This window comes from Arcobacter thermotolerans (assembly GCF_983172305.1).
In genome coordinates this window covers 1-57671 of record NZ_CFAFZJ010000004.1, presented here as the reverse complement: position 1 = coordinate 57671, position 57671 = coordinate 1, and the positions used below count along the sequence as shown (strand labels likewise).

The window sequence follows — 57671 nt, the reverse complement described above, 5'->3', positions numbered from 1 at the left end:
TTTTTTGTTTGAGCATAGCTATTTATATAAGATAAAGATAATTCTCTCTCTTTTTGAAGATTTGCCAACAATTTAGATATTTGGTCAGTAAACTCTATATAACTTGATGTTTTATCCATATTGAGAACTTTTTCAACTTTTTCAAAAATTAATATAGATGACAACATAAAAATTGCCAAAATAGGTAAAACCAAGATTAAAAAAATTTTATTTCTAAGCTTTAGGTTATTCATTTTGCTTCCTAATATAATATTTTTTATAATATATTCTTTATTGTTTAAATAGAAGTTTATGAATTTTAAGATGTAATTAAGTTGTAACTAAATGGTAATTTTGTTGTAACTTTCAACTTATATTTTTATTATTAAAAAGTCGATATATTTGTTCTAAAGCTTAATATATAAGCTTTATATAACAACTTTTTGATAAAATTATCAAAAAAAGGATTTTTGATGGAATTTGGTTTATTTTTAAGCTTTTTAGGATTTTTCTTTACAGCAGTTATTTTAGTAGTTGCTTTTTTATATCTATATGCTCTTGTTACTCCATATGATGATTACAATCTTATTTTTGAGAAAAATAATATTGCAGCAGCACTAGGTTTTGGAGGAGCAATTATTGGCGTTTCTATCCCACTTTATAGTGCTTTGGAAAACTCTGTTTCTTATTTTGATTTTGCTATTTGGGGAGCTATTGCTATATTTATTCAACTAGCTTATGCTTTTATAGTTACAAGAATTAGTGGAAAATACTCTTTTAATGAAAAAATAAATGAAGGTGTAGTTTCTGTTGGTATTTTAATGGCATTTTTATCAATTTGTATTGGTCTTTTAAATGCTGGTTCTATGAGTTATTAAAACTTATAAATTTATCTATCATTTTGAACTAATTTCAAAATGATAGATAAAAAACTATAAATCTACCATAGCTTTAAAAGTAACTCCACATCTTCCAATACTTTCGATTTTTGTATGATTTCGCTCATTTATTCTATCATCTTGTATATATTGAAAATTTATCTTTAAAACAACTGGTGTTGTATCTCCATCAACTTTGTAAGTATCATAATATTCACAAAAAAGTGCAGTTTGAGTAGAACTTACCATTGGTGGATAATCCTCCAACTCTTTTTTTACATCAATTTGAAACTTCTCTATTTCACTTTCACTTTTACATAAAGGTGTAGCACATTTTTGTAACTGTTCAACATTATCTTTATTTGGAAAACAAATAGTTGCTTTTTTTGTCTTTAAAATATTTGCTAAACTATCTTTTGGGCTTCCATCATCTTTTTTTCCAATAGCAACTATAACCAAAGCTGGGTTTGTTGAAATTGGTATAAAATAAGAAAATGGAGCTGCATTTAAAACTCCATCATCATCTGTAACTATCCAAGCAATTGGTCGTGGAACTATACTTCCTGACATTATTTTGTATCTATCTAAATCATTTACATCTTTGTAGTCTAAAATCATAATTTTCTCCTTTTAAATCATTATACAATTAAATTTTTGAATAAATCTTTGTATAGTAGTAAGCATAAAGTAAAAATGCAACTCCTAAACATATCGTAATAATTGAAGTTGTTGTAATATGTGCCATAGTTCCAATAAACAGAGTTGTTAGAACATTTGCTAGCATAAAAAACATATCATTATATGATATTACTCTTCCTATGTATCTTTTATCACAATGATTTTGTAAAAGAGCATAAGTATAAGACCACAAAAATGCTGTACTAAATCCTACAAAAAACAGAGCACCTAAAGATAAATAAAAATTACTTTGAGCAAATGCCCAAATTATTATTGTAATTCCTTGAAAAACTAAAAGATATTGAAGATTATCTTTTTTGATAATCTTATTTAAAAATATTGGTCCAATCATAAGAGCAACTGCTCTTACAGCATTTGAAAGCCCAATAGCAAGAGGGACAGCTATAAGCTCTTTATATTCATTTTTTGCCAAAATAGTAATCAAAGCATCATAACTAGTAAGTCCTACACTTGCATGTAAAAAAATCAGATGTAGAATAATTTTATTATTTTTAATATATCTTAAACCATCAATCATAAGTTCTAAAATTTTCTCTTCAACTTTTTTATATTCTATATTTATTTTAATATTAAGAAAAACAAAAAAAGCGAGTACAAAAATAGCAACATCTATCAAAATAGCAGCTTTTACACCATATAAATTTACTATAAAACCACTAACCGCCATTCCAACAGCATAAGTAAATGACCAAATAATTGATTGTATCTCATTTGCTGTTTGAAGATCTTTTCCAGTAGCAATTTTTGCCAAAAGTGACATTTCACTTGAAAAAAACATTGAAGCAGCACTCATTCTTATAAAAATAAAAATAAGAAGTAACCAAAGTTGTGAGGATGTTTCAATTAATAAAAAACAAGCCGTCATAGATAACTCTATAAAAAGTAAAGTTACCATAAGTGGTTTTATTCTTAATCTATCTATTAAACTTCCACTAAATGGGGCTATTAAGATTGCTGGAATAAAATGCATAGCTGTAACAATTGCAATAGCAAATTCACTTGAACCAAACTCTACAACCATAGTATAAATTGCAACCGTAGAAAACCATGCACCAAAAGATGCAATAAAGTTCACCAAAGATAAACTTCTAATAATAGGTTTATCTCTTAAAAAATTAATATAATATTTCAAAAAAATCCTTAAAAAAATGAAAAAAAAATTAGAACTCTAAAGTTCCTTCAATAGCAAAATTTGCTTTTGAATCAAGTTCTGCGTGAGATAAAACAGGAATAGAAAGACCAAACTTCTCATAAATTTCTGATACTCTTTTTCTTAAAACAGGATCAACAACCATTGCAACTTTTGAAAAACCTTTTTTCTCAATATCATCTAAAAGCTGTTTAGTCTTAGTTACAAGATTATTTATCTCTGCAATACTTAGCATCAACTGACTTGCACCATGATGATCTTGAAGTTTTCCTATAAACTGTTGTTCAAGCTCTGGTTTAATAGTAACTATATGTAAAACTCCATCTGTATCTTTATATTTTTGAGTAATAAGTCTAAAAAGTTTTGCTCTTACATGCTCTAAGAGTATCTCTGGAGCCTTTGTAAACTCAGCAATATCTGCTATTGCTTCAATAATTGTGAGCATATCTATAATTGGAATTTTTTCGTGCAGTAAATCTTTACAAACTTTTAACAAACTTCCATATGAAGCTACTTTCATAGCCTCTTCAACAACAATAGGGAAATCTTTTTTCAATCTCTCTACAATATCAACAACATCTTGTCTTGTAATAATATCTTCTGCATATTTTCTAATAATTTCTGATATATGAGTTGATATAATTGTTGGAGCATCTACAACTGTAAACCCTTTCATCAAAGCATCTTCTTTTAAATCTTTTGAAATCCAAACAGCATCTAGATTAAATACAGGCTCTTTTACTTTTATTCCATCAAGGTGTTCACTTGATAATCCACCCATAGCAAGAAGTTTATCTACTTCTATTCTCCCTTTTACTATTGGAATTCTTTTTAGATAAAATTGATACTCATTCGCTCCTAAAGTTGTATCATCAGAAATTCTTATTTGAGGTATTATAAATCCTAATTCTGAAGCTATATTTTTTCTTATCGCTTTTATTTTATCAAGAAGTTCTGAGTTACCTTGAACCAGTTGTAAAAGTCTAATTCCAAGTTTTAACTCCAAAACTTCAAGTTTCATTACAGTTTCTATACTTTGACTCTCGTCAGGAACAGCTGCTGCTCTTTTCTTCTCTTTTAAATCTTCTGGTTTTTCAATCTTTTTAGGAACTTGTGGTTTAAAAAATCTTGTAACAATATTATCTTCACCCTTATCAATCATAATAATAGTGTAACCTAAAGCTGATATCATAAGTCCCATAGTCATCAAAATTCCTGTAGGGAAACCTGGAACTAGTCCAAAAAGCATTAAACCAATACCTACTAAAACAAGAGATTTTGTATCTTTTAAAAGTTGATTTACAGCTCTTGTTGCAAATCTTTCATCATCTGTATTTGATCTTGTTATTATAATAGCAGTTGCAGTTGATGTTAAAAGAGCTGGAATTTGTGCAACAAGTCCATCTCCAATAGTTAAAATTGTGTATATACTTGCAGCTTCACTAGCTGGTAAATCGTGTTGAAAAATACCAACCAAAAGTCCACCAACAATATTTACAACTGTAATAATAATACCAGCAATTGCATCACCTTTTACAAATTTAGATGACCCATCCATTGCTCCATAGAAGTTTGCTTCTGTTATAAGTGCTTTTCTTCTCTCTTGTGCCTCTTTATCATCAATAAATCCAGCATTTAAATCTGCATCAATAGCCATTTGTTTACCAGGCATTGAATCAAGTGTAAATCTAGCAGTTACCTCAGCAACCCTTGTAGCACCTTTTGTTACAACCATAAAGTTTATCAAAACTAATATAATAAAAATAACAACCCCAATAACCATATTTCCGCCAACAACAAACTCTCCAAAAGCTGAAATGATTGTACTTACAGCATCTGGTCCATTGTGTCCATCTGCTAAAATAGATCTCGTTGTTGCAATACTAAGGGCTAATCTAAATATAACCAAAATAAGTAAAAGTGTTGGAAAAGTTGTTAAATCTGCTGGCTTTTGTATATAAAGAGAAATTAATAAAATTAAAAAAGATAATGCTAAAGATATAGATATAAAAAAGTCAATAGCAACTTGATTTAGAGGTATGATAATAATAGCAAGCATTGATAAAAACAATGCTACTGCTATTAAATCCCTAGAGAAAATATTTTTAAAACTAAACTTCATATACTAAATAAACTAATTTATCTTAAAAAATTAGTTAAAGATAACTCAAATGTTCTATTTATTGTTGAATAAAGAGCTGTATAAGATATTTCAAGAGCCTTTAACTCTGTAGCAACTTCAGTCAAATTTGAATTTCCAAGCTCTTTTTCAAGAATACTTAGTTGTGTAATTTTAGACTCCGCTCTCTCTTTTGATACTTCAAAAGTTTTATTTTTTGCTCCCAATTCTGAATGAGCAATAACAGCAGTATCGTAAGCTTTTGTAGATTCATCAATAGCTTTTGAAATACCAGTTCTTCTATCTTCATAAGTTAAAGTAGGATTTCCTGCACTATCAAGACCTCTTAAGCTACTAATTGCCTCATCTAACATATCAAACATATTTCTTCTTGCTTCAAATTTTGTACCATTAGCAGTTGGTAAAGTAACTGTATATTCAGTTGCTGGTAGAACTGGAGGAACAACAGCAGGTGGCATTAATTTGTCAGTTGAACCATCCCAATTTGTTTTAGTAAGTGTATTTGCAACATTATCAAAAACCCACTCTTTTCCATCTTGGTCTGTAATTCTATCACCATCTTTGAAAGTTAAAGTAGCGCCCTTTGAAGCACTATCGGCAACATAAAAGAAAGCATCTATTCCGTTTATCCCTCTTTCTCTATAAGAGCCCTCATCAACTGCAACTTTTCTTAATTCTGAATCTCCATTGTATGTTACTTTTCCAGATGCATCCATAGAAAAAGGTTTAACAGAAGCATCACTTCCTGCAAAAACATATTGACCTTCTGTTTGAGTATTTGCTAGATTAAATAAATTTTGCTTATAACCTTCAATAACTCCAGCAATCGCCTCAAGACCTTCAATACTAGTTGTAGAAGTATTTGCCTTTATTAGCTCTTCCGCTTTTATCTTTTCTAAAAGAAGTTTTACCTCTTTCATTGCAGTATCTGATGTCTTGTTTAAAACATCAGCTCTCTCTATTTGCTCTACAATTCCCTTTTGAGTTTTTATTTTATCTTCTGTATGAGTTAATCTTCCAAAAGTAACAGAATCGTCGCTTCCAAATTGAAGTTTACTTCCACCCATTTGAAAATTAAGTTTTGCTTGGTAATTATCTAAATTTCCCAATCTATATGTTGTAGAATTTAATGATATCATATTAACACCTTTCTTAAATTTGCAACAATTTCATCAAAAGAGTACTTTTCGAGAGTTCCTTGTGTTAAAAACTCTCTTGCTTTCTCTTTTTTCGCTATTGCACTATCTAACTCAAGATCCATACCTTTTTTGTATGCACCAACTCTAATTAAAACTTCATTCTCTTTTATTAGTGATAATACTCTTTTTAACTTTAAAAAATCATTATAATGCTCTTTTGTAACAACTTTATCTATTACCCGAGAAGCTGATTTTAATATATTTATTGGTGGATAAAAACCTTGTTCTGTTAAATCTCTTGTTAAAACTATATGTCCATCAAGAATAGACCTACTTTGATCTGCAATTGGATCATTTAAATCATCTCCATCAACTAAAACTGTAAAAAATGCTGTAATAGAGCCTTTTTTACTATTACCTGCTCTTTCCATAAGTTGTGGTAAAAGTGCAAAAACTGATGGTGGATAACCCCTACTAACTGGTGGTTCTCCAGTACTTAGACCTATCTCTCTTTGAGCCATAGCAAATCTAGTAACACTATCCATCATAAGAAGTACATCATGCCCTTTATCTCTAAAATATTCAGCTATGCTCATAGCTGTAAAAGCAGCATATTTTCGCATAAGTGGTGACTCATCTGAAGTTGCTGTTACAATTACAGTATTTTCTAAATTGTTATTTAAATTATAGTGAATAAATTCAGGAATCTCTCTTCCTCTTTCTCCAACAAGTGCAATAACTTTAATAGTTGCTTCACATCCTTGAACTATCATTCCCATAAGAGTTGATTTTCCAACTCCACTTCCTGCAAAAATACCTACTTTTTGACCTTTACCACATGTAAGCATTGAGTCAATAGCCTTTACACCCGTTGCAAATTTTTGATCAATAATCCCTCTATCAAGCGGTGACATACTCTCTTTATTTATAGGCGCATTTGTATCTAAATCTCTTATTTTACCTAAATCATCAATAGGTTCTCCCAAAGCATTTACAACTCTTCCTAAAAGACCATTTCCGCACTTTATAGTAAGTCCATCTCTTTGTAAAAATACTTTATCATTTATCTTAAAACCATCAATAAATGAAAATGGAACAATGACAAACATATCATCATTTAAAACTGTAACCATTCCTAAAACTGTATATAGCTTTTGTACTGATTCAATTCTTACAATATCTCCAACAGCAACATCTAAACCAACAGCAGTTAAAGTAACAGCAGAGATATTTACAACTCTTCCAAAGGCTATATTTAAATTATTTGAATCTATGTTATCTATAATTTCGTCTATATTCATGGATTCATTCCGTTACACATATTTTTATAAAAATTATCTTCTATATTTATATTTTTACACTTTTGTAAATATATCTCTTTTTGTTCTTTTTGTCCCAAATTATCATACAAAGTTAAAATATCATAGTAAAGTTTTACCTCATCATCTGGTTTTATATTTTTAGCATGCTCTAAGGCAAGTACTAGATAGTTTACTGCACCTTGGAAATTATTTTGTTTTTTTAATAATCTTGATAATTCACTCTCTACAAAAGGAGAATAAACAAAAGCTTTAAACTCATTTTGCTTATTATTTAAAGAATTTAAAATCTTAAATGCCTCTTCCTCTTTTTCCTCTTTTATTAAATATAGATATAAATCATAATAAAAATCAATAATTATTGGTTTTTCTATATTTGCCTCAATTAAATCATTATTTTCCAAACTATTTTTAAAAAATTTATCTAATTTTCCTGTATTATTATCAATTTTTAAAATCTGATATTTATACAAAAACTCCTCTTTTAAAATCTCTTTATCTTTAGATTTTTCTATTTTTGACGAGTAATACAAAGCATCATCTATCTCTTCAACATCAAGAGCCATAGCTTCTAAAATAAGATAAATATCTAAATCTTTTGTATCTTTAAAGATATCTTTAACTTGTTTATAGTTTTCAATAGATGGAACTTCTCTCATACAACTAATAAACTCTTGTTTTAAATTATCATCATTAACTATATCTTTAAAAATATCTGTTTTTAAATCTTTTAAAATATAACTTAATTTAATACAATCTTCCTCTTTTAAATACTCTTTAATAAGTCCTAAATGTGACATGTCTAAAATTTCATCAACATTTTCATAACCAAATCTTTTTAAGACATCCTTTGGAATATCTTTATAGACTTTTTTCATTTTTATTACATCTTCATATTTTTTATTAAAATTATTATTAATCAACTCTTGAAGAAGTGCCTTATTTTGCATAGTTTCATTTTCTGGATATTTATCTGCTACTACATTTGGTAAAATAGCTTTTTGTCTCATTTTTATCTCATCATAAAACATAGATGCATTATCAAAATTCTCACTTTTTGGATAGTTATCTATAATATCTTTATATAAAATTTTTGCAAGATTTAAGTAAGTATCTGTTTTGTCGTATAAACTCATATATAAATTTGCCAATTTATATTTTGTTTGCTCTAAAACATCATCTTTATTTGAAGTTAATATTAAATTTTTTAAAATATCTATAGCAAAAGTTTTCATATCTAGTTTTAAAAGTAAATCAACTCTTTGATTTGCCACTATATAATCACTAGAGTAAAAAGATGGATTTGTCAATAAAATTTGTCGCATAAGTTCACTTGCTTCATCTTTTTTACCTTCAAGCAAATATATATCAAAAAGTTCATTTGCAGCAATTGAGGCAATATTTTTATCCTCTGTACTGTTTAATACTTCAAAAATAGTTTTAGAAGCCTTTTTATAATCTTTTTGGTACTTAAAAATCTTTGCTAAAGATATTTTTCCTCTTGATTTTGCCTCTTCATCATCAAAAATATCTACTACTGTTTGAGCATAATATCGTGCATCTTCTACTTTATTTATATTTAACTTTAAATCTATCAAAATTAAATAGGCTTTTAATAAATCCTCTTGATCTATAAGTGATGAATTTATAGCTACTTCAAGCTCATTTGAAGCACTATTAATATGCTGTTTTGAGTTTGTTTTTATAACTAACTCAGAATAAAGTATTAAAATATCAGAATTTAAAAGTGATACTTTATTATTATCTTTTATAATTTTTAATTTCTCAAAAGCCTCATGAAGTTTTCCATCAAGTGCTATTGCTTTAACCTCATCTAGCTGATTTAAAGTATTTATTATTGTCTTTTTTGTTTTTGTTGGAATCTGCTTTCCATTTGAATCTATAAAACTATAATAGAAATCTCTATCTTTAGCATTTAAAAGAGAGACAAGAAGTATAAATATAATTAAAAATCTCAAATTCTACCTTTTTTTCTTTAATTCATAAACATAAGAGAAAATCTCAGCAATTGCTTTATAAAACTCTGAAGGAACTTCTCTTTCTAACTCAATTTGATCATACAAAGCCCGTGCTAGACTTGGATTTTCTATTATAGTTACACTATTCTCTTTTGCTATCTCTTTTATTCTTAAAGCTAAAAAGTCTATTCCTTTTGCAACAACTAAAGGAGCTTGATTTTTTGAACTATCATATTTTAAAGCAACAGCATAGTGTGTTGGATTTGTAATAACAACATCTGCATCAGGAACGCTACTCATCATTCTTTTTTGTGCCATTTGCATCTGAATTCTACGAATTCTTCCCTTAACTTGAGGGTCTCCTTCCATATTTTTATACTCATCTTTTATCTCTTGCTTACTCATTCTTAAAGATTTCATATAATAATGTTTAGAAAAATAGAAATCTATTATAGCAAAAATAATAATAATAAACAAAATAGTAAATACAAATATAATAATCAAGTCTATCATAGCTTCTATAGTTGCATTTAGCTCTTTATTCATCATTGTCAAAAAATCTTGATATGTTAATGAAAAAAGTAAAAACATAACCCAAACTATAACAGCTAATTTAAGGGTTAATTTAAGAGCCTCCATCAATTTTTTTAAGCTAAAAACATTTTTTATACCCTTTATTGGATCTAGTTTTTGTAAATCAAATTTCAAAGGAGTTGCAATAAATCCAAACTGCATCCAATTAGCTGCAAATGCTAAAACAAAAACTAACAAATATATGGGAGACAAAGCTTTTACAAGTGTTGTTGCAACTGTAACAGTAATTGTAAAATATGTGCTTTCATCTATTTCTTGTCCTATAAAACCATAGATATACAACATCACTTTTTTTATCTCTAAAAACATAAAACCTGAAAGAAATATTAAATAAACAGAACCCAAAGTTAAAATAACAGCGCCAGCTACTTCAGCAGATTTACCTACATTTCCTTCATTTCTGGCATCTTCTATCTTCTTGGATGTGGGTTCTTCTGTTTTTTCTTCATCATCAGCCATAAAACTTCCTACTCAAATTTACTAATAAAATAGTTTGTAAATGCATCAAAAAATATCTCTAAACCAAATATTAAAAACAAAAATATTAAAGCAAACTTCAACTGAAAAGTTATAATAAATGGAGAAAATGCTGGCATTGACTTTGTACCATAACCATAATAAACATCCAAAATAAATCCTATAAAAAATAGAGGTAAAGCAAAAGTAAATGCAAAGGCAAACATTCTATTTATCTCACCAATAGCAAGTTTTATACCATTTATAGAGAATATATCAAAAGTTCCTAAATGTATCATAGAGAAGCTTTTTGCTAATAAAACCAAGGTCATTTCATACATTCCTGTTTGGAAAAATAGCATCAATGATATCCAAAAAAGTAGTTTTGCTACCAAACCTTCTTGAGAACCTGTTGTTGGGTCAAACATCATAGCCATAGATAAAGCAGTTGAATACTCAACAAATTCACCTATAATCTTAACAGATGAAAATATTATATTTACAAGCATTGCAGCAACTAATCCCAAAGTAATTTCAGATAATAAAGATACTATAAATGAAGATTCACTAATATATTTAACATCACCAATAAAAGGAAAAAGAAAAATTACCAAATAAAAAGCAAAAGCAACTCTTACAGTAACACTTATTGCTGTATGCCCAAAAACTGGCATAAACGCTACAAAAGATACTACTCTTGCAAATAGAAGAAGAAATTTAACAAGAACATCTTCATTTAAAAGTGAGAAAAACTCTTCCATTACATATAATCGTTTTTCTCTTCGTAATCTTTGTTCTCTTTTTTAAGCTTTAATATATCTTGAGTGTTTGAATCTTTTTTATCTCTTTGATTTTGATTACTTGAAGAGTCTCCTTGACTTTGACCACCTTCTCCTTTTGAGAAATCAAGATTAAAGTTTGCACTATCATTAAATGTTTTTGCCAATGAGTTTCTTAACATATTTTGATTTTCCATTAAAAGCTCTAGTGTTGCAATATTAGAAACACTCATATTAATAGTTAATCCACTTGACTTATCTTGTTTCATTAAAACTGAAATAGTTCCTAAATCTCCAGGGTTTAAATTCATTCTAAAAACAGTAACAGGCGGTTTATAGTTTTCATACATCTGTCTTGCAACATCTGACATCATAGAAGCCATTTGCTGTTTTGCTCCAACAATTCTTGATTGAATTGAATTTACCAAATTTGGTTGAATATCCAAAATTTTATCATCTAAAATATTTATAGTATCTTCCAAAAGAGCTTTCGAAGCTTCTATAGAGTTTGTTATAAGATTTCTAACATCTACACTTCTTATATTTTTTTCATTTAAAATACTATTTAAAATATTTTTTCTATCTAAAATCTCTTTTTCATCTACACTTAAATCATTTAAACTCTCACTAGAGATATTTTGTTCAACTTCTAAATTATTTGCATCTAAATCTAAGATATTCGCACTTTTTTCTATATCTTCAATAGTTGAAGCATTTTTTAAAATATTCACTGCTTCATTTTTATTAAAAAGTAGTTGATTATTTAAACTATTTTTTTGCTCAGCTAAAAAAATATTTGAGGCAACCTCTTTTGAATTTTTATTAATTTGCTCTACGCTTTGAGGATTTGAAGTAGCTGATTCTTCTATTTTTGTTGTAATATCTTTTTTACTGTTTGTTTGAATTAATTGATCCATAAGAGATGATTTTTGATCTACTTTCGTATTGTTTTCAGTTTTTATAACTTCATTCTCAACAATTAAAATATTTTGCGAATTTAAGTTGTTTTCGTTTTTTACAGTTTCATTTTTGATAGCATCACTATTTGCAACTTCATCTTCAACAATCAAAATATTTTCAAAATTTAAACTATCTTTTAAAACTGTAGAAGTTTCAATTTGATTTTCTACATTTTGTATATCTTCACTATTTACTATTATTTGCGATAAATTTTGAGTTGTTTCTAAAGTTAGATCATCAAGATTTTGACTATTTTCATCTTTTATTTGTAAATTATTTCCATTTATATCTTCTATAAGAATTTCTTGCTCTTTTATTATTTCTACTAACTTATCATCTTTAGAAATTATAATTTTTTCACTATCTAATTTTTGTTCTAAATTATTTTGATTTTTTAAGCCTTCAATAACTTTATCTAAAGATTTTATAAAACTCTTATCAGTATTTACAATATCAACATTTTCCAAAGGTTCACTTAAAATTTGCTCAACTTTAGGTACTTGTTCTAAATTACTATTTTTTACTTCTAAAACTAACCTATCTAGTAATGAGTTATTACTACTTATACTATTTTGAATATTTTTTGTAGGTTCTTTTATCTCATCTTTTTTTGTATTATCTTTATTTAACTCATTTGTTATATTTTTTGATAAATCTTTTATAACTTCTTCACTATTTGAATTTTCATCTAAATTAATAGCTTCAGAATCTAAACCTTCATCAATCAATTTTGTATTAACCTCTACAACTTCTGCATCCAAAGGACTCTTTTCTAAATTTGAAGTAATATTTTGAGATACTATCTTTGAATTTGTATTTTGTGCTGAACTGTTTTCAATATCTTCAATTGAAGTTTTTAGAAGAGAATCAAATAAAGATGGCTTATCTTTTGGCAAATCTTCACTTGTGCTTAAAACTGTTGTTTCACCTTTTAAACCACTTGATTGTGTAAAAATATCAACTAGATTTGCCATTTTTTAGTCCTTAATTTCCAGCTAATATATCTAGAGTTTTTGTATCAATTCCCCTATGAGTATTAAATGCAGTAACATTTGCTTCATAAGATCTCATAGCCTCTATTAAATCAACCATTTCTATAACAGGATTTATATCAGGATATGCTACATAACCTTTTTCATTTGCATCTGGATGAGTAGGATCATATCTTAATACAGGTTGTGCATCTGTATGAATAATCTTTTTTACTCCAACAGCTCTAAGAGCCAAATCAGATTGTGGAGAATTGTTTACTTCAATATCATTTGAATTTGTTCTTATAGTTTTATTTGCTAATAAAACATCTTCAAAAACAACTTGTTGCTTTTTATATGGTCCACCTTCTTGAGTATGAGTTGTTTTTGCATTTGCAATATTAGCACTTACAACATTTATTCTTGTTCTTTGTGCACTCATTCCTGAAGTTGATACGTTATATCCATCAAAAAAACCCATAATTTGCTCCTTTTACTAAATTTGCATTCTCATAATTTCTCTATAAGCATTTATAGCTTTATTTTTAACTTCTAATCCCAATTTAAGACTTAATTCTGCTTCTTCAATTTTTTGAACAGCCTCTTGAAGATTTGCAACTTTTCCTGTTGCAATCTCTTTCATAGAGTTATATCCTTCTATTTGAGAATCATTTACCTCATTTATAGCCCCATTTAACAAATCTTTAAAAGATTTATCAGCATATTGACTTTCACTTAAAGTTTCACTTTGTTTTACATTTGCACTATCAATACCTTGCAATGGATTTAAATAGTTTATAGCACCTACTATGCTCATCTTTTAATCTCCTATTTTAGCTTACAGCTTCTTCTTTTTTATCTTGAGTTGAATTTTCATTTGATTGCTCATCATTTTCTTTATCTTCTTTTATATCTTTTACAACAAGTTGATTTAAAAGCAAGTTGATTTTATCTTCATTATATCTATTATCAAACTCCATTCTCTTTTGATCTAGACTAAAATTATTAACTATAAAAGATAACATTAAATTACTAAAACCTTTTAGTGTAACAGTAACTAAAATAGCTCCAAAAAGCATTTGAAGAGGTGAAAAAAGTTCTGAGTTGAATGTAAAAAATATTATTGTAGCAAAAAAACCAATTGCTATGTATATCTTAAATATTCCAGTATTTATTAGATTTTGCGAAAATCTTTCTACTACCACTTAAACTCCGATTTTTAAATATTTTTTAAAACACGATCTACAATACTATGCAACTTAAAAGAAGCTTCCTCTTGTGGAAACTCATTAACAAATATTTTTCTAGCTCTAGCTATTTTTGTAATGTTCTCACTGCTTGGTACACTTCCTATATATTTTATCACAAATTCGCTTTTTAATCTGTTTTTTTTAGCTAAATTTATCAAAGAGTTTGAAATTGTTTCACCAACTAGATCATTTTTTGTATGATTAAAACAGAGCATTAAACTCTTTTTATCAATTGCTAACATTTTTATCAAAGAGTAGACATCAGTTAAAGCACTAGGATCTGTTGAAGTTATTGCTAAAATATTTGTTGATACTTTTAAAAACTCTTTCACATAATCATTTAATCCAGCTCCAGTATCAACAATCAAAATATCATAAAAATTTAAATCCAATATATCTTGAACTAATCTTGAAAATATAAAACTACTACTATTTGTTGCATATTGGTAGCCACTTTTCCCAGCAATTAAAGATAAATTTGGGTATTTCGTTTCTATTATTACTTCTTGAAGTTTTTTATGCCCATTAATATAGTCAAAAAGAGTAACTACTGGTTTTACATCAAAAAGTACCTGCATGTTTGCCAAACCTATATCTGCATCTAAAACCAATACTCTTAAATTTTTTTGAGATAATATATAAGCAAAATTAGCTGTAAAAGTAGATTTTCCAACTCCACCTTTTCCAGATGTTATTGTCAAAAGTTTTGTTTTTGAGCTACTTACTTCACTATTTACTTTTGAAGTAAGATTTATTAATTTTTCGGCTTGAGATAATCTAGCATCTAGCATTATATCTCCTTACTGCACTCATTATTCATAAAACAATCTATTAAAAATGAAGCATCAGCTGCAATTAAATCATCAGGAACATTTTGTCCAATAGAGAAATATGTTATTGATTTTTTTGTTTTATGCGAAAACGATATAACATTTCCAAAACTTTTTGTCTCATCTAATTTTGTAAAGATTAAATTATCAATATCAAGTATTGAATAGTTTTTATAAATCTCCATTAAATCACTATGTTTTACATTTGAAGGTAAAACCAAAGTTTTCTCAATAGGAAGCTCATATACATGATTTCTGTACTCATTTATAAGTTCTATTTTATCTATATCATATTGACTTGAACCTGCTGTGTCAATAAAAATATAATTACAATTTTTAAGTCTTAAAAGTGCTTCAGTCAAATCTTCAGGCTTCTTTACTATTTCTAAAGGAAGCCTCATAATATTTGTATATGCTTGTAACTGTTCTATTGCACCTACTCTAAAAGAGTCTAAAGTAATTACTCCAACCTTATGGTTTTGTTCCATTTTGTAAGCAAATCTTGCAGCTAGCTTTGAAATAGTTGTAGTTTTTCCAACTCCTGTAGGACCTACCATCATCATAATTTTTCTTTGCTCTTTTCTTAAAGGTTGCTCCATTTTAATAGGAATAACTCTTCTTAAAACTAATTTAAAGAAATCATTTACTTTTTTTTGATTTGATTTTAGTGAAACTGGAAGTTCTTTTATTGTCTTTTTCATAATAGTGTATGTCATCTCACTATCGAACTCATTTTTTTCAAAGATAGTGTAAACATCTATAAATTCTGGAGGTATAAGCAAATCGTATAGTTGGCTTTTTGGTTTCCAAAGAGTTTTTTGTACTTGTTCAAGAAGAGATTGCATTTTTAAAATCTCCTCTTTATAGTCATAAACTTGTGCTTTTATAGGTTGAGATTCAACAGTAGCTTTAGTAATTGCTGTTTTTGTAAACTCCATATTTGTTTGAATCTCTTCATCTTCAACAGCAACAACTATCTCATACATATCTTTATTATAACCATTTGCATTTGCTATTTTTTTTGTAGAGATTACAATAGCATCTTCTCCACACTCTATTTGAGCATTTCTTAAGGCTTCTGTTGGTGTTTCCCCTAAAAAAGAGAGTCTATTCATTTTTGTCTTCCATCTTTATATATTTGTTCAATAGTTCCATCTAAATTCTTAAATCTTATAAATTCTTCATTCTCATAGATAATTTTTCCTTTTTTTACTATTTTAACTCCGCCAAAATTAAAAATTATCTCATTGTTTTCAGTAGATCTTACACTTTTTTCACAAACTATACTATTTTTATTTATATGATGAGTTGTTATAAATTCACCATTTTGCAAATCTTCCAAAGTCAAAGGAGTACAAGTCCTAGGAATTGTGTCAAACTCTTTTTGTTCTAGTTTAGAAATATCTATTTTCTCTTCATATTTTATTGCTTCTTTTGTTACAAAAACAGAAATTGCAAATAAATATGAAGAAAAAACTAAAGATAAAAAACTAAGCCTTAATATCAAAAATCTGTCCTCCAGATTGCTCACTTATCTCATCTAAAAGCTCTTTATACATCTGTTTTATTGGTAAAACTATGTTTGCTAATTTTTTATTTAGCTCATATAAAGTTCTTAACCCTTCTTCTAGTTCATTTACTTTATCTCTATAAATATTAACATCAAAGTTATTTTGAATAAGTTTTGATAACTCTTTGTTTAATTCAACTTTTTGATTCATAATCTCATTTATGATTGAATTTTTTCTATCATTTCTTCCAAAAAGCTCTTCGTGTTTTGATGCTTTTATATCTTCTATATCTTGATTTATTGCATTTTTTAACTCGAGTATTAGTTGTTGCATATTATCTACAATTTTATCAACCATATTTTAACCTTGCTCTTTCTTATTATTTTGTGATAAAAAGTTATAAAGCATATCACTAATTCCGAAATTACCACTAGAACTATCAGAAATTGATTGTAAATACATACCTTTTATAATATCACTACCAGCCTCTTCTCCTGCGATGCTAGTTGATTTTAAAGAAGTTTCCAATATTTGATTTATAAAAAATGCTTCAAAATTATTACTTACTTCTCTTAGTTCTTTATCTTCAACTTTTTCAAGACTGCTACTATTTAAATTTTCAAACTTATTTGTTTTTAGAATATCTTTGTTATATAAATTGCTACTATTTATCTCCATTTTACAATCCTATTTTATCTAATTTCAAATCTTCATTTATAATTTTTTTAATCTTTAATCCAAACTTTCCTTCTACAATTACAGCTTCACCCTCACCTATTTTTACACCATTTATAAGAATCTCAAGTGGTTCATTTACCATCTGTTCAAGCTCAATAATCTCACCAACATCCCATCTTAATATATCTTTTAAAAGAACTATTTTTGTACCTAATCTTACACTTAATTTTAATCTAACATTATACAAAAGTTCAAGATTTTTAGATGGATTTGGAACTCCTACAATTGATTGAGTTTGAGTTATAGTTGGTGCAACTGGAGCCGTAGGAGTTGAAACTACTGGTTTTTCGTCATTTACTCCTGTAATCAAAGAGAAAAAAGGAGAAAATGTTTTTTCAAAACTGATTAAAATAGGTGTTGCATCTTCTTCTAAAGATATATTAAAAAGATATATCTTTTTTCCACTTAATGCACTTTTTTCTACCTTTTTTGTTCCTTTAATCTCTGATTTCATACCTACAATATCTGGCATACCTTGAGCATTTGAAGCAGTACAAAAACTTCCACAAATATTTGCAACTATCTCATTTACAGCATCTGTTGTTTCATCATCAATATCTTCTTTTAAATCACCCATTCCACCTAACATTAAATATTCAAACTTTGTAGCACTAATAGTTGGAATATAAAAAACTATAGCTGAACTTAAACCTTTTATATCAAATTTTACATCTGCTTCTATAAAACTTGAAGATTCAAAAATATCATCTAATTTTTTTGTTTCAGAAATTTTTGCTTTCTTCCCTAATAACTGCTCTAGTGTATTTGATAGCTCGTTTTTAAATACATTTGATAAATCTGATGCCAAAATATCTTACCTTTTTTTAATTTTTAATACTTTTTTCTAGCTCTTCAATTAAAAAAGCTTTTATTTTCATCATATCTTCTGTTGGATATTTATTTTCAATATCCCCTCTTGTTATTTTTACAAAAAAATCTTTTGATTCTCTATTGTATCCAAACTTAATATTATCCAAAATAACCTCATTCAACTCACTTGTTGGCTCTTTTGAAGAGTTCTTTTTATACTCATCTTCTTGTATTGTTTTAACTTTTTCTTCAACACTGCTTACTTGTTTTGTCTTTATCTCGTAGTTTTCTTTTGCGTTATCAATTTGTGCTACTCTTCCAATTTCCACTAAAGACCCCTTTGTAAGAATTTTAAAACATTATAACAAAAAAAAATTAAATAGTATTATAAAGAAAGCATAAACTCTTCAAAACCAACAATTCTAAAATCTATATATGGGTTATTATACTTATTTACTAAAAATTGCTTTGCACTTGAAATGTTCATATTTTGTAAAAGTTGAATTGCAGTTAAAAAATCTGTATCTTTATCTTTATAAAATGCTTTTATTAAAGATATTTGAATAGATGCCTCTTCAGGTCTTAAAGATTCTAAAAAAGATGCAGTTGAAAGATACATTGTAAATCTATTTTCATATCCAAACTCATCTTTTAGCCTCTTTAATGTCTCTATAGAATTAAGTGGTTTACTCAAATATAAATCACTATAAGCTTTTGTTACCAAATAGCTTGGGTTATTATTTCCATCTATATTAAAATCTACTCTTGAAAAAACACCAAATGCTCTTAAAATATCAATATAATATTTTGAAGTAATTAAAGAGCTATCTAAAAAATTATTATTATATTTCAAAGTTACTGCATCTTGAACTCTTGCTGCGTATCTATACTCATCTTCATTTTTATTTTTTTGAACAAGTTTTAAAAGATATATAAAAGGGTCTCTCTCATAATCTTCAAGAAGTTGATGATTACTTAAATTTTCATTATTATTCATTTTCTTTAGAAAATCTATAGCTTTATAAAAAACTGTTTTTTCATAAGATTGTGATGCTTCAACAACATTGTAAGTACTATTTACAAATAATTTATATAACTCTTTTGCAAAGTAGCTATATAATCCTCCACTATCTTTTATATTTTTATCTAATATAGCTCTTTGTTTATCTGGTATATCAGCAGATACTTTATTTGCAGTAATTAGGTACATAACAGAATACAACTTATTACCAGGACTTAGTTTATATGCTTTTTCAAAGTTTTTATAAGCATTTGTAAAATCATTGATTTGTGCATAAGATAGAGCTAGGTTATAGTAAATATATGCTTTAGAATCTGTTTTTATAATATTTTTTAATTCATTTACTCGCTTTATTGGATCTTGTTTTACCAAACCAATAAATTTAGTATTATACTCAACCATATTTTCTAAATTCTCTACACTTTGTGCTTTGCCATATATAAAACCTTTTACAGAATCATATATTATCTCTTTTGAATCTGAAAATACAAAAGGAGCAAAATAATATATAAAATCATACATTCTATCTTCATCAAATTTCATAATACTTTTGTAGTAATCTTTGTATGAATATAAATCTTTATTAAAAAATATCTCCAATGGCATCTGTATATTTACATTAAAATCTTTTTTTCTATCATTAATTAAATCAAGTATCTCTTGTGCATCTTCAAAATTATTTTGTTTCAAACTGGAATATGCTGAAATCCACAATACTTTATTTAAAATTTCACTATTTTTCTCTTCTTCTCTTATCTTTTTCAAAATTTTTGAAGCTTTTTGAAAATTATTTAGTTTTATCAAAATCATAGCTTTTTTTAAATCTAAAGAGTAACTCATTGCATTTAAAGCACCTAGAGCATTTTCATAATCTTCTATCATCAAATATCTATTTGCCAACTCTTTCAAAATAGCATCTTTTATATCTGTTATAAGTTCATTATATTCACTTAATTTTTTGCTATTTTGAAAAATTGTCACTAAATCTAACATATATTTATCATCTTTAGTTATCTCAAAAAGATAGTAACAAGATGATATAAATGAGTAAGGTTGATTTATTAGATTTGTCTTTTTTGAATATATTTTATTAAAAAACTCTTGTGCTTTTTTTTCATCTTTTTGTTTATAATATATTATTCCCATATTCAAAAGTGATGGAGCTTCAAAAACTTTTGAAGTTTTCTCAAAAAGTCTTAAAGCATCTTTATATTCACCTTTTCTAAAGTGTAAAACTGCTTTATTAAAATCAACTTGTATCTCTAAATTTTCATTTGAAGCTTCTAGTTTTTCTAGTTCAAAAATTATTTGTGGTTGTGATTCTATAATATTTGCGTATAAAAAATTATTTAGTATAAAAAAAATTATAACTATTTTATATATAGATTTTTTCAAATTATTCCTAAATAATTGCATTTACCTGAGCAAATAACTCTTCATTTCTTCTTTGTAAATCGTTTATTTTATTTTTTAAAGTAATATTCTCAAGTCTAAGATTTTGTAAATCATCACGTGCAACTTGCAGATTTTCTTGATTATTTTTAAGACTACTTGTACCTATTTTAACCTGCTTTTCATATCTTTGTATTAAAGCTTCAAGCTTTGTAACTTCTTCTTCTATAATCTCTTTTTCTTCTTTTATTTTTTTATACATTGATTTATAGGCACTTGTACTTGAAATAAAGTAAAGTAAAATGATAGCTAAAACTGTTGATATTAAAAAATCCAATTTTTTTCCTATAATTAATATTTTTAAATAGAGCAAGAAAAAATCTTGCTCTAATTGTAATATTATCTTTTTAAGTTAATAAGTGTACTTAAAAGCTCATCTGATGTTGTTATAGATTTCGCATTTGCTTCAAAAGCTCTTTGAAATACCATCAAGTTTACTAAGCTTTCACTTAAATCTGCTTTACTAAGCTCAAGCGCCTTACCTTTTACACCTGCTGTATTATTATTGTTTGTACTATAAATTGCATTTCCTGACTCTTGAGTTCTTTGGAAGTTGTTGTTTCCAACTGCCTCAAGTCCTCTATTGTTTGTAAATCTAGCAATTGATACTTGACCAACAGCGTACTCTACACCACCCTCTTTTATTGTTACAAGTCCAGTGTCATCTATATTAAATTGTCCAAATTTACTATCAGATATATTTAAAACATCTAGTCTCAACTGAAGACTGTTTTGGGTAGAAGTTTGATCAACTCTTGTAGTTATCTCCATAAACTCTCCGCCTGCACCTTTTCTTCCAGAGTAATCAGCATTTATCTCTATAAATACATCATTAACTCCTGGTGCTGGATTAGGGTCATCATATGTTAGTTTAGCATCAAACTCTAAATCATAACTAGAATCTTTTGTTTCTAATACCAAGTTTCCATTTACATTTTTTGCAACAATATAATCACCTAATTGTGGTCCAGAAGCTGTTCTTAAATTATTTATAGAGTTTACTATACCATCTATTGTCATATCATCATACGGCGCTGTTGCTCCTGTACCAAAAGTAATATTTACAGGTTGTGGTGGAGTTGCCCCATTATTTGGAACAGGGATAACATAACCCAAATCTTTATCAAAAATTTCAATGTTAAATTTATACTCTCTTGTAGAAGTTGCTGAAGTTGCATTTCCATATAGCTCTTGTGTTGTATAAACACTTTGTTGATTTCCTGTTACAAGTCTAGAAAGAGCTTCTCTTGCTGATTCTATAGCTGCTTTTCCAGAACCAGAAACAGCTGCTGCTGTTGTTTGATGTGATCCTTTTACAGATACATTTTGATTTACTCCTGAGTGTTCTGATACTTCTGTTATTTTAAAATCTTTTCCAGGAATTAAAGATTTTATTTGAATAACTCCTCTTAACATATCTGCTAATTTTGTACTCTCTTCATACATACCATTTGGGTTTAATGTATCAGCAGTTGGTGCTAAACTATCTTTTGCCATATAAGCAACCAATCCACCAGCATTTGAATTAGTAATTTTATCAGCCATAGCTTTATAAGTATTTATTTTTCCAGCCAACTGGTCATATTTTGCAATTTCTGTATCTGCTGCTTCTTGTGTTAATATAGGTCCATTTGGAAAAGGTGCAATAAGATTAGCAGGGTCTACAATACCATATGTTGCAGCTTCTCCAGATGCAAGCTGTGTCCAAAGTTGTTGTCTATAATCATCTGTTGTTTTAGTTGGAATAAAGTCTACATCATAATTTTGTCCATCAATAACTACTCTTATAGAGTCACCATCTTTTCCAATAATTGAAGTAGGAGGAACTCCTGTTCTAAAGTTTACTTGAGAAACTTGAGCAATAGATCCAGCTGATGGTAAAGTTGGATCATCTTTATATTTTTGAAGCCATTTATTATAATCAGCCATAGCAAGGTCTATATCTTTTAGTTTTGCAGCTTTTGTTTTTGCTCCAGCTCCACTAAATACAGAGGTAGCATCTGATTTTGCAGTCTCATCAAAATTTGTAGCTTTTGCTGCGATAGTCTCTATATAATCACCATGCCTAATAATACTATTTCCAAGATTCTTAATATAAGAATCTGTAAATCTTGTAGCATTTTGATTTGTACTCTTTACATCATTTTTTTGATCAATTGAGCTCATTGCCCAACCCTGAACCTCATATCCATCTGGGTTTTGTAAAGTTCCACTTTGACCCATACGGAAATTTCCAGCTCTTGTATAAAACGTCTCTGCAGTTCCTAGTGTATTTTTATTTATTACAGTGAAAAATCCATCACCTTGTAAAGCAACATCATACTCAACTCCAGTGATTTTTGAACCACCTGTTACGAAAATCTTCTCTGCGTCTTGCACAAATGATCCTTTACCAATCTTTCCTTGATAAATTTGATCTGCAAAAGAGATTCTTCCCGCTTTATAACCTACAGTGTTTACATTGGCAATGTTATTTGACTCATTATCCAATGCTGTTTGATGTGCTGCTAATCCTGATATTCCAGTCCATAATGCACCTATCATGACTAATCCTTTGTATTAAGGTAAATGAACATAAATGTTCATACTTTTGTACAAAAATTATATTAAATTTATACAAAAGTATAAACACAAAGTATTTATACTAATTTTTACTATTTCTTCATCTGTATTGCTGTTTGTAAAAACTCATCTGATGTTGTTATAGATTTTGAACTAGCTTCAAAAGCTTTTTGATATACCATAATTTGAGTCAAAGTAGAACCATAATCTATGTTAGCTCTTTCAAGCGCACCACCTCTTATTATATTCATAGTATCTGAGTTAAAAGCATTTCCACTATATTGCGACGCTTGAAATAAATTTCCCCCCATAGGCTCTAATCCTTGTTCATTTCTAAATCCAGCAGTACTAAGTCTTCCTACTAAAAAACTATGACCTTGACTTTTTACAAAAACAAAACCATCATCTGATATACTTATATCGGCTGTACTTTTATCAGAAATTCCTAGCTCATCAAGTCTTACATTTATATCATTCTCTCCAATAACTCCTAAGTTTCCATACTCCAATACATTTGTAATTTGTAAAAACTTTCCATCTGCATTTTCAACTGCATTTTTTAAAGCATCTCTTGCACTATCAACCATAGCAAGACCAGAACCTTTTACCGCCTCTTGTAATTTTGTAGAACTAAAGTTTGTATCATTTAACTTTATATCTGATATATTAAAGCTACCACCAGCAATTAAAGTATCAATAACCAAAGTTCCATCTTTTACACTAGAACTCATACCCTCTTTTGAAGAAATTTTATCAGATAAATCTTTCATAGCATTTACAACACTATTCGCATTTATATATGAGCTAATTTGATTATCTCTTAAAGTTTGTGCAGTTGTTTTATCTAAAATCTCTTGAGGAGTTGTTGTTGGCATTGCATCTATGTTTGCTTGGCTTTGTATAGAATTGGGATCAACTAAATTATACTTTGCTTTTCCATTTGTATCTAAAAAGTCATATAGCTTTTGCATCTCTTCATCATTTATAGTTGAGTTTACATCAAATTTCACACTATATGTTTTATTGTCAATTGTTACACTAATAGTATTATCTGTAGCTTGTAAAGATGATAAATTTGATGAAAAATCTATTTGAGATTTTTGACTAATAGATGGAGTATTTGTTGTTGATTGATCCATCAAAAATTTATTTAACTTCTCTATATAGTCAGCTTTTAATGCTTCAATATCATTTATCTTATTTTGTGAAGTTTTGTATCCATCACCTTTTTTTAATATATCATCATCTTTTGAAGAGCTTACATAATCACTAGCTTTTGCATTTATATTATAAACTGTACCGCTTCCACTATTTATATTTGAGGATACTAAACTTTTTGTATATTCATCAGTAAACATCATATCAAGTGGATTTGTAGTTGTAGTAATTTTACTTTGTGGAACCAATCCTTGAATTTTATAATCATCTTGAGTAACTAAAAAACCATCTTTTGCTTGAACTAAATTTCCAGCTCGTGTATAATAAATCTCATTTGGATTTTCTCTACTTTTTACTACAAAAAAACCTTTACCCTCAATTGCAACATCTATTCCAACACCACTTTGTACAATATTTCCTTGCTCAAACTGTTTTGAAATAGTTTGAGTTTGTACACCTTTTCCAAATCCTGCTTGGCTATATAAAAGGTCTGAAAAGCTTATTTGGTCTTTTTTGTGTCCAACAGTGTTTGAATTTGCCAAATTGTTTGATTCAACAGCTATACCTTTGTCATGTTGCCATATTCCAGCAACTCCATTCCACATAGCTCCTATCATCTTTAATCCTTTTTAGAAGATTCTTGTTATTGAAGAAAATGGGAAAGTAGTAGTTTCGCTAGATAAAATAAGCGTACTTTTCCCACTTGCCACATATTTATGGTCAGCCACTTCATTTCCATCTGCATCTTTAACTACTAACTTTCCATCTTTAACCAAAGGCTTTCCTAAACTTTCTAAAACTATAGTTTGTCCTGTTTTTTCACCTTTTTCATTATAAAGATTTCCAACTTCATCATACTCTGCTGCTTTTATATCATCTCCATCTTTAAAAGCAATTCCATTATGCATATATAACCATTCCCTACCTACTGCCATAATTTGACCATCTATATTTTCAATAGATTCAATAGTGAAAGGCTTCAATGAACCATCGCTCCTTGTACTACCATTTTCAACATTTTTTCCAATTACTCCAGTTGCCGTTGAGAGTGAAGATTGTGTAAATGCTGTTTGAATAGATTGTAAAGCCTTAATCATCTCCATATTTGCATTTAGAGTACTCATTTGCATTTGAGTTGATAGCATTTTTGCTGAATCCATTGGTTTTGTTGGATCTTGAAGCTTTAACTCCTCAATCATTAACTTTAAAAAATCATTTGTTGTCAAAGAGTCGTTACTTACACTTTGTGTATATTTATTTCCATAACTATCTGTTCCTGTTACACCATTTGCACTATTTACTTCTGCCATATCAAACTCCTTGTTTAAGATTAAATCATATGTTCTTCAAAGAAATATTGAACAACATTATCTGAATCCATAGCATCTTGAACTCTAACTGCAAGTTTTTCTTCCATTACAATTATATCACCTGTTCCAATAATTCTAGAGTTTACATAAATCTCACCACCACTACCAGCTGGTTTGTGTAAAGAGATAATATCTCCTTCGGTTAATTTCAAAAATTCACCAACTGATATACTAGTGCTTCCAAGCATAACATCAACAACAATTTCGGTATCGACTAATAAATCGTAAACTCTTTCACTTATTTCCATATTTAATACTTTTTAACGTTATTTAATGATTGTATCATAAATTAGATTTTATATCACTAAATCTAAAGATTCAAGCATTGAAGAGACTTTTGCTTCAATACTTCCATCAAAATTTCCTATATTACTAGCTATTACAACACCACCAGCAACTACATTTGGATCCTCTAAAAGTTCAATAAAAGGTTCTAATTCCAGCTCTTGTTTTAAAATATAATAATCTTTTGGATTTAAATGAATTTTTACTTTTGTTGCATTTTTTAGTTTTAATAAAAGCTGATTTATAGTCTGTTTAGCTATTTTTGAAGAGTTTTCTCCTACTTCGATATTTATAATTTTTTGCGCAATAGAGATAGAAGTTTTTAATAATTTACTCTCAAAACCAAAAGCAGCTTGTTCAAAAAATGTTGCACACTGCTTTAAATCTTTTATTGCTTTTATAACTTGAGTATCAAACTCTTTGCCTTTGATTATTGCATCTTGTTCAATAGTTGTAACTTTTTGTGACACTTCTTCTATTTTTTTTATCATTTTCTCGAATTCAGTAAAAATAGGCTCAATCTTCGCTAAAACAGCAGAATTATCAACAATGCTCATAGATTGAACTGAAGGTTTTACTTCTGTTTTTTCTAAATTCGAATTACCATCTTCTTCTAATTTTAACTCCAAAAATTCATTTGACTCTTCTTTTGGTGTTAGCTTATTTTTTAAAAAATTAGATAGTTCGAATTTTTCTACTTTTTTATCATCTTTTAATATTCTTGCACTAGAGTAAACATTCTCAGCCATTACGTACTCTCTCTTTCAATAACTCCGTCGTCCATCATCTTTTGAGCAACAGCCAACATTCTTCTTTGTGCAGCTTCAATATCTTTAATTTTAACTTTTGTAAGCATTTCACTCTCTTCATAAAATCTATCTTTAACCCTTTGAGACATTGCACCTGTAACCTTTTCTATCTGCTCTTGTGTAGTATTTTTCATAGCAACAACAACATCTGCTGATTCAACACTTTGAATAATCTTCATTATATATTCACTATCAAGATTAAGTAAATCTTCAAATACAAACATATTATCTTTGATTCTAGTTGCTAAAGAAGTATCAATACCATTTATATTTTTAAGAATATCAACAGCTTTTGGTCCCATTTTATTTAACATATCTGCAACAACTTTAACACCACCAACATCTACGATTGATGATAATAAAGACTCTAACTTTTTCTCTAAAACAGCTGAAATAGTTCGTACAACATCAGGAGAAACATCTTTAATAGTTGCTATTTGAATACTTACTTTTACACGAATCTCCTCATCAAGTTCCATTAAAACATCTGCTGATTTAGAAGGATCCATATGTGCTAAAATAACAGCAATTGTATGAGGTGATTCATCTTTGATAAAATCACTTAACTGTTTTGGATTTACACCATCAAGATAAGAAAAAGCTTGATTTGCTAACTTCATTCTTGAAAGTTTTTCTAAAACTTCTTCAGCCGCATCTTGCCCAATAGATTTATACAAAATCTCTTTTGCAAAATCATACCCACCAGAACTAATAAAACCTTTTGTTCTAGTATATAAGTGAAACTCCTCTAAAATTGCTAAAGAGACCTCTTTATTTATAGATTGTATTTGAGTAATAGCAGTTGAAATTTGTTCAACATAAGATTTATCAAGAAATTGAAATATTTTAACTGTTGAATCTTCACCTATTAATACAAAAAATCTTGCGATTTTTTCTAACATAGACATACCTTTTAAAATATCAATATCACTATAAATATCTACTGCCATTTATTATTCCTATTTAAAATTAACATTACCTTCACTTAATAACAATTCAATCATTCTTGCAATATCAGCTGGATTATTATTTATCTCTCTATCAAGCTCTTCAATAAATACTTCATATTTAGCTGCTGATTCTTCATCAAGTCCATCAATATTATTTAAAATTTGACTTTTTACTTTGGTTTTTAATCTTCCATGAGCTGTATTTTGATCTAGCACATCATCAAGTCCAGCCAACATATCTTTTACCAAATCTTCATCATCAACACCCATCTCTTTTTTCTTAGGTTCACCTAAAATTACCATATCACTGCTTGCTATAAATTTTCTATAAAAAATAAAGAGTAAAAGAGCAACTACTAAATATTGAATATAATCTTTATACTCATCTAGAATACTTTTTATACTCATTCCTTGTAAATAACCACTTCCACCAACTACATTTCCAAACTCATCTACAAGCTCACCTTTTTCATTAAAAGATTTAACTCCTACAAATTTAAAATCTTTAACAGTAATTGTATCGCCTCTTCCTTTATCATATCCAATAGCATCAGCAGATAATGATTCTAAGGATGCTAAAAATTCAGCTTTATCTGGATGATCTTTTAAAACACCTGAATCAAAAGTAACAGAAGCTGAAATTCTTCGAATATTTGTAAAATTCCCATCTTTTTGAGATATTAGTTTTCTTGAAATTTCATAGTTTGTAACAGTATTAGAACTTTCACTATTAGAAGATAGTTTACTTCCATCATTTAGCTGTTGTGGTGGTTGAATATTATTATCAGCTCCTGCAATTCCACCTGTATTATTTCCAAGCCCTGAAGCATTTGATGTATTTTCAATAACTTGTTGAGATCTAATACTTCCTTCTGGACTATAAATTTCCTCTTCAATATCTTTTTTAGTAAAATCCAAAATAACATTTACTTTTGCCATAACTCTTCCAGCTCCAACAACTGGCTCTAAAAGTGAAATAATTTTTTGCTCATAATCCTCTTCTATTTTATCTTTAAATTTCGTTTGAACTGTAGATCTTTGAGTATTCATATCTTCAGCTGATACTTCAAGTAAATTTCCATCTTGATCTATTAACTGTATATTTTCTTGCTTTAAATCAGGAACAGCAGAAGCTATAAAGTTTTTAATACCATCTAGTTGTTTTTGAGTCAAAAAAATACCCTGTTTTAGTGTCAAAACAGCAGAGGCAGTTGTATCACTCTTTTTCTCAGTAAATATTGTCTCTTTTGGAATTGCTATTTTTACATCTGCTTTTAAAACACCACTTAAAGACTCTAAACTACGACTTAACTCTCCCTCTAAAGCTCTTAAATACTTTACTTTATTTTCAAAATTTGTTGTACCTATAGATGATTTTTCAAAAATTTCCCATCCAACATGTTTATTTGTTGAAGCTTCACTAGTTACAAGTTTAATTTTTGCAATATTTATAAACTCTTTTGAAGTTTTAAGAGTTAAATTGCTTCCAGTTCCTGTTACTATAAATGGAACACCAGCACTTTCAAGTTCCTCAGTAGCTCTCATAACATCAGCTTGAGTAAGATTTGAAGCAATTGTGTAACTTAATTTTTTATCTTCAGCTTTGATATTTGAATATATCAAAAATCCAATAATTAATAACAGCAAAAAAGCAAAACCACCAACAATTGCTATTCTTTGTGCTTTATTTAAGTTATTTATAAATTTTAGAAGTTGATCCATTAAAAAATCATCCTATTAACTCTTACCTGAAGCATCAATAACAGATCTAAAAAGTCTTGAATCTTTTTTTATAGATGATTGGATTGCATCAAAAAGAACTTTATTTTTTGATTGCTCACTCATTTGACTATCTAAATTTACATTGTTTCCATCATTTTGTTCTATTAAATTTGGAACCTCAATTAATCTTGGGTTACTGCTAGCCCTATAATCAAGATTTTGCATATGGTTATTCGTAGTTCTTTTTAATTTTAAAATATTTTGCTCTTTTAACTCTTCTGAAAAAACTAAATCTTTTGTTTTGTATTCTGGAGTATTAACATTTGCAATATTGCTAGATATTACTTTTTGTCTTTCGCCTCTAAAATTTAGTTGTTCAAAAAGTTTCCCTGATACTTCACTTGCATGCATTATCTAGTATTTCCTCCAATTTTCTCTATTAAACCAGCGTTTAACTCATCTATTGTCTTAATCGCCCTTTGAGATTGATCAAATCTTCTATGCGCATCTATTAGCTCAACCATAGTACTTACTCTATTTACATTTGATTGTTCAACTGTTCCATTTAAAATTTTATTATCATTATTTTCAAAATTTTCAATATCATCAATAACCAAAGCCTTGTAAGTATTATCTCCTACTTTTTCAAGATTTTTAAAAGATGTTTTAGCAACTCCAATTTGTAACTCAAAGCCATCTTCCACAACTATAGCTTCATTATCTGCATTTAAAACATTGTTTCCATTTCCATCTACTAAAAATCCATCTAAATTTTTAAATGATCCATCTCTTGTATATACTATATCACCATTTTCATTTTGAATTTTAAAAAAAGTATCTGGTGCATTTAAAGCAAAATCAAGAGGATTTCCAGTCATTTTCATAGGTCCCATTAAAGGATCTGTATATCTTGTATCAATTTTTGGAATATTGTTTATTGTTATTGATTCAACAAATGGATTTTGTTGCTCCTCTTGCATTCTTTTTAAATACCAGTTAAATGTAGTTTCAGAAGTTCCTTCTTGCTTAAAACCAAAAGTATCTGCATTAGCAAGGTTATTACTTATTTGATCAAGTCTATTTATTTGATTTACCATTGAAGCTGTTAGTGGATAAACACCTTGGTTCATTATATTTCCTTACTTGTTAAATTCAGCTATAAGCTTATCTAAATCATCACCTACTAAATCTTGCGTATCTTTATCTCCGTGAATATGTTTAGCCATTGGAAGATCTCTTGGATTATCATCTTCAAAAAGATTATTTAAATAAATAGATAGTTTTCTAATAACTGACATAACTCTTTCAATTTTTTGCCTATTTATATCATTAAATTGCATAAGTTCCATTCCTTGAAAAATATGCATATCTTCTTCATCTATCGAAGTTTTTAAATCTTTTAATGAGTTTTCAAAACTTTTTACTTTATCTAGCTGTTGCTTAAACAGCTCTATTTTTGGAAATTTATTACTTAAAGAACTTAAAAGTTTATTTTGAGATAAAATGAATTCTTCATACTCTTTTACTCTTCGTCTTAAATCACTATTATTATCTAAAGTTAAACTTAATACATCAAAAATTTGTGAAACTTTCTCTTCTGAATCATTTGCTACTTGACTAAGTTGACTTACTACTTTTGTATCATTTTCAGCTGGGAAAGGAAAAACTCCTTCACTTATTTTTGAAGATGACCACTCTTTTACAATATCATCATCTGATTTATTAGATTTTGTAACTGTTTCTTCAATTTGTGAACTTAAAGACGAACTATTTTCTAATATTACATCTTCAGATAAATCATCATCTTCAATATCATTTAACAGTTCACCTATCTCACTTATTTTTTTCTCACTTGCAGGAGAAACAAGGCTATCTTTATCCTCATTTTTTTCTACTTGAGATAAAAGCGCTTCTATCTCTTTTGTATTAACTTTATCTTCAGGAATAGGCTCTTCTTTAATAGTTTCAACACTATCTTGAGCTGGTATATCCAAACCATTCATTAAGGCTTCAATATCTTCTTGACTCATACTCATAATAAACCTTTTTTATCTATTTTTTAATAACACCATCTAGCTTCTCTTTTAAAACTTCTGCATTAAAAGGTTTTACAATATAGTTATTAACTCCTGCTTTTAAAGCTGTAATAACTTCACCTTTTCCACCTTCAGTTGTAATCATAATAATAGGTGTTTTTTGATGTGTTCCTTCACTTCTTACCTTCTTAACAAGCTCTAAACCATTCATATTTGGCATATTCCAGTCTGTTAATATAATATCATAGTGCCCCTCTGTAAGAAGTTTCCAAGCTTTTAATCCATCTTCAGCTTCGTCGAAACTCTCTTTGCTAAATCCTAATTGCATAACTACATTACCAATAATTCTTCTCATTGTTGAACTATCATCAACTATTAGAATTCTCATTTTTTCCTCTTTGTATTAAAATTATTCCAATAAAGTATGCATTATATTTAATTTGTTTTAAATTTTTACTTAAAATTTGATTCTTAGGGATTTAGATTTATCTAAAATTAATCCATCTTAAAATATAATATATGATTATTGATAAAGGAGATTTCTTATGATTAGAGGACTTTATACAGCAGCAACTGGAATGAATGCAATGCAAAACCAAATTGATGTAACTTCACACAATATTGCAAATGTTAATACTACTGGTTTTAAACAAGATAGAGCTGAATTTCAAGATTTAATTTATGAGACTTTAAACTACACAGCTGGTCAAACTACTCAAGATACTAGAAATCCAACAGGAATTGATGTTGGTCTTGGAGTTAGACTTGCAAATATTCAAAAAAATTTTACAGAAGGTGATTTAAAACCAACTGGAAATCCGCTCGATATAGCTATTGTTGGTAAAGGATTTTTTCAAATTACACTTCCAAGTGGTGAAATAGCATATAGTAGAAATGGTAACTTTAAGCTAGATGCTGAAGGGACTATCGTAAATGGAAATGGATATGCACTTGAGCCTCAAATAGTTGTTCCGCAAGAAGCAAAAGATTTAAGTATTGGAAATGATGGTTTTGTAACAGCAAGAGATCCACAAACTGGTGACACAATAGAGTTAGGTCAAATTACTTTAGCAGATTTTATAAATCCAGCTGGATTAGCACCTTTAGGTGACTCTTTATTTATGCAAACAGATGCTAGCGGTGATGTTGTTCAAGGAGACCCAACAACAGAGCAGTTTGGTGGATTAAGACAAGGAATGGTTGAAAGCTCAAATGTTAAACTTGTAAATGAGATGGTTGATTTAATTACTGCTCAAAGAGCTTATGAAGCAAACTCAAAAGCAATCACAACAGCTGATAGTATGCTTGATACTGTAAATAGGTTAAAAAATTAATTATAGCTTTTAATCAATTATGAATTTAGAAGAGTTAAAAAAATTAAGAGAAAAAAATTTCTCAAAACACAAAGAGAAAAAAAGAGCCTACTATCTAAAAAGTAAAATAAAAAAAGAGATAGATTACGAAGATGAATTAAAAGATGACGGCTTTTTAAAAAAAATGCAAGAGATTGTAAAAAGTCAAAGACTCTATATGGATAGCAGGCAAGAGACAATTAAGAAGAAAATAGAAGAGTATCAGATTTTAAAAAGAGATTACTATGAACAAAATAAAGAAAAACGGCTTGAATATGATAGAGAGTATAGAGAGAGAAAAAAAGAGCAATTAAAAGCATATAGACAAAAATATTATGAGAAGCAAAAAGAGAAAAAATTAGAAGAAGAGAAGAATGGAAACAACTAATACAAATCCAGAGAATCAAATAAGTGAAAATCAAGAACAAAAAGAAGATGATAAAAAAGATAAAACTCTTCTTATAAAAAGAGTTTTATTTATTACAATTGGTGTTTTACTACTTTTTTTAATAATCTTAGCTACTATATTTATTTTTAAAAGTGAAGAGAGTAAAGAGCCTGCTGAATCTTCTCCTCCTGTTGAAAGTTCTGCTAAAACAAATGAAAATAATACAGAAAATGTTCCTTCTGAACCAGAAATAAAAGAGACAAAATTTGACTTCAACAACCTAGAACCAGAAAAGCTAAATGAACAGTTAGAGTTATTAACAAATAAAAATATGGAGTATCAAAAAGAGAAAGAACAAAAAATTCTTGAAGAAGAGAAAAAACTATCTCCTGTTTTTAATCTTGTAAACAATTTAAAAGATAAAGAAGAGATTAAAAAAGAAGAAAACAGTATAGTAAGTTCAGAAGATAATAAAAAAGAAGAAATATCAAAAATTGAAGAGATAAAAGAAGATAAAAAAGAAGAAATTATCTCTGAAAAAAAAGATATAGTAACAAATACAAATAATGAAACTAAAACTCAAAATGAAACTTCAAATATCAATTCTAACTCTAAAAAAGAGGAAACTACTAAAATAACAGAGTCTTTAACATTTGTAAAACTTATAAATGTTGCTAAAATAAAAGGTGATTTAAATAAAAAATATTTTGATAAAGTGATTGAAGTAAATGCAAATGTTTTGCTTTGTAGAGATGATGAAAATATAATAGAGTTATATTATGGTCCATTCTTAGAAGATGAATTAAGAGACAATTTACTATCTAAATTGATTAAAAATGGTTTTAAAGAGGCTTACTCTTTAGAAATGACAAAAGAAGAGTTTGATAAAAGATGCAACTACTAAGAGTTTTCTAAAATATCAAATGCATTTTTTACAAATATTTTTTTGTTTTCTATATCTACTTTTTCTATAAACTTATCAAATATATGTGGTATTAAAAATACTTTTGGAAGTTGTTTTGAAATAAGCTCACTAGAAGTTTCAACTTCTAAATAGTCGTTTAAAGGGTATCTATGAATATCTTTTACTTTTCCTAAAAGTAAACCATTTTCAAAAATTTCACAAGAGATTAAATCAAACCAGAAAAATTCATTTTCTTTCAATTTACAATACTCTTTTGTAGCTTCTTGGCTTGTAAAAAGCTCACTATTTGTAAGTTTTTTTGCTAAATCTACATCCTCATAATTTTCAAATTTTATTAAGTCTTTATTCAAATTGCACTCAATAACTTTTAAAATCAAGTTTCTATTTGTTGTAAAAGTAGCACCTTTTTTAAATTGCTCAGGAAAATCAGAGTCTATAAAAAGTCTTAAATGACCTTGTAAACCAACTGTTTTTCCTAATTTTGCAACATAAACTTTATTCATCTATTTTGTAACTACTTGTATTTTATAAGATATTCCATCTTTTGCTTTGCAACCATTTGCAATTGTTTTTAAAGCATTTATCATATTTCCATTTTTTCCAATAAGTTTTCCTATATCAACACTATTTACACTTATTGTAATTTCAATGAAATTTTCATCAATTTGCTCTTTTGTTACAACAACATCCTCAGGAACTGCAACAACTAGTTTTGCATAGTTTTCTATAAAATTTATTATCATTTTAGCTTAAACTATTATCTTGAAGCTAATTTTTTAACTTTTTCTGATGGTTTTGCACCAACACTTAACCAATAGTTATATCTCTCTTCATCAATTTTAAGAACTTGAGGCTCTACAACTGGGTTAAAATAACCAATTGATTCAATCCAACCTGAATCTCTTCTTTTTCTTGAGTCTGTTACAACTATTCTATAAAATGGTTTTTTATTTCTTCCCATTCTTGTTAATCTAATCACTGTCATGTTTTATCCTTTTTTTATTTATAGTATTGAGCTTTAAACTCCAACAAAGTTTATAGCTCAACACTATTTATTTAAAATTATCTTGGAATTTTAGGCATTCCATTTGCTCCAACTTGAGAGAGCATATTATGTAAACCTTTCATTCCACCTTTGCTAGAAAGCTGTTTTGCCATCTTTGAAGCACTCTTAAACTGTTTTAATATTTTATTTACTTGAACTTCACTTAAACCAGCACCAGTTGAAATTCTTTTCTTTCTGCTAGGATTTAATAAATCTGGATTTTCTCTCTCTTTTGGAGTCATAGAACCAATTAAAGCCTTAATTCTTTTTATCTCAACAGAGTTTTCAAAATCCATATCTTTTAAAGCAGGCAATGCACTACTTAAACCTGGAATCATTCCAATAATTGATTTTAAACTACCTAACTTACTCATCATTTGTAACTGTTCTAAAAAGTCATTAAAGTTAAATTCACCCTTTTTTATTTTTTTACTAACTTCTTTTGCTTTTTTCTCATCAAAAATTGTTGATGTTTTTTCAGCAAGCCCAGCAATATCACCAAGTCCCAAAAGTCTTGAAACAATTCTATCTGGAATAAAAACTTCCAAATCTGGCATCTTTTCACCAATACCAATAAATCTTAAAGGAACTTGAACTTGACTAGCAATACTTAAAGCAACACCACCTTTTGTATCACCATCATATTTTGATAAAATAACTCCATCTATTCCAATTTTCTCTTTAAATGTAATAGCTGTTTTAGTTGCATCATGACCCGTTAATGAATCTGCAACATAAAAAATCTCATTTGGATTTACTGCATTCTTAATCTCTTTTAGCTCATTCATAAGCTCTTCATCAATAGCAAGTCTTCCAGCAGTATCTAATAAAACAACATCATAATGCTCTTTTTTAGCTTTTTCGATAGCACTTTTTGCAATTTTTATAGGATTTTTTTCTGTATCATCAAAATATATATCAACATCTATAGAAGCTGCAATTTGTTTTAGTTGCTCAACGGCTGCAAGTCTTTGTAAATCACAAGCAACAACTAAAACTTTTTTATTTCTTACTTTAAGATAATTTGCAAGTTTTCCTGTTGTTGTTGTTTTTCCACTTCCTTGAAGACCAGTCATCAAAATAGTAGTTGGAGGAGTTGAAGAGAATACGAAACCTTGATTTCCATTTGCAGTCAAAGTTTTTTCAAGCTCTTGCTTTAATACTTTTATAAAGTTGTCTTGACCAATTCCTAATTTCTTTGTCTCGATTTCAATAGAGTTTAATAAATCTTTTGTAGTTTTGTGATGAACATCAGCTTTTAAGAAAGCTTTTTTTAACTCTGTTGTAGCACGATTTAGTGATGCAACATCGTCTTGATGTCTAATCTTTCCTATTATTCCCTTTAACGAACCTGTTATTGAATCAAACAAAACATAACTCCCATATTTTTTATTTTGTGATTTTATTTAATTTTTACTTTAATATAGTTTAAAATTAAAATTAAATTTAAGTATTTTTTTAGTTTATATTTTTAACAAAAGCCTAAAATATAGGCTTTTTCTTTTTATGAAACTTAATTTTAGCTAAAATCATACACTTTAAATTCTTTTGGTTCACGTGCTTCGAAAGTATAATCAAAGATTTTTGTAATTTTTGAATGAAGTAAAACTCTATTTACATTTGAAGCTGTTCTTCCATATATTGCATCTCCAATAATTGGTAAGCCAACAAAATTAAGATGAACTCTAATTTGATGAGTTCTTCCACTTTCAATAACTAGTTTAATTTTTGATTTATTTCCTTCTACTAAAAGTGGATAAACAGTTGTTTTTGCACTTTTTCCATTTTTATCAACTTTTGATTTAGCAACTCCTCTATCTTTTGTTGTTAAAATTGGTTTATCTATTACAATCTCTTCTACAACTTTACCTTCAACAATAGCCACATACTCTTTATATACTCTATTTTGTGCAAACTCTTTTATGGCTCTTTTTTGAAACTCCTCATTTTTTGCAAACATCATAACACCACTTGTCTCTTTATCAAGTCTATTTAAAAGTATTGCATCTTTAAAAGTTTTTGCAACTTCATCTGCTGTTATAAATGCTGGTTTATCAACTACCAAAATATCATCATCTTCAAAAATAACTTTTGTTTTTGCTAACTCTTTTACACTAAATTTTGTATCAATTTTAATCTCACCACGAGCTATCATTACTTTTTTATCACCAACTTTTACCAAACCTCTATCTATTAAATCTTTTGCTTTTGCATTTGATATTTTTTCTTGAATTGCTAGAAGTTTATATGCTTTATCATATCCTACTGCCATTTTTTATCTCCTTTATAATAGGTTCAAATGAACCCTCTTTTGTTAATTCTGGTTTCAAAAGAGTATTTGCTTTTTCTAAATACTCTTTTAGCTCACTGTTTTCTATTAAATAATAGTTTTTTATACACTCAAAAAGTGATTTTTGATTAAAAATATTTTTCCCACTAATAATCACATTTTTAAAAAAAGCAGGCTCGATAGGATTATGTCCACCAATCTTTGCAAATGCTCCACCTAAAATTGTAATATCACCTATTTCATAAACATCATTTAAAATTCCCATGACATCTACTAAAACTATATCACTAGAAAAATCCTCTTTAATACTAAATTTATGAAAAGTAAGATTTTTATCTTTTATATAATTTTTAATTAACTCTTCAACTTTTAAAAATCTCTCTGGATGTCTAGGAACAATAATAAGTTTTCCAAACTCTTTTTTATAAGAGTTTAAAATAAGCTCCTCTTCACCTTCATGAGTACTTGCTGCTACTATTGTTGTAATATTTGGTTTTTCAAAAAGTGCTCTTCTTTTTGGAAGTTGTGCTAATTTTATATTTCCAATTACTTCAACATTTTTTGCACCAAGCTCTTGCAATCTTTGCTTATCAACTTCACTTTGTGCAAAAACTTTATCTATATTTTCAAAAATTTTTTTATAAAAAAATCTAAACCTCAAATAAGATTTATATGATTTATCAGAAATTCTTGCATTTATAAGTAAAGTTTTTGCACCTTTTCTTTTTGCACATAAAAATAACATATACCAAAGTTCTGCTTCCATAACTACTAAAACTTTCTGTCTTGTTATCCAAAAAGGAAGAAATATTTCAAAAGGTAAAAATCTAACATTCTTACAAATTGTTTTTGCTTCATCAAATCCAGTGTTTGTAATAACACTAATATTTGATTCCTCTTCAAACTCTTTTATAAGAGGTTTTATAGCTCTTACTTCACCCATAGAACAAGAGTGAAACCAAACACCAGATTTTTCAAATTTTGGATTATTTTTTAAGAAAAATTTTGCAGGAATTGCAATTTTATATTTTTTGCTTTTTGACTTGTAGATTAAATATGGAGTTAAAATAATATAAACTACAAGTAAAATAAAATTATAAAAAAGCGCAAAAAGGCTCAAATTAAGCCTCTGTTACAGCTGTTTCTTCTTCGCCTTTATAAAGAATTCTTCCACAATGAAGACAATTTACAATCTCTTCACCTTTTAAAACTTCAGCATAAGTTTTATCATTTATTTTAATAAAACAACCATAACAAGCTTGTTGTTTTACAGGAACTACTGCTGTGTCTTTTGCCCATCTTTTAATTTTTTCATAGAAAGTCAATATTTTTTTATCAAATTGATCCAAAAGTTCATTTCTTTTATCGTAAATCACATTTCTTTCTTTGTTAATTGCTTCAATCTCATTATCAACAGCAACTTTAATCTCTTTAATATCTTCTTCTTCTGTTTTTAGTTTTTCTTGGAGTTCTTTTAGTTTCTCTTCTTTTGCAACTGTTAATTTATCAAATCTTTCTATCTCTTCATTTGCAAAACTTACTTGTTCTTTTGCAATCTCTTCTTCTAATTGAAGAGCTTTTAACTCTTTTTCATTTGTTACTTCTTTATTCTTTTTAGCGATTTGATCTAATTTTGTTTTTAATTCCGCTAAATGAATATTATTTTTTGTTCTTTTAGATTTTAACTCATCAATCTCTAAATAAACACTATTTATAGAAACTTTTAGTGCCTCTGCTGTTTCTACAAAAACAGCTAGTTTTGCTTTTTGATTTTCAATTTTTGGGTCAAATTGACTAATACTTGTATCAAACTTTGACAAAGCAATTAAATCTTGTAAATATTTATTCAATGTTTTCTCCTTAAAAAAACTCAAATGGATTTTTTGAAGCTGTTATTATAGCTTTTAATTTATTTTTTTTCAAATATTCTTCTAGAAGCTCTTCCAAAAGTATATTAAAATGATTTTCACTCTCATAGTGTCTTATGTCAATTAAAGACAATCCTCTAGCTTTTGCTTCCATTGCATCATGGTATTTTATATCACCTGTTATAAAACAATCTGCTTGTACTTCATCTATCAAACTCATAGCCGAACCTGTACAAATAGCTAATGTTTTAATATAATCTTTTGTTTTTACAAATTTTATATTTTTTAAATTTAACTTTTTGCTTAAATGTTTTAAAAGGTCACTAAAACTCATATCTATTTTTACATTTGCAATAAACTCATTTTGATTTTCAATTTTGAAATTTAATATTTTCTCAACTACAAATCTGTTTAAATGCGTTTTGTCAATATTTGTATGCATAGAAATTAGTGCTATATCTTTTTTTATTAGCTCTTTTAAAATTTTAGTGCTATAAGTATCGTAATTAACTCTTTTTAATCCACTAAAAATCAGTGGATGATGAGTTATAACTAAAGAGTTTGGCTTTAAATTTTTTACCAAATCTAAATCTAAATCCATACTTAGATATAAACTTTCAAAACTATCACTCATATTTCCTACAAGAAGTCCTGAGTTATCCCATTTTTCTTGTAGTTCAAAAGGAGAGATTGAGTTTAAAAATTCATAAATATCTTTTATTTTCACTCTTTTACTCTTCCAACTCTTTTTAATCTTTCACTTTCTTGCTCTTTATACATAACAGCACAAGCTTGTGCAAGTTCTCTCACCTTTAAAATATAGTTTTGTCTCTCTGTAACACTTATTGCTTTTCTTGCATCTAAAGTATTAAAAGCGTGACTTGCTATCATACATTGATCATATGCCGGAAGAGGAAGTTGTGCTTCTAAACAAGATTTGCACTCATTAAATGCCTCTTCAAAATCTCTAAATAGTTTGGTTGTATTTGCTACTTCAAAATTATATTTTGAAAATTGATACTCTCCCTCTTTATGAACATCTGCATAAGTTGTAATTCCATGCTTATTTTCATTCCAAACAATATCAAAAACAGAATCAACTCCTTGAAGATACATAGCAAGTCTCTCTGTTCCATAAGTAATCTCAACGGCAACTGGATCACAAGAAAGTCCTCCAACTTGTTGAAAATATGTAAATTGAGTAACTTCCATACCATCAAGCCAAACTTCCCATCCAAGTCCCCATGCTCCTAGAGTTGGTGATTCCCAGTTATCTTCTACAAATCTAATATCATGACAGCTTAAATCAAGTCCTAAATACTCTAAAGATTTTAAATATAAATCTTGAATATTTTCTAAGCTTGGTTTTATTAATACTTGAAATTGATAGTATGCACCTAATCTATTTGGATTTTCACCATATCTTCCATCTGTTGGTCTTCTTGATGGTGCAACATAAGCAACACTCCAAGGAGTTGAATCAAGACTTCTAAGCAAAGTTGCTGGGTGAAATGTTCCTGCTCCTGCTGGTATATCATACGGTTGTACAATATTACACCCCTCTTTTGCCCAGAACTCTTGAAGCTTTAATAACATTTGTGAAAAAGTAAGCATCTTATTTTATTCCTAACTCTTTATTTAATTTATCTTTGTCAAAACCACATATCCAAACATCTCCAACTAAAAAAACTGGAGCACCTTGACATCTCTTTTGACAATCATATAAGGCTTTTTTATTTTTTGTTAAGTCTATTTGATTAAATTTCAGTTTTCGACTTTTTAAGTAGATAATAGCCTCTTTGCACCATTTACAGTTTGGTAAAATAAACAGTGCAATAGGCTTCAATTATAAAATAACTTCAATATCTTTAGAATCACTCTCAACAGCTTTTGCTTTTACAATTCTATCTTCTTTTAATTTTATTGCTAAATCTTTATCGCTAATTGCTAAAATTTGCATTGCTAAATAAGCAGCATTAATTGCACCTGCTTTTCCTAAAGCAACAGTTGCAACAGGCATACCTGCTGGCATTTGAACAGTTGAAAGCATAGCATCCATACCATCCATAGCACCACCTTTCATAGGAACCCCAATAATAGGTTTTGTTGTAGTTGCTGCTAATGCACCAGCCAAATGAGCCGCCATTCCAGCTGCTGCAATAAATGCAATAGCACCTTTCTCTTCAGCCTCTTTTACATACTCTTTTGTTCTTTCTGGACTTCTATGAGCAGAAGATATAATTATCTCATACTTTACTTTGAATTGCTCAAAAGTATCTGCACAGTTTTTCATAATTTCATAATCTGACTTACTACCCATAATTATTGATACAAATTTCATTTTTGTTCCTATTTATTTAATTTTGAACTATCATTATATCAAAAACTTTCTAAGACTTTTACAATATCTTCTATCTTGAGTTTTTTCCACTCTTCAAATTTGTTTATAGTCAAACTATCATTCTCATATATAAATTTTGATAGATTTTTTGAGCTATCTTTTACAAAAATTGTTTTTGTATATTTGTAATATTTTAGTTGCTCTTCATACTCTTTAAAAGTTGCTATACAAACTGTTGGTATCATAAAACAATCTGCTATATGAAGTGCTGATGTATAAGCTGTAATTAGCTTATCACAAGATGCAACTATATATATAAAATCTTCAATAGTTTTTGAATATAATGATAAATCTAAAAAATTATCAGCTTTTATTTTACTATCAATTAAAAGAGTTGAAACAATTGTATAATCATCTAGTTTCTCTATCAAATTTTTTAAAATCTCTATAGCAAAATTTTGAGGAATAGATTTATTTATATTTGCACTATAAGGATGAAAAAGTAGAAGTTTTCCTCTTTGTTTACTCTCTTGTATCTTTTGTTTTAATCCTTTTGTTAGTTCAAAATGGTCTGTTTTTAGTTGTGAAAATTTTTCTAAATCTGATATTTTTTTATAATCTATTCCAAATTTAAAAAGCCAAGCATCAACTGGATTTATATCTAAAATTTTTGTAATGTCAATACTATTATCAACAAAATAATCATATTCACAAATAGCTTTACTATTTATTGCCAATGGTAAAATCTCATTTATATAATCTTGAGTTAAATATATACTTTTATCTCTGTTGTAATAACTATTGTTTGAAGCTTTTATATATACATCAAGTTTTACAACTTTATATATCTCTTTTAATTTATTATAAAAAATTCTAAGTGCAGCCATTCCGCTTATCATCTGGCTAATACTACTTCCCAAACTTCCAATAATAGCAACTTTTATACTACTTTTATGGAAACTTTTTAGTTGATTTAAAAAATTTTGCTCTTTTAATTCTAAAAATCTTAAATCTTTAAGCTCTAATCTCTCTATACTTTCATTTTCTATAATTACACCCAATTGAGTAGGAAAAGATGGATTTTTTAAAACACTTTGCTCATTTATAATTTTTGCATTATATTTGCTTTTATCAACTTTTGCAAAAATATCTTTTAAATCATTAAAATCATCATAAGTTGTAAGATATATTGTCTCATTTTCTATTCCAATAGGAGCTTTAAACCTATTGTACTTTAAAATTGTTCCATCAGTTATTTTAATATTAATACTATTTGTCGCTCTAAAAAAAATCATTTTATTCTATATTTTCACTAATATTTTCTACTCTAAACATTGTTAAATAAGGTAATTTACATGGAAGTTTTATTTTATTTACATTTCCACTATGAACGCTTTCAAGCTCTTTATTCTCTTGCGTTAAAATCTTTTTAAAATTTATATAATATAGTCCATTCTCTTTTTTAAAAACTCTTCCAATCTCATTGTCACACTCATGTAAAACTGTGTTATGTGGAGTGAAAATTTCAATATCTTCATTTGGATAAACTTTATACTTGCAATAAAAATGCTCTTCATCTTCAGATACTAAACCTGTTACTTCAAATGAGCCTTTACTTAAAGCATAATCATGATTTTGAGAATCTAGTTTTTCAAATGGCTTATGAATTAAATAAGCATCTGTAAAACCCCTATTTTTAGTTGTATGCAACTCTTTTTGATATTTTGAAGCATCAAATTTGCCAGCATAATAATCATCGATAGCTTCTCTATAAGTTTTTGCTGTAACAGCTGCATAATAAGGAGACTTTGTCCTTCCTTCTATTTTTAAACTATCCACTGCTCCACTATCAAGTATCTCTTTAATATGAGATGCAAGGTTCATATCTTTTGAGTTAAAAATATATGTTCCAACACCTGGTTCTTCTTCAAGTCTAAATAGGCTTCCATGCTCATCATTTCCAGCATAAAGTGTATATTCAAATCTACAATCATTTGCACAACTTCCACGATTTGGAACTCTTCCCATTTGAACAGCACTAATTAGACATCTTCCACTATATGCAAAACACATAGAACCATGAACAAATATCTCTATTTCCATTTCTGGAAGATGTTTTTTTATCTCTATTACATCTTTTAAAGATATCTCTCTTGCTACAACAATTCTTTTAACTCCCATATCCCAAAAAACTTGTGCATCAAGATAGTTTAAAACATTTGCTTGAGTTGAAAGATGTATATCAATCTCTGGGGCAATCTCTCTACAAAGTCTTACAACTCCAGGAGCTGCAACTATAAAACCATCTGGTTTTAATGCAGCCATAGAAGCTATATGTTTTTTCAATAACTCAATTTGAGCATTAAAAGGAAAACCATTTATTGTTGCATAAACTTTTTTTCCTCGCGCATGAGCATAATCAATTCCCTCTTTAAATGTCTCAAATGTAAACTCTTTACTAGCTCTAATTCTTAAACTAAAATGACTAACTCCACCATAAACAGCATCAGCACCATAATTTATTGCAATTTTTAATTTTTCTAAATTTCCAGCGGGTGAGAGCAACTCAACTTTTTGCTTACTCATAAAATTCCTTTGATTTTTTTATAATAAAATATTTAAATTTTTAGGGGATTGTATCTTTTTTTTGATAAATCTTAAGTTTTGCGACAAGCAAAGAGCTTTAGAAGCTCTCCCACTCATCATCTTTTGAAGATGATTTAAACTCTTTTTTCTTTGTAATTTCTATATTCTCTTTAGCTTGAAGTTGATTTTTATTTTGTAAGGTTTCTACTTCATTAATATTTGTTTCACTCACTGCTTTTATATTATCAATCTTTACTTGATCTAAAGATTTAAATACTTCAATAGTTGAAATATCTAACTGCTCTGATAGTTTTTTTAATAAATCTCTATTTGGTTCATCTTTACAATCTTCATTTATATAGTTTTGTACACTATTGTGAACTACTTCATGATGCTCTTTTAGATTTTTCCAGCTTTGATTTTTTGTAAAACTCATACCTTTTTGCTCTTGCTCAGCAATCCATTTTCCTAAATCGCAATCAGTTGGTTTTGTAACACTCCAAGGAGTTTTACTCTGTCCTATTTTATCAAAGTTTACAAGCTTAAATTTAATATGGTCATTTTTAAGTTTTGAAACTTTAAATACCAAATCTATATCTTCTATAATTTTTGGTTCAACTTGTTTAAATTTAGCACGATCTGCAATTTTTAAAAGATTATTTGATAAACTTGAAGCTTCTGTTGCAAGATTACTGATTATTCGAGAAGAGTTAGCATTTACTTGTGTTACACTATCTAAGACATTTATTGTGTCATTTATTTGTAAAATTCCAACTTCTTCCTCTTTACTTCCTTTTGAAACATCTTCAATTAGAATAATTGTCTCATTTATCTTTTTATTCAAATCAGTATAGCCATCTTTCATACTATTTGCTATACCTTTTCCTTCGTTTGCTTTTGAAGTTGCAATTTCAACAATATTTTTTATCTCTTTAGCAGCTTCTGCACTTCTACTTGCAAGATTTCGAACCTCTTGGGCAACAACTGCAAAACCTTTTCCAGCTTCTCCAGCAGTTGCAGCTTCAACAGCTGCATTTAGACTTAGAATATTCGTTTGGAATGCTATTTGATCAATTACTTCGATAGCTTCATTTATAGAGCTAACCTCTTTATTTATCTCATCCATTGCCTGATTTGTTCTACTTGCAAGAGTTTCTCCCTCTTTTGAAGATTTTTGTAGCTCTAAAGCTAAAACTGACATTTGAGATGTTTTTTGAACACTTTGTTTTATAATTCCAGTTATTTGCTCAACTGCTGCTGCTGTTTGCTCCAGCGAAGCTGCCTGCTCATTTGCCGAAGTTGATAACTCTTTTGCAGATTTTGATAAAACTGCTGTATCGTTATTTAACTTTGTACCAGTTGCTACTATCATTGATAAAAATTCTGAAACCGTATGTCCTATTAGCTGAGTACTAGTTGCTAAAGATGACATAACTCCATTTACTTTTGTTGTATCAAGTTTTGAATCAACCCCTTGAAAATTTGAATTCCCATACTCTATTAAAGTATTATTTAAACTCACCAAATTTTCATTTGTTCTTTCAATCATATGATTAATTGAGTCTCTTAATCTTTGAATTTGTGGATTTGAAGATGTTTTTTCTATCTTATAAACATAAAACCCTTGTGCGATTTTATCTATTACTTCATCTACGTTTTCTATAACTTGACCATCTTCAATATAACCTTTTCTAAGTTTAGAAATATATTCATTAAAGCTATCAACAATTTTTCCTATCTCATCATCTGATTTTTTATTTATTCTATCTGCTTGCTCATTTCCACTTGCTATATCTTTTATAGCAATATCAAGCTCATCAAGTGGTCTTATGATAGCTTTATTTACAAAATAGTTATAAATTAAAATTGCTATGATTACCGAAATAAAAGAAAATAGTGCAATACTTGCTATTATCGTTGCTATTTTTGCATTTGTATTCTCTTGCATCAAGGCAACTTCTGCTTCAATATCATCAACATAAGCACCTGTTCCTATTATCCAATCCCAAGGCTCAAATTTTTGTACATAAGAGAACTTCTCTTTAGGATCATTTTTCTTATTTGGTTTATCCCAATAATATTTTACAAGTCCACCCTCTTTTTTCTCATTTGTAACTCTTGCCATCTCTACAAAGAGTTTTGTACCATAAGGATCAGCATAATTACTTAAATCTGTTCCATTTAATTTACTATTTGTAGGATGGTTAATCATTTTTGGGTGAGAATCATTTATCCAAAAATAGTCATTATTTGCATATCTCATCTCTGAAATAGTTTTTAAAGCTTCTGCTTGAATTTTAGCTGTAGCATTTTCAACATATTCACCAGTTCCAATAACCCAGTTATATGGAGCAAATAATTTTACAAAAGATACTTTAAGTTGTGGTTGGTCAAAACCTGGTTTTGGCCAAACATAATCAATAAAACCCTCTTTATCTTTTTTTGCAATATCTGCAAACTCTTTGAATATTTGTTTCCCATTTGGATCTTTGTATTCATGCATATCTTTATTATTTAACTTAGGATTAATTGGGTGAATTAAAACAACCGCATCTAAATCATTTATCCAAAAATATCCTGTTTTGCTATATCTAGTAGCATTTACAATATCTTTTAATCTCTCTTGTAAAGCATCTTTAGATAGGATATTTTTATTTTTTTCATACTCTGCTTCTAAAATAGAAAAAAGAAACATAGTCTGTTTTTTAAGCTCTTCTTCAACCTCAATTTTAACTTTTTCTACAGAAGTTCTTTGATGATAAGCTTCAACTGTTTTCATAGCTAACGAAACATAGTTTTTAAGCTCTTCCTCTTTTTTTGCATAAGCTTCTTCTTTGTACTTCTCTATTGTTTCACTTGAAAAAGATTTAAGTGAATAAATCGAGTCAATAGCTATAATTATTGATATTAAGACAATTGTCGCAATTGATAATATTAATAATTTTGCTTTTATTGATATACTTTTTAACATTTTTTTAGCTCCAATGCAATTAAATGCCATTATTATATCATTATTTAAAAAAAATCTATATTTTTTAGCTCTTTAACAAATTTTTTACAAAATCTAAAGCCTCATTTGTAACATTTTCTCCACTTATCATTCTTGCTAGCTCTTTTGCTCTTTGAGTACTATCTAAAATTTTAACAACAGAGTTACCATCTATCTTTTCTACTAAAAAGTGTTGATTTGCCTGTGAAGCCAACTGTATTTGATGAGAAATTGCAAAAATTTGATAATTTTTACTTAGTTTTATAAGAACTTTTGATATTGCATCACTCTCTTTCCCGCTTAAGTTTGCATCTATCTCATCTAAAAAAAGTACTCCATTATCTGCTATATCAAACTCACTAATTGAACTTAAAAGTGCTAATCTTAACCTATTATATTCACCTGAGCTAATAGTTGCTATAGATACTCCATTTAATGTAAACTCTACAAAATCAACACCACTATAATCTAATTTTTTATTTGTTAGAGTAATTTTTGCACTATTTAAATATAAAAAATCTAAATAATAGTTAACACTTTTTTCTAAAATTCCTATACTTTTTTCTCTATAGTTTGATATCTTATATGCTAAGTCTAATATTATCTCATTTAGCTGATTATACTTTTGCTCAAGCTCATCTTTTTCATAACTAATATTATTGTAATTTTCAAGCTCTTTTTGTTTCTGCTCTTTATATTCTAAACACTCTTTTATGGTACCAAATCTTTTTAATAAAGAAGATATTTTCTCTATTCTATTTAAAGTCTCTTCTATATTTATATCTTCAAGTTCACTAAGTGTATCATTTGCTTTTTCTAAAATATTTGTAAATTCATTTATTGCTTCATCAAAAAAACTTGAATCCACTTCTAAAATCTCAAGTAACTCATTAACAGCTCTTGCATTTTCAAAAATGATTGATGCTTTTTTACTAGCAACTTCAATTTTCTCTTTTTTTGCCAAAGCTTTTTTTATACTATTTAACTCTTCATACTCATTCTCTTTTGGATTAATCTCTTCTATTTTTGATATTTCAAATTTTGCAAACTCTTTTAAATCTTCAAGATTTTTTTCATCATCTTTTATCTTAGATAATCTTTTTTCAATATCTATAAATTCTTTATATTTATTATCAAAATCTATCTTTATATTTTTAAATTCAGGAAAATTTTTGTTTGCATATCTATCTAAAAATTCAATCAAAGTTTCACTTTTAAAGTCACTTGTATCTCTAAGACTTAAATATTTTATCAAATTATTTGATATTTCACTCAAAGTTTTTTTTGATAAAGATTGACTATTTAAAAAATATCTTGCCTTCTCTTTTTTAAGACACTTTATTACTATATCTTCTTCAAAATTTATATCAAACTCTTCATTTTTTATTCTTGAATTATTTAAATTAACCTCTACTATTTCAGATTTTACATCTTCAAGACCAAAAGAAGCTAGTATCTCTCTCATAAGTATTGATTTTCCAGCTCCACTTGGACCTGTAAAAATATTTAATCCACTATTAAATTCTAAATCTACTTCTTTAAAAGATAAGCAATTTTTTATATATAATCTAGTTATCACTTTTAGTTACCCCATCTTAGTTTTTCACTTAAAACTTTAAAAAAATCTCTACTACTTCTATGAAGCATTTTTGCTTTTTTTGTAGCAATCTTTATTTTTATTATTTCATCTTTTTCTAAATCATATAGCTCTTGACCATCAATTATAACAACAGCTCCACTATCTTGTGTAACTTTAAACTCTATTTCAAAATCAGCTGGTACAACTATTGGTCTTTGTGTTAGAGAATGCGGAGCTATAGGAGTTATGATAAAAGCTTCAGTTAATGGGTAAACTATTGGTCCTCCAACAGATAGGTTGTAAGCTGTTGAGCCACTTGGAGTTGATACAATCAAACCATCACCAAAATATGTATTAAAAGCTTTTCCATCTATTTTTGCTTTAACTTCTAGCATTGATGATAAATTTTTTCTAGAAATTACAATATCATTAAAAGCTATAAATTTTTTACTTTTTATTGAACCTTTAATTATCATTCTTTGATTAATTTTATAATTATTCTTTAATAAATCTTCAATAAACTCAGGAAGTTGATTCATGTTTAAATCAGTTAGAAATCCTAAAGTTCCTAAATTAATACCAAGTACTGGTAACTCATACTTAAAAGCTCTTCTTACAACTCCTAAAAGAGTACCATCGCCACCAACACTTACTAAAAAATCGACTTTTGAACACAAATCTTCAAAAGATAAGCCACTAGCATCTATCATTTTTGCTGATTGTTCTTCAAGAAAAATATTTATATTTTTATTTTCAAAAAGATCTTTTATTTTTAAGTATGCATCTTTTAATTCTGGACTATTTGGTTTTAAAATAATTCCAATATTTTCAATCTTTTTTAGTAATTTATAGCTTCTATCTAATCTCAATTTAAATCTTTTATTTTTAATTTTATATAAATAATTTGTAATTGTAGTAAATTACTCATATAAAACTAATAAAAAAAAGGGATATGCAAAAGCACATCCCTTTTTAATAAAAATCTAAAATGGATTAACCATTTCTTTTTTTCATAATCTCTTCAGATACATTTCTAGGAACTTCTTGGTAAGAGTCAAATATCATAGAATATGTTGCTCTTCCTTGAGACATAGATCTTAAATCTGTTGAATATCCGAACATTTCAGATAATGGGATCATTGCCGTAACAAGTTTGATACCAGCTCTATCATCCATAGATTGAACTTGTCCTCTTCTTTTATTACAATCTCCAATAACATCTCCCATATAATCTTCAGGAGTCTCTATTTCAACTTTCATAATAGGCTCAAGTAAAACTGCACCTGCAGCTGCACTTCTACAACCTTGTTTGAATCCCATTGAAGCAGCTAATTTAAATGCCATCTCAGATGAATCCACTTCGTGATAACTTCCATCATAAAGTGTAACTTCAATATCAACCATTGGGTAACCAGCAAGAATACCACCTTGCATAGCTTCAAATGCACCTTTTTCAACAGCTGGAATATACTCTTTTGGTACAACCCCACCTTTAATTTCATTATTAAATTTAAATGTTGGTTCACTTCCAGCAGGAAGAGGTTTAATCTCTAAGTAAACATGTCCATATTGACCTTTACCTCCAGATTGTTTTGCATATTTATACTCTTGCTTAACAGCATTTCTAATAGTCTCTCTATATGCAACTTGTGGAGCACCTACTTCAGCTTCAACTTTAAACTCTCTTTTCATTCTATCTACAAGAATTTCAAGGTGTAACTCACCCATTCCAGCAATAATAGTTTGTCCAGTTTCTTCATCAGTCCATACTCTAAATGATGGATCTTCTTCAGCAAGTTTTCCTAAAGCAATACCCATTTTTTCTTGGTCAGCTTTTGTTTTTGGCTCAACAGCAACGCTAATAACTGGTTCTGGAAAATCCATTCTTTCTAGAATAACTGGATCTTTTTCAGAAGCTAAAGTATCACCTGTAATTGTATCTTTAAGACCAACAACTGCACCAATTTCTCCAGCATAAAGTTCTTTAACTTCTTCTCTTGAGTTTGCATGCATTTTAAGTAATCTTCCGATTCTCTCTTTTTTCATTTTTGTAGAGTTTAATACATAAGTTCCAGACTCTAAAATTCCTCTATAAATTCTTGTAAATGTTAATTGCCCAACAAACGGGTCAGTCATAATTTTAAATGCAAGAGCAGCAACTTCACCTTTATCAGTTGAAGGAACAATTACAGCTTCACCATCTTGTGTCTCACCTTTAATATCAGCAACTTCAGTTGGAGATGGTAAATACATAGCAACAGCATCAAGAAGTGGTTGGATACCTTTATTTTTAAATGATGTTCCACAAACCATAGGAGTAATTTCCATTGCTAAACATCTTTTTTTAATTCCAGCTGTAATCTCTTCTTCAGTTAATTCCTCACCACCTAAGTATTTATCCATTAACTCATCACTTGACTCAGCAGCAGCTTCAACTAATTTTTCTCTATACTCATTAGCAGTATCAACTAAATCAGCAGGAATTTCTTCAATTTTATACATCTCTCCAGCTTGTGCATCAAGAGTATAAGTGTAAGCTTTCATTTTTACTAAATCAACCATTCCTCTAAATTGGTCTTCTGAACCAATTGGAATTTGAAGTGGAACTGGATTAGCTTTTAATCTATCTCTTACTTGATTCATAACATTAAAGAAGTTTGCACCTGTTCTATCCATTTTATTTACATAGATAATTCTTGGAACTCCATACTTATTTGCTTGTCTCCAAACTGTTTCAGATTGTGGTTGAACTCCTCCAACTGAACAAAATACTGCAACAGCACCATCAAGAACCCTCATTGATCTTTCAACTTCAATTGTAAAGTCAACGTGACCTGGAGTGTCAATGATATTTATTTGTAGTTGCTCATTTGTTTTTGGGTGATTCCAAAAACATGTTGTTGCAGCAGAAGTAATTGTAATACCTCTTTCTTGCTCTTGCTCCATCCAGTCCATTGTTGCTGTACCTTCATGAGTCTCACCAATTTTATGAGAGATTCCTGTATAAAAAAGAATTCTCTCTGTACTTGTAGTTTTTCCTGCATCAATGTGCGCAGCAATACCAATATTTCTAACTCTATTTAAGGGTACTTTTCTTGCCATAATAATTTATCCTACCATCTGTAGTGTGCAAATGCTTTGTTAGCCTCTGCCATTCTATGTACATCTTCTTTTTTCTTAAAAGATGCTCCTCTTTCGTTTGCTGCTTCGAATAGTTCGTTTGCAAGTCTTTCTACCATTGTTCTTTCATTTCTTTTTCTTGAAGCATCAATAAGCCATCTAAGTGCTAAAGTTTGTCTTCTTACAGCTCTAACTTCAACAGGAACTTGATATGTAGCTCCTCCAACTCTTCTACTTCTTACTTCTAAAAGTGGTTTAACATTTTCAACTGCTTTTTCAAACAGGTCAAAACCTTTTTCTTCACCTCTTTTATCAAGGTTATCTATTGCACCATAAAGGATTTTTTCAGCAACAGATTTTTTACCATCTAGCATAATTGCATTAACAAATTTTGTGATCACTTTACTATTGTAGATAGGATCAGCCATTATCTCTCTAACTGGAGCTTTTCTTCTTCTCATTTTCTATCCTTCTACTTATTTTTTAGCTTTTGGTCTTTTTGTACCATACTTAGATCTAGATACAGTTCTGTTATTTACACCAGCTGAATCTAACGCACCTCTTACAATGTGGTATTTAACCCCAGGTAAATCTTTTACTCTTCCCCCTCTTACTAACACAATTGAGTGCTCTTGAAGGTTATGTCCCTCTCCACCGATGTATGAAATAACTTCAAATCCAGTTGTTAATCTAACTTTTGCAACTTTTCTTAAAGCCGAGTTAGGTTTTTTTGGAGTTGTTGTATATACTCTTGTACATACTCCTCTTCTTTGTGGACATTTTTTAAGTGCTGGAGATTTTGATTTCTCAACCACTTTTTTTCGCTCTTTTCTTACAAGCTGTTGTATTGTAGGCATTTCTTTCCTTTATAATATTTGGTTTGAGTAGTTATAGCCCCACTCATGCTTCTCGTAATCTTCAAAATACTTTGAAGCGATACTACCATTCTAGGAAACTGTTGTAGTGTTTTCTAAAAAAGTTTTGCATTGTACCTAAATGCTCTTAAAATTTTCTTTATTACATTATTATCAATTTTATAATAGAATTTTTTTTTAAAGGCAAAAATAATGACAATATTAAACTACAAAAAATTTGGAAATGGTGAAAAAAAACTTATTTTCTTACATGAATTAATGGGCGATTGTACAAATTATGAAAATTGTTTAATCTACTTTGATAAAAATCTTTTTACAATTTTCATGGTTGATTTAAGAGGATATGGCTTATCAAAAAATATTTTAGGAAAATATAATTTAGATGAAGCTGTAAACGATGTAATAAATTTAGTAACAAATTTAAAATTGACTGATTATGTTTTAGTCGCTCACTCTATGTCTTCAATGATAGCTCAACATATAGCTTCAAAAGATAAAAGAGTTAAAAAACTAATTTTACTAACTCCAATATCTTATAAAGGAGTAAAAAGTACACAAAAAGCTAAAGATAATTTATTAACTCAAATGGAAATAAACAGTGGTAAAATAGAAGATATAGTAGAACAATCTAGCAAAAGATATAATCAAATTTGGAAAGATTATCGTATAAATTTAGCTTACAACTCTTCTCTTTTAGAAGCTAGAATTTCTTATATGAATATGTATTTAAATATAGATTATGAAAGTAATTTTGAAAAACTTGAAATTGATGTTCCTATTAAAATTATCACTGGAAAATATGATTTTCCAGTTTTCTCAAAAAATGAAGTAGCAAAATATTTTGAAGAGTTTAATGATGTTGAGATTATAGAATTTGAAGAGGCGGGACATTATCCTATGATTGAATGCCCACTGCTTTTTGCTTCAAAAATTGAATTTTGGGTAAAGAATCTATGACAAAACAAATATTTCCTCTTGCTTTAGGTGGATTAGCAATTGGAACAACTGAATTTATTATTATGGGACTTTTACCAGATGTCGCAAAAGATTTAGGAGTTTCTATTCCAATTGCTGGACATTTAATATCTGCTTATGCTTTTGGTGTTGTAGTTGGAGCTCCAATCTTAGTAGCTTTAAGTTCAAAATTTCCACCAAAAAATATTTTAATAGTTTATATGATTTTATTTACTCTATTTAATGCCTTATCAATTGTAGCTCCTGATTACAATACTCTTTTGATGTCAAGATTTCTTGCAGGTCTTCCTCATGGTGCTTTTTTTGGAGTTGGAACAATTGTTGCAATAAAGTTATCAAAAAAGGGTAAAGAAGCTCAAGCAGTCTCTTCTATGTTTACAGGTCTTACATTAGCAATTTTATTATTGGTACCATTTTTAACATATATAGGACACAATACTAGCTACAAATGGGCTTTTTTAATTGTTTCACTTTTAGGTATATTTACTATTTTAGCTCTAATCAAATTTATGCCAAAACTAAAATCACTTAAAACAGTAACTTTTAAAGAGGAGATAGAGTTTTTTCTCACTTTTAAAGCTTGGCATATTATTTTAATAGTTGCTATTGGATTTGGAGGACTTTTTGCATGGTTTAGTTATATTGCACCTCTTTTAATCAATGTTTCAAAATTTTCACCTAGCTCAATCTCCTATTTAATGCTTGTTGCTGGAGTTGGAATGGTTGCTGGAAATATTTTAGGTGGATATTTAGCAGATAAAAAAGACCCAATAAAAGTAGCTATTTATCTTTTAAGTTTTATGGTAATTTTTTTAATCTTGGTATTTTTCTTATCTGAAAATAAGATTTTATCTATTATTTTAACTTTTATTTGTGGTGTTTTTGCTATGAGTGTGGGGACTCCAATAAATATGGTAATGGTTAAAAGTGCAAAAAACTCTGAAATGCTAGGAGCTGCTTTTATGCAAGCTGCTTTTAATGTAGCAAGCTCTTTAGGAGCTTTATTTGGAGGAATTCCACTTTTGTATGGATTAGGTTTTGAATATCCTGCACTAGTTGGTGCTTTTATGGAATTTTTTGGACTTTTGTTATGTATGCTTTTTTATATAAAATATTCAAAAGAGAAGATATAATCTTCTCTTTTAATAAATATAAATTAAAAAAACTATTTTAATTTAATTACAATCTCTTTATCATTAACATCAACACTATACTTTGATACTTTAGAACCAAGCTCAACAGCAACTCTATAATAACCACCTTTTTGATGATTTCCGACTGTAATATTCTTAAAATTATTTCCTGCTAAAATCTCTTTTTTTGTATTAAAATTTACTTTAGCTTTATAATCAAAAGCTAATTTATTCTCTTTATCAATAGAAAATTTTTTAAACATTTTATGTTCACTTCGTATAATCAACTCATTGTCACTGCTTTCAATCTTTAAAAATGGCAAAATGTTTTTTTGTTTTAATAAATTTGAACTAGGATTTACAGTAGTACTTGTTTTATCGCTATCTACATCAGCTCTTGGCTTTACGTAAATTACCTGCTCTGGCTCCTTTTTAACATTTGCAAGCTCTTTTTTTACAATCTCTTTAGTTTTTTGTTCATTTTGTTTATTTGCTTTTTGAACAATAGCTTCTAACTCTTTTTTAGTATAAGTTTTTTCTGGTGCTTTTTGTACATTAGCTTTAGGTGCAGATGATACTGGTTCACTTTGAGAATTCATTTGATTTTGTATTTTTTGAATATACTGTGCCTCTTGAATCTCTTCAACAGTTTTTGGAGTTTCATTTAACTCATACATTTTTCCTGTCTCTTCTTCGTATTTTGCAAATGGGTTATCTCTACCACTAAGTGTTACACAAAATATTATAGATATTCCTAAAATTACTTTTTTCATTCTTCTGGCTCCAAATTTTTTAATTCAAAATACTCTTTTTGCAAATAAGCATTCTCTTTTTGCAATCTCGAAATTTCATCTTCTAAGTACTCTTTTTTATGCTTTAAAGAGTTATAAACTTGTATTGAATTATCTCCAAAAAGAAGATTCACCCAATGATAAGCAAAATAAACAGTAACTAATAGTGAAAAAATCACTACTAGCATAAATCCAAAAATATTACTTTTTTTATTAGACATTATTTTTTAGAGAAAGGTTGTTTCCCTAAATATTCACTATAACCAATTTCTGTTCCAATTTCAAGAAGTCTGTTATATTTTGCGATTCTATCACTTCTTGCTGTACTTCCTGTTTTGATTTGTCCACAATTTAAAGCAACAGCAAAATCAGCAATAAATGCATCTTCACTCTCTCCACTTCTATGACTCATAATACAATTGTAGTTATTTCTTTGCGCAAGTCTGATTGTTTGCATTGTTTCACTTACACTTCCAATTTGATTTGGTTTGATTAATACTGCATTTGCAATACCTTTTTTAATACCTTCAGCAACAATAGATGCATTTGTAACAAATAGATCATCTCCAACCAATTGAACTTTGTTTCCAAGTTTTTCAGTTAGGATTTTCCATCCATCCCAATCATCTTCACTTAAACCATCTTCAATTGAAACGATTGGATATTTTGAGCAAAGATTTTCATAGTAAGCAACTAGCTCAGCACTTGTTAACTCTCTATTTTCACCTTTTAATACATATTTTCCAGATTCATTTATTAATTCACTAGCAGCAACATCAAGAGCAATAGAGATTTGCTCTCCAGCTTTATATCCAGCTTTTTCAATTGCACTCATAATAACTGAAATTGGTTCTTCATTTGATTTTAAATTTGGAGCAAATCCACCCTCATCACCAACTGCTGTACTTTCACCCATTGCATCAATAATTTTTTTAAGGTGTTGATAAATCTCTGCAACTGCTCTTAAACCTTCATTAAAGTTTTCAAAACCTGTTGGCATAATCATATACTCTTGGAAATCTACAGAGTTATTTGCATGCTCTCCACCATTTATAATATTAAACATTGGGACTGGCATAGTCATAGCATTTGCTCCACCAAGGTATCTATAAAGTGGCATATTAAGTGAAGTTGCAGCTGCTCGTGCTACTGCCATAGAAACACCTAAAACAGCATTTGCTCCAAGATTAGAGTAGTTATGTGTTCCATCTAGTTCTTTCATAATTGCATCAACTTCCGCTTGATTAAATGGACTTTGTCCAATTAACTCATCAGCAATTCTTGTATTTACATTTTCAACAGCTTTTAAAACACCTTTACCTAAAAATCTGCTATCTGCATCTCTTAATTCCAAAGCTTCTCTTTTTCCTGTGCTTGCACCACTTGGAACAATAGCATTCGCTTTTGTACCATCACTTAAAATTACAGTTGCTCTAACAGTTGGATTTCCTCTTGAATCCATCACTTCATCAGCATAAACATTATCAATAAATACCACTTGGGTCTCCTAGTTTTGAATATTTTAGCAGGATTATATCTAAAAAAAATTTGGCTTTAGCTTTTATTATAATATAGTATTTTAAAATAATCATTTAACTTAATATAAAAAATAAGTTTTACTAGAAAATAAATATAAAACCAGAATATTAATGTAGAATGTAAAGATAAAAAAGCTTGCAGAAAAAAGAGGTAAAATAAAAAAGCTTACCTTGACCTACTTTAAGAGTGTAGTAAGACAAGATAAGCTCTTTGGATATAATAAAAACTCAATGAGCTGGCAGCGACCTACGTTTCCACCGGGGGACCCAGCAGTATTATCGGCGATGAAGTGCTTGACTACCAGGTTCGGAATGGGACTGGGTATTTC

61 protein-coding genes and 1 rRNA gene (1 of these 62 running past the window's edge) are annotated in these 57671 nt (G+C 28.4%); 6 read left to right on the top strand and 56 right to left on the bottom strand.

The genetic code is table 11. From position 1 onward, the window contains the following. A protein-coding gene (locus AC5LG6_RS04505) for a CHASE3 domain-containing protein (RefSeq protein WP_498585806.1) crosses the window boundary here: on the bottom strand, positions 1–233 show its 5' portion. Its footprint begins 184 nt before the window's first position; 233 of the gene's 417 nt are visible here — the first part of the coding sequence; the start codon lies at positions 231–233; the stop codon falls past the left edge of the window. A gap of 219 nt (positions 234–452) precedes the next feature. On the opposite strand from AC5LG6_RS04505, the gene AC5LG6_RS04500 reads away from it, so the two are divergent. Continuing rightward, positions 453–857 (top strand): DUF350 domain-containing protein, encoded by a 405-nt coding sequence (locus AC5LG6_RS04500; RefSeq protein WP_260931420.1) that lies wholly within the window; start codon positions 453–455, stop codon positions 855–857. Between the two features lie 54 nt (positions 858–911). Here the strand turns inward: AC5LG6_RS04500 and AC5LG6_RS04495 are convergent, their stop codons facing one another. The 32 genes from AC5LG6_RS04495 to AC5LG6_RS04340 form a co-directional block, all read right to left on the bottom strand. After that, positions 912–1475 carry a flavin reductase family protein gene (locus AC5LG6_RS04495; RefSeq protein ID WP_260887638.1) on the bottom strand — a complete coding sequence of 188 codons (564 nt, stop codon included), beginning with the start codon at positions 1473–1475 and terminating at the stop codon, positions 912–914. A 28-nt stretch (positions 1476–1503) separates the two neighbouring features. Beyond that, the gene (locus tag AC5LG6_RS04490; protein WP_498585805.1) at positions 1504–2688 is read right to left on the bottom strand and encodes an MFS transporter; all 1185 of its coding nucleotides are present in this window, start codon (positions 2686–2688) and stop codon (positions 1504–1506) included. A gap of 28 nt (positions 2689–2716) precedes the next feature. Further along, complete coding sequence (gene flhA / locus AC5LG6_RS04485) at positions 2717–4828, bottom strand: flagellar biosynthesis protein FlhA (protein ID WP_066219606.1); 2112 nt, start codon at positions 4826–4828, stop codon at positions 2717–2719. A gap of 17 nt (positions 4829–4845) precedes the next feature. Then, positions 4846–5985, bottom strand: coding sequence for a flagellin family protein (locus AC5LG6_RS04480; protein ID WP_498585804.1), 1140 nt, complete (start codon positions 5983–5985; stop codon positions 4846–4848). Further along, positions 5982–7286, bottom strand: coding sequence for a flagellar protein export ATPase FliI (gene fliI / locus AC5LG6_RS04475; RefSeq protein ID WP_066166607.1), 1305 nt, complete (start codon positions 7284–7286; stop codon positions 5982–5984). The genes AC5LG6_RS04480 and fliI overlap by 4 nt, the downstream gene beginning before the upstream one ends. Then, positions 7283–9283 carry a tetratricopeptide repeat protein gene (locus tag AC5LG6_RS04470; protein WP_498585803.1) on the bottom strand — a complete coding sequence of 667 codons (2001 nt, stop codon included), beginning with the start codon at positions 9281–9283 and terminating at the stop codon, positions 7283–7285. The genes fliI and AC5LG6_RS04470 overlap by 4 nt, the downstream gene beginning before the upstream one ends. Positions 9284–9286: 3 nt before the next feature. Further along, the gene (gene flhB / locus AC5LG6_RS04465; RefSeq protein ID WP_498585802.1) at positions 9287–10336 is read right to left on the bottom strand and encodes a flagellar biosynthesis protein FlhB; all 1050 of its coding nucleotides are present in this window, start codon (positions 10334–10336) and stop codon (positions 9287–9289) included. A gap of 8 nt (positions 10337–10344) precedes the next feature. After that, positions 10345–11094, bottom strand: a complete 750-nt coding sequence (locus tag AC5LG6_RS04460) for a flagellar biosynthetic protein FliR (protein ID WP_066166617.1) — start codon at positions 11092–11094, stop codon at positions 10345–10347. Further along, on the bottom strand, positions 11094–13046 hold the full coding sequence (locus tag AC5LG6_RS04455; protein ID WP_498585801.1) for a flagellar hook-length control protein FliK: 1953 nt from the start codon (positions 13044–13046) through the stop codon (positions 11094–11096). The genes AC5LG6_RS04460 and AC5LG6_RS04455 overlap by 1 nt, the downstream gene beginning before the upstream one ends. Positions 13047–13056: 10 nt before the next feature. Further along, positions 13057–13524, bottom strand: a complete 468-nt coding sequence (flgC, locus tag AC5LG6_RS04450; protein WP_498585800.1) for a flagellar basal body rod protein FlgC — start codon at positions 13522–13524, stop codon at positions 13057–13059. A 15-nt stretch (positions 13525–13539) separates the two neighbouring features. After that, the gene (gene fliE, locus AC5LG6_RS04445; RefSeq protein ID WP_066155055.1) at positions 13540–13860 is read right to left on the bottom strand and encodes a flagellar hook-basal body complex protein FliE; all 321 of its coding nucleotides are present in this window, start codon (positions 13858–13860) and stop codon (positions 13540–13542) included. A gap of 16 nt (positions 13861–13876) precedes the next feature. Continuing rightward, positions 13877–14248 carry a hypothetical protein gene (locus AC5LG6_RS04440; protein WP_066359132.1) on the bottom strand — a complete coding sequence of 124 codons (372 nt, stop codon included), beginning with the start codon at positions 14246–14248 and terminating at the stop codon, positions 13877–13879. 14 nt (positions 14249–14262) lie between these two features. Further along, a complete protein-coding gene (locus tag AC5LG6_RS04435) occupies positions 14263–15084 on the bottom strand; it encodes an AAA family ATPase (protein WP_066403681.1) in 822 nt (273 codons plus the stop codon). Continuing rightward, complete coding sequence (gene flhF, locus AC5LG6_RS04430) at positions 15084–16238, bottom strand: flagellar biosynthesis GTPase FlhF (RefSeq protein ID WP_434279893.1); 1155 nt, start codon at positions 16236–16238, stop codon at positions 15084–15086. Before flhF ends, AC5LG6_RS04435 begins: the two co-directional genes overlap by 1 nt. Then, positions 16235–16630, bottom strand: a complete 396-nt coding sequence (locus AC5LG6_RS04425) for a hypothetical protein (protein ID WP_066346929.1) — start codon at positions 16628–16630, stop codon at positions 16235–16237. Before AC5LG6_RS04425 ends, flhF begins: the two co-directional genes overlap by 4 nt. Then, a complete protein-coding gene (locus AC5LG6_RS04420; RefSeq protein ID WP_260925390.1) occupies positions 16614–16991 on the bottom strand; it encodes a hypothetical protein in 378 nt (125 codons plus the stop codon). Before AC5LG6_RS04420 ends, AC5LG6_RS04425 begins: the two co-directional genes overlap by 17 nt. A gap of 3 nt (positions 16992–16994) precedes the next feature. Further along, the gene (locus AC5LG6_RS04415; RefSeq protein ID WP_066219627.1) at positions 16995–17312 is read right to left on the bottom strand and encodes a rod-binding protein; all 318 of its coding nucleotides are present in this window, start codon (positions 17310–17312) and stop codon (positions 16995–16997) included. A gap of 1 nt (position 17313) precedes the next feature. Then, entirely contained in the window at positions 17314–18180 is an 867-nt protein-coding gene (locus tag AC5LG6_RS04410; protein WP_498585799.1) for a FliM/FliN family flagellar motor switch protein, read from the bottom strand. A 16-nt stretch (positions 18181–18196) separates the two neighbouring features. Beyond that, positions 18197–18511, bottom strand: a complete 315-nt coding sequence (locus tag AC5LG6_RS04405; RefSeq protein WP_066155036.1) for a flagellin — start codon at positions 18509–18511, stop codon at positions 18197–18199. A 56-nt stretch (positions 18512–18567) separates the two neighbouring features. Next, positions 18568–20598, bottom strand: coding sequence for a tetratricopeptide repeat protein (locus AC5LG6_RS04400; protein WP_498585798.1), 2031 nt, complete (start codon positions 20596–20598; stop codon positions 18568–18570). Between the two features lie 7 nt (positions 20599–20605). Further along, positions 20606–20932, bottom strand: a complete 327-nt coding sequence (locus tag AC5LG6_RS04395) for a hypothetical protein (protein ID WP_066155030.1) — start codon at positions 20930–20932, stop codon at positions 20606–20608. 62 nt (positions 20933–20994) lie between these two features. Further along, on the bottom strand, positions 20995–23199 hold the full coding sequence (locus tag AC5LG6_RS04390; RefSeq protein ID WP_498585797.1) for a flagellar hook-basal body complex protein: 2205 nt from the start codon (positions 23197–23199) through the stop codon (positions 20995–20997). A 110-nt stretch (positions 23200–23309) separates the two neighbouring features. Beyond that, the gene (locus tag AC5LG6_RS04385; protein WP_498585796.1) at positions 23310–24992 is read right to left on the bottom strand and encodes a flagellar hook-basal body complex protein; all 1683 of its coding nucleotides are present in this window, start codon (positions 24990–24992) and stop codon (positions 23310–23312) included. 12 nt (positions 24993–25004) lie between these two features. Next, positions 25005–25685 carry a flagellar hook assembly protein FlgD gene (locus AC5LG6_RS04380; protein WP_498585795.1) on the bottom strand — a complete coding sequence of 227 codons (681 nt, stop codon included), beginning with the start codon at positions 25683–25685 and terminating at the stop codon, positions 25005–25007. A gap of 20 nt (positions 25686–25705) precedes the next feature. After that, on the bottom strand, positions 25706–25993 hold the full coding sequence (locus AC5LG6_RS04375; RefSeq protein ID WP_066166654.1) for a FliM/FliN family flagellar motor switch protein: 288 nt from the start codon (positions 25991–25993) through the stop codon (positions 25706–25708). Between the two features lie 48 nt (positions 25994–26041). Beyond that, complete coding sequence (locus tag AC5LG6_RS04370; protein WP_390851302.1) at positions 26042–26779, bottom strand: FliH/SctL family protein; 738 nt, start codon at positions 26777–26779, stop codon at positions 26042–26044. Continuing rightward, a complete protein-coding gene (gene fliG, locus AC5LG6_RS04365; RefSeq protein WP_066166661.1) occupies positions 26779–27789 on the bottom strand; it encodes a flagellar motor switch protein FliG in 1011 nt (336 codons plus the stop codon). Before fliG ends, AC5LG6_RS04370 begins: the two co-directional genes overlap by 1 nt. A 9-nt stretch (positions 27790–27798) precedes the next feature. Continuing rightward, on the bottom strand, positions 27799–29511 hold the full coding sequence (gene fliF, locus AC5LG6_RS04360; RefSeq protein WP_066219654.1) for a flagellar basal-body MS-ring/collar protein FliF: 1713 nt from the start codon (positions 29509–29511) through the stop codon (positions 27799–27801). Between the two features lie 15 nt (positions 29512–29526). Continuing rightward, entirely contained in the window at positions 29527–29922 is a 396-nt protein-coding gene (gene flgB / locus AC5LG6_RS04355; RefSeq protein WP_066219657.1) for a flagellar basal body rod protein FlgB, read from the bottom strand. Further along, the gene (locus tag AC5LG6_RS04350) at positions 29922–30641 is read right to left on the bottom strand and encodes a flagellar hook-basal body protein (protein WP_422162181.1); all 720 of its coding nucleotides are present in this window, start codon (positions 30639–30641) and stop codon (positions 29922–29924) included. Before AC5LG6_RS04350 ends, flgB begins: the two co-directional genes overlap by 1 nt. A 9-nt stretch (positions 30642–30650) precedes the next feature. Beyond that, positions 30651–31547 carry a hypothetical protein gene (locus tag AC5LG6_RS04345; protein WP_498585794.1) on the bottom strand — a complete coding sequence of 299 codons (897 nt, stop codon included), beginning with the start codon at positions 31545–31547 and terminating at the stop codon, positions 30651–30653. A gap of 16 nt (positions 31548–31563) precedes the next feature. Then, entirely contained in the window at positions 31564–31935 is a 372-nt protein-coding gene (locus AC5LG6_RS04340) for a response regulator (RefSeq protein WP_066155001.1), read from the bottom strand. 157 nt (positions 31936–32092) lie between these two features. On the opposite strand from AC5LG6_RS04340, the gene flgG reads away from it, so the two are divergent. From flgG to AC5LG6_RS04325, 3 genes are read left to right on the top strand one after another with little or no spacing between them, the layout of a single operon-like run. Next, on the top strand, positions 32093–32881 hold the full coding sequence (gene flgG / locus AC5LG6_RS04335) for a flagellar basal-body rod protein FlgG (RefSeq protein ID WP_066154998.1): 789 nt from the start codon (positions 32093–32095) through the stop codon (positions 32879–32881). Positions 32882–32900: 19 nt separating this feature from the next. Further along, positions 32901–33287 carry a hypothetical protein gene (locus tag AC5LG6_RS04330; protein ID WP_066154994.1) on the top strand — a complete coding sequence of 129 codons (387 nt, stop codon included), beginning with the start codon at positions 32901–32903 and terminating at the stop codon, positions 33285–33287. Next, complete coding sequence (locus tag AC5LG6_RS04325; protein ID WP_498585793.1) at positions 33274–34191, top strand: hypothetical protein; 918 nt, start codon at positions 33274–33276, stop codon at positions 34189–34191. Before AC5LG6_RS04330 ends, AC5LG6_RS04325 begins: the two co-directional genes overlap by 14 nt. Here the strand turns inward: AC5LG6_RS04325 and rimM are convergent. The 19 genes from rimM to rpsL form a co-directional block, all read right to left on the bottom strand. Beyond that, positions 34188–34715: a ribosome maturation factor RimM gene (rimM, locus tag AC5LG6_RS04320; protein WP_081560437.1), complete on the bottom strand. Its 528-nt coding sequence runs from the start codon at positions 34713–34715 to the stop codon at positions 34188–34190. The two genes, AC5LG6_RS04325 and rimM, sit on opposite strands and share 4 nt — an antisense overlap. Continuing rightward, positions 34716–34955: a KH domain-containing protein gene (locus AC5LG6_RS04315; RefSeq protein WP_066166681.1), complete on the bottom strand. Its 240-nt coding sequence runs from the start codon at positions 34953–34955 to the stop codon at positions 34716–34718. 14 nt (positions 34956–34969) lie between these two features. Next, positions 34970–35197 carry a 30S ribosomal protein S16 gene (rpsP, locus tag AC5LG6_RS04310; RefSeq protein ID WP_066154982.1) on the bottom strand — a complete coding sequence of 76 codons (228 nt, stop codon included), beginning with the start codon at positions 35195–35197 and terminating at the stop codon, positions 34970–34972. A 77-nt stretch (positions 35198–35274) separates the two neighbouring features. Next, complete coding sequence (ffh, locus tag AC5LG6_RS04305; protein WP_066403648.1) at positions 35275–36627, bottom strand: signal recognition particle protein; 1353 nt, start codon at positions 36625–36627, stop codon at positions 35275–35277. Positions 36628–36776: 149 nt separating this feature from the next. Continuing rightward, positions 36777–37529, bottom strand: coding sequence for a pseudouridine synthase family protein (locus tag AC5LG6_RS04300; RefSeq protein WP_498585792.1), 753 nt, complete (start codon positions 37527–37529; stop codon positions 36777–36779). Continuing rightward, a complete protein-coding gene (gene waaA, locus AC5LG6_RS04295; protein WP_498585791.1) occupies positions 37513–38667 on the bottom strand; it encodes a lipid IV(A) 3-deoxy-D-manno-octulosonic acid transferase in 1155 nt (384 codons plus the stop codon). The genes AC5LG6_RS04300 and waaA overlap by 17 nt, the downstream gene beginning before the upstream one ends. Position 38668: 1 nt before the next feature. Further along, the gene (locus AC5LG6_RS04290) at positions 38669–39397 is read right to left on the bottom strand and encodes a zinc ribbon domain-containing protein (RefSeq protein WP_066166694.1); all 729 of its coding nucleotides are present in this window, start codon (positions 39395–39397) and stop codon (positions 38669–38671) included. Positions 39398–39407: 10 nt separating this feature from the next. Then, the gene (locus tag AC5LG6_RS04285; RefSeq protein ID WP_081560433.1) at positions 39408–40142 is read right to left on the bottom strand and encodes a Nif3-like dinuclear metal center hexameric protein; all 735 of its coding nucleotides are present in this window, start codon (positions 40140–40142) and stop codon (positions 39408–39410) included. Beyond that, positions 40139–41029, bottom strand: coding sequence for a glycine--tRNA ligase subunit alpha (gene glyQ, locus AC5LG6_RS04280; RefSeq protein ID WP_498585790.1), 891 nt, complete (start codon positions 41027–41029; stop codon positions 40139–40141). Before glyQ ends, AC5LG6_RS04285 begins: the two co-directional genes overlap by 4 nt. Before the next feature lies 1 nt (position 41030). Then, the gene (locus AC5LG6_RS04275; protein WP_260931819.1) at positions 41031–41261 is read right to left on the bottom strand and encodes a glutaredoxin domain-containing protein; all 231 of its coding nucleotides are present in this window, start codon (positions 41259–41261) and stop codon (positions 41031–41033) included. Next, positions 41262–41756, bottom strand: coding sequence for a 5-(carboxyamino)imidazole ribonucleotide mutase (gene purE, locus AC5LG6_RS04270; RefSeq protein ID WP_066154960.1), 495 nt, complete (start codon positions 41754–41756; stop codon positions 41262–41264). Between the two features lie 38 nt (positions 41757–41794). Further along, positions 41795–43051 (bottom strand): glycosyltransferase family 9 protein, encoded by a 1257-nt coding sequence (locus AC5LG6_RS04265; protein ID WP_066219687.1) that lies wholly within the window; start codon positions 43049–43051, stop codon positions 41795–41797. 1 nt (position 43052) lies between these two features. Next, a complete protein-coding gene (locus AC5LG6_RS04260) occupies positions 43053–44342 on the bottom strand; it encodes a peptidase U32 family protein (protein ID WP_498585789.1) in 1290 nt (429 codons plus the stop codon). A gap of 97 nt (positions 44343–44439) precedes the next feature. After that, positions 44440–47343: a methyl-accepting chemotaxis protein gene (locus AC5LG6_RS04255; protein ID WP_498585788.1), complete on the bottom strand. Its 2904-nt coding sequence runs from the start codon at positions 47341–47343 to the stop codon at positions 44440–44442. Between the two features lie 34 nt (positions 47344–47377). Then, positions 47378–48910 carry an AAA family ATPase gene (locus AC5LG6_RS04250; protein WP_498585787.1) on the bottom strand — a complete coding sequence of 511 codons (1533 nt, stop codon included), beginning with the start codon at positions 48908–48910 and terminating at the stop codon, positions 47378–47380. Between the two features lie 2 nt (positions 48911–48912). Beyond that, positions 48913–49779: an NAD(+)/NADH kinase gene (locus tag AC5LG6_RS04245; protein ID WP_260875207.1), complete on the bottom strand. Its 867-nt coding sequence runs from the start codon at positions 49777–49779 to the stop codon at positions 48913–48915. 124 nt (positions 49780–49903) lie between these two features. Next, positions 49904–52012, bottom strand: coding sequence for an elongation factor G (fusA, locus tag AC5LG6_RS04240; RefSeq protein ID WP_498585786.1), 2109 nt, complete (start codon positions 52010–52012; stop codon positions 49904–49906). A gap of 11 nt (positions 52013–52023) precedes the next feature. Beyond that, positions 52024–52491, bottom strand: coding sequence for a 30S ribosomal protein S7 (gene rpsG, locus AC5LG6_RS04235; RefSeq protein WP_066154938.1), 468 nt, complete (start codon positions 52489–52491; stop codon positions 52024–52026). A gap of 15 nt (positions 52492–52506) precedes the next feature. Beyond that, the gene (gene rpsL, locus AC5LG6_RS04230; protein WP_066154936.1) at positions 52507–52887 is read right to left on the bottom strand and encodes a 30S ribosomal protein S12; all 381 of its coding nucleotides are present in this window, start codon (positions 52885–52887) and stop codon (positions 52507–52509) included. 210 nt (positions 52888–53097) lie between these two features. Between rpsL and AC5LG6_RS04225 the strand changes: the two genes are divergently transcribed. Beyond that, positions 53098–53862 carry an alpha/beta fold hydrolase gene (locus AC5LG6_RS04225; RefSeq protein ID WP_498585785.1) on the top strand — a complete coding sequence of 255 codons (765 nt, stop codon included), beginning with the start codon at positions 53098–53100 and terminating at the stop codon, positions 53860–53862. Continuing rightward, positions 53859–55013: an MFS transporter gene (locus AC5LG6_RS04220; RefSeq protein ID WP_498585784.1), complete on the top strand. Its 1155-nt coding sequence runs from the start codon at positions 53859–53861 to the stop codon at positions 55011–55013. Before AC5LG6_RS04225 ends, AC5LG6_RS04220 begins: the two co-directional genes overlap by 4 nt. A gap of 32 nt (positions 55014–55045) precedes the next feature. Here AC5LG6_RS04220 and AC5LG6_RS04215 read toward each other — a convergent pair whose 3' ends face one another. From AC5LG6_RS04215 to rrf, 4 genes are all read right to left on the bottom strand, one after another. Then, complete coding sequence (locus AC5LG6_RS04215) at positions 55046–55786, bottom strand: AMIN domain-containing protein (RefSeq protein WP_498585783.1); 741 nt, start codon at positions 55784–55786, stop codon at positions 55046–55048. Continuing rightward, entirely contained in the window at positions 55783–55992 is a 210-nt protein-coding gene (locus AC5LG6_RS04210) for an FtsB family cell division protein (protein ID WP_260925360.1), read from the bottom strand. Before AC5LG6_RS04210 ends, AC5LG6_RS04215 begins: the two co-directional genes overlap by 4 nt. A 32-nt stretch (positions 55993–56024) precedes the next feature. Then, positions 56025–57302, bottom strand: a complete 1278-nt coding sequence (gene eno / locus AC5LG6_RS04205; RefSeq protein WP_498585782.1) for a phosphopyruvate hydratase — start codon at positions 57300–57302, stop codon at positions 56025–56027. A gap of 274 nt (positions 57303–57576) precedes the next feature. Further along, positions 57577–57671 (bottom strand): 5S ribosomal RNA (gene rrf / locus AC5LG6_RS04200); the annotation flags it as partial.

Excerpts from the sequence above, each read along its gene's own strand:
- flhA (WP_066219606.1), bottom strand. The coding sequence starts at position 4,828 with ATGAAGTTTAGTTTTAAAAATATTTTCTCTAGGGATTTAATAGCAGTA.
- AC5LG6_RS04390 (WP_498585797.1), bottom strand. The coding sequence starts at position 23,199 with ATGATAGGTGCATTATGGACTGGAATATCAGGATTAGCAGCACATCAA.
- AC5LG6_RS04500 (WP_260931420.1), top strand. The coding sequence starts at position 453 with ATGGAATTTGGTTTATTTTTAAGCTTTTTAGGATTTTTCTTTACAGCA.
- fliF (WP_066219654.1), bottom strand. The coding sequence starts at position 29,511 with ATGGATCAACTTCTAAAATTTATAAATAACTTAAATAAAGCACAAAGA.
- AC5LG6_RS04340 (WP_066155001.1), bottom strand. The coding sequence starts at position 31,935 with ATGAGAATTCTAATAGTTGATGATAGTTCAACAATGAGAAGAATTATT.
- fliG (WP_066166661.1), bottom strand. The coding sequence starts at position 27,789 with ATGGCAGTAGATATTTATAGTGATATTGATATTTTAAAAGGTATGTCT.
- glyQ (WP_498585790.1), bottom strand. The coding sequence starts at position 41,029 with ATGCTTACTTTTTCACAAATGTTATTAAAGCTTCAAGAGTTCTGGGCA.
- AC5LG6_RS04260 (WP_498585789.1), bottom strand. The coding sequence starts at position 44,342 with ATGAGTAAGCAAAAAGTTGAGTTGCTCTCACCCGCTGGAAATTTAGAA.
- fliI (WP_066166607.1), bottom strand. The coding sequence starts at position 7,286 with ATGAATATAGACGAAATTATAGATAACATAGATTCAAATAATTTAAAT.
- AC5LG6_RS04350 (WP_422162181.1), bottom strand. The coding sequence starts at position 30,641 with ATGAACCAAGGTGTTTATCCACTAACAGCTTCAATGGTAAATCAAATA.
- AC5LG6_RS04460 (WP_066166617.1), bottom strand. The coding sequence starts at position 11,094 with ATGGAAGAGTTTTTCTCACTTTTAAATGAAGATGTTCTTGTTAAATTT.
- rpsP (WP_066154982.1), bottom strand. The coding sequence starts at position 35,197 with ATGACAGTGATTAGATTAACAAGAATGGGAAGAAATAAAAAACCATTT.
- AC5LG6_RS04435 (WP_066403681.1), bottom strand. The coding sequence starts at position 15,084 with ATGCTAGATGCTAGATTATCTCAAGCCGAAAAATTAATAAATCTTACT.
- flgC (WP_498585800.1), bottom strand. The coding sequence starts at position 13,524 with ATGGGTTTTTTTGATGGATATAACGTATCAACTTCAGGAATGAGTGCA.
- AC5LG6_RS04375 (WP_066166654.1), bottom strand. The coding sequence starts at position 25,993 with ATGGAAATAAGTGAAAGAGTTTACGATTTATTAGTCGATACCGAAATT.
- AC5LG6_RS04220 (WP_498585784.1), top strand. The coding sequence starts at position 53,859 with ATGACAAAACAAATATTTCCTCTTGCTTTAGGTGGATTAGCAATTGGA.
- AC5LG6_RS04315 (WP_066166681.1), bottom strand. The coding sequence starts at position 34,955 with ATGATAATAAATTTTATAGAAAACTATGCAAAACTAGTTGTTGCAGTT.
- AC5LG6_RS04255 (WP_498585788.1), bottom strand. The coding sequence starts at position 47,343 with ATGGCATTTAATTGCATTGGAGCTAAAAAAATGTTAAAAAGTATATCA.
- AC5LG6_RS04330 (WP_066154994.1), top strand. The coding sequence starts at position 32,901 with ATGAATTTAGAAGAGTTAAAAAAATTAAGAGAAAAAAATTTCTCAAAA.
- rpsL (WP_066154936.1), bottom strand. The coding sequence starts at position 52,887 with ATGCCTACAATACAACAGCTTGTAAGAAAAGAGCGAAAAAAAGTGGTT.
- AC5LG6_RS04415 (WP_066219627.1), bottom strand. The coding sequence starts at position 17,312 with ATGGAGATAAATAGTAGCAATTTATATAACAAAGATATTCTAAAAACA.
- flgB (WP_066219657.1), bottom strand. The coding sequence starts at position 29,922 with ATGCATGCAAGTGAAGTATCAGGGAAACTTTTTGAACAACTAAATTTT.
- AC5LG6_RS04380 (WP_498585795.1), bottom strand. The coding sequence starts at position 25,685 with ATGGCAGAAGTAAATAGTGCAAATGGTGTAACAGGAACAGATAGTTAT.
- fusA (WP_498585786.1), bottom strand. The coding sequence starts at position 52,012 with ATGGCAAGAAAAGTACCCTTAAATAGAGTTAGAAATATTGGTATTGCT.
- AC5LG6_RS04495 (WP_260887638.1), bottom strand. The coding sequence starts at position 1,475 with ATGATTTTAGACTACAAAGATGTAAATGATTTAGATAGATACAAAATA.
- AC5LG6_RS04225 (WP_498585785.1), top strand. The coding sequence starts at position 53,098 with ATGACAATATTAAACTACAAAAAATTTGGAAATGGTGAAAAAAAACTT.
- AC5LG6_RS04210 (WP_260925360.1), bottom strand. The coding sequence starts at position 55,992 with ATGCTAGTAGTGATTTTTTCACTATTAGTTACTGTTTATTTTGCTTAT.
- AC5LG6_RS04265 (WP_066219687.1), bottom strand. The coding sequence starts at position 43,051 with ATGATTTTTTTTAGAGCGACAAATAGTATTAATATTAAAATAACTGAT.
- flgG (WP_066154998.1), top strand. The coding sequence starts at position 32,093 with ATGATTAGAGGACTTTATACAGCAGCAACTGGAATGAATGCAATGCAA.
- AC5LG6_RS04215 (WP_498585783.1), bottom strand. The coding sequence starts at position 55,786 with ATGAAAAAAGTAATTTTAGGAATATCTATAATATTTTGTGTAACACTT.
- purE (WP_066154960.1), bottom strand. The coding sequence starts at position 41,756 with ATGAAATTTGTATCAATAATTATGGGTAGTAAGTCAGATTATGAAATT.
- rimM (WP_081560437.1), bottom strand. The coding sequence starts at position 34,715 with ATGAATAAAGTTTATGTTGCAAAATTAGGAAAAACAGTTGGTTTACAA.
- AC5LG6_RS04345 (WP_498585794.1), bottom strand. The coding sequence starts at position 31,547 with ATGAGTATGAGTCAAGAAGATATTGAAGCCTTAATGAATGGTTTGGAT.
- AC5LG6_RS04300 (WP_498585792.1), bottom strand. The coding sequence starts at position 37,529 with ATGGCAGTAGGATATGATAAAGCATATAAACTTCTAGCAATTCAAGAA.
- rpsG (WP_066154938.1), bottom strand. The coding sequence starts at position 52,491 with ATGAGAAGAAGAAAAGCTCCAGTTAGAGAGATAATGGCTGATCCTATC.
- AC5LG6_RS04370 (WP_390851302.1), bottom strand. The coding sequence starts at position 26,779 with ATGGCTGAGAATGTTTACTCTAGTGCAAGAATATTAAAAGATGATAAA.
- flhF (WP_434279893.1), bottom strand. The coding sequence starts at position 16,238 with ATGAATAGACTCTCTTTTTTAGGGGAAACACCAACAGAAGCCTTAAGA.
- AC5LG6_RS04325 (WP_498585793.1), top strand. The coding sequence starts at position 33,274 with ATGGAAACAACTAATACAAATCCAGAGAATCAAATAAGTGAAAATCAA.
- AC5LG6_RS04455 (WP_498585801.1), bottom strand. The coding sequence starts at position 13,046 with ATGGCAAATCTAGTTGATATTTTTACACAATCAAGTGGTTTAAAAGGT.
- AC5LG6_RS04480 (WP_498585804.1), bottom strand. The coding sequence starts at position 5,985 with ATGATATCATTAAATTCTACAACATATAGATTGGGAAATTTAGATAAT.
- flhB (WP_498585802.1), bottom strand. The coding sequence starts at position 10,336 with ATGGCTGATGATGAAGAAAAAACAGAAGAACCCACATCCAAGAAGATA.
- AC5LG6_RS04385 (WP_498585796.1), bottom strand. The coding sequence starts at position 24,992 with ATGATAGGAGCTATGTGGAATGGAGTTGCTGGAATATGGCAACATGAC.
- fliE (WP_066155055.1), bottom strand. The coding sequence starts at position 13,860 with ATGAGCATAGTAGGTGCTATAAACTATTTAAATCCATTGCAAGGTATT.
- AC5LG6_RS04420 (WP_260925390.1), bottom strand. The coding sequence starts at position 16,991 with ATGGTTGATAAAATTGTAGATAATATGCAACAACTAATACTCGAGTTA.